Below are 57,671 nucleotides of genomic sequence, written 5' to 3' on the forward strand. Positions count from 1 at the left end.
TCAGGATACGCCTATCGTTCTGATGGGCTACTATAATCCGATCTATATTTATGGTGTTGACCGCTTTTTGAACGATGCCAAAGCAGCCGGCATTGATGGCCTGATCATTGTTGATCTGCCGCCGGAAATGGATGAAGAACTTTGCCTTCCCGCGCTTGATAATGGAATAAGCTTTATTCGTCTGGCAACGCCGACCACCGATGACAAGCGCCTACCGAAAGTTTTGGAAAACACCTCCGGTTTCGTCTATTACGTTTCAATGAACGGCATTACCGGTGGCGCCATTGCTTCCACACAAGCAGTTGGTGAGGCTGTCGCACGCATCAAAAATCACACTCCTTTGCCGGTTTGTGTCGGTTTCGGTGTCAAAACAGCCGAGCAGGCGCGGATCATCGGACGTGATGCGGACGGTGTGGTTGTTGGAACGGCGATTGTTAAAGCCGTAGAAAACACATTGGATAAAAATGGCGAAGCGACAAAAGATACTGTCGATGCCGTCGCAACGCTTGTACGAGGTCTGGCACAAGGTTGTGCTTCGGCGCGACTTGAAGCTGCGGAATAAAAAAGCCACATACACGATCTAAACTGATCGCGAATATGTGCTGAACTGAAGAGAGATAGTCCATGAACTGGATCACAAACTATGTGCGCCCCCGTCTTAACGATATGTTGGGTCGGCGCGATTCACCGGAAAACCTTTGGATAAAATGTCCTGAGTCCGGTGAAATGGTGTTTCACCGTGATGTGGAAGAAAACCAGTTTGTGATACCTAATTCCGGCTATCACATGAAAATTTCTGCCAAAGTGCGCATGAAACATTTTTATGATGACGGTGAATTCGAAATTCTGGAAAATCCGCAAGTCCCACAGGACCCGCTGAAGTTTCGCGATCAAAAGCGGTATGTTGACCGCTTGAAAGAAAACAAAGCTAAAACGAACCTTGAAGACTCTATCATTAATGCCACCGGTAAACTGGAAGGCATGGAGGTCGTGACCACACTTCACGACTTTACATTTATGGGCGGATCGCTCGGCATGGCTGCCGGTGATGCGATTATCAAAGGTTTTGAAACTGCGATTGAGAAAAACTGCCCGTTGATTTTGTTTGCGGCATCCGGCGGTGCGCGTATGCAGGAGGGTATTTTGTCCCTGATGCAATTGCCGCGCACAACCGTTGCGGTTGAGATGCTTAAAGAAGCGGGCCTGCCTTATATTGTTGTTTTGACCAATCCGACAACAGGCGGTGTGTCAGCATCCTACGCTATGCTCGGCGATGTCCATATTGCCGAACCCGGCTCCGTTATCGGCTTTGCCGGTGCGCGCGTGATCGAGCAAACCATCCGCGAAAAATTGCCTGAAGGTTTCCAGACTGCCGAATATCTATTGGAGCACGGCATGGTTGATATGGTTGTACCGCGCCAAGAACTGCGTCCGACGATTGCGCGTCTGTTGCGCCTCTTCACGAAAGCCCCGCTGCCTGCAACATCTGAATCGCCTTCTGACGATAGCGTCGATATTTCTGACGATGCCGATAGTGCAAACACGGAAGACAAGACAGCAGAGACAAAAAGCGATTCAGACAAACCTGCGGAAGGCTAAAGCCGAACCCGCAATAAAGGCGCTTCAGCCATGACGTCTCACTTCGAAGAACATTCACAGCATTTTGCGGACAGCAATATGGCTGCTGATGAAATAGACAAGCTTATGGCGCTGCACCCCAAAGGCTTTGATCTGTCTTTAGGGCGGATCAAACGGCTTATGGACCGTCTTGGCAATCCGCAAAAAAATCTGCCGCCTGTCATTCATATTGCCGGCACGAACGGAAAAGGATCCTGCGCGGCTTTTTGCCGTGCGATTCTGGAAGCACATGGAAAATCGGTGCATGTGCACACCTCACCCCATCTTGTCCGTTGGCATGAGCGTTACCGCTTAGCCGGCAAACTCGTAGATGATGCGACGCTGACCGATGCTATCAAACGGGTGGCGGCTGCCAATAATGGTGAACATATTACGGTGTTTGAGATTCTCACAGCGGTCATGTTTGTGCTGTTTGCCGAACATCCTGCCGATATTGCCATTGTTGAGGTCGGGCTTGGTGGGCGTGCCGACGCGACCAATATAATCGAACATCCTGCTGCGACTGTTATCATGCCGATCGGTCTCGATCATGTTGCCTATCTTGGCGATACAATTGAAAAGATCGCCACCGAAAAAGGCGGTATCATCAAGAAAAATGTCCCGCTTATTATCGGCGCACAGCCAAACGCAGGTGCGCGCGACACGCTTGAAGACATGGCCTATAGGCTTGATGCGCCGACCAAAATTTACGGACAGGATTTTCATGCCTATGAAGAACATGGACGGCTTGTCTTTCAAAGCGATGTTGGGCTTTCAGATTTACCGCTTCCTGCTTTGCCCGGCCGCCACCAGCTTGCCAATGCCGCCGCTGCCATTATGGCCGTGTGTGCAGCCGGTTTTGCACCTTCGGACAATGAGTTAGAAGCCGCCATGAACGCTGTTTCCTGGCCTGCCCGAATGCAATCGCTGGCCAGTGGCCCCTTGACTGAACTTGCGCCAAATGCTGCCGAATTCTGGCTGGATGGCGGGCACAATCCTGATGCGGCAATCGCCTGCGCTGAATATCTGGCCGCGCGCGAAGAGGCCATTGAGCGGCCTATCTATATGATCTGCGGCATGATCAATACAAAAGATGCGGTTGGGTATTTCAAGCCATTTAACGGGCTGGTGCGTCAGGTTTTCACAGTGCCCGTACCATCCAGCGATGCAGGAGTGGACCCGGTTATACTTGCAGATCAAGCGCATGAAGCCGGCCTGATCGCCGAGGTTAGCGCAAACGTGCAGGAAGCGATCAAGCGCTTGTCTTCACAACTTGACCCTTCAGAACCGGCACCGCGTATTTTGATTTGCGGGTCGCTATATCTGGCCGGCGATGTTTTACGCGATAATCTAACGCCGCCTGTCTAAAAACGGCATGAAAAAACCGGCACTTTTCAGCGCCGGTTTATAATTCAGTTTGTTCTGGATTACGCAGCTGCGTTTTTAATCCAGTCTGACAATTTTCCTTTTGGCGATGCGCCGATCATCTGGTCCGCAATTTCGCCGCCTTTAAACATGTAAAGCGTTGGAATAGAGCGGACGCCATATTGCGCTGCAATTTCCGGATTTTCATCAATATTCAATTTAACGATCTTTACCTGACCGTCCATTTCTGCCGAAATTTCTTCCAGCGCAGGTGCAATCATCTTACAAGGTCCGCACCATTCGGCCCAGAAGTCTACAACAACAGGAACGTCAGCGCTTAGAACATCGTTCTGGAAGCTTGCAGTATCAGATTTTACAGTCGCCATGGATTTTCTCCGAGTTGATTCTTGGTCTGCAATGTGGGCGCTATTGAATTGAGATTCAAGTTATTCGTTCTCAATTAAATGTGTTGTGCGCCGCCATATTATCAAGTGTTTTGGCCAATAGATCATGATCAATTTCGATAAGCTGAGGGGTGCTGGTAAACAAAAGAGCCGCCTTGACCTGTTTTTGAGGGTAAAGCGGTGCGACCAGCGCGTGATAAAGCGCCATTTGACGCAAATAGATGAGCGGTACTTCGTCCAGCGTTGAAGGCGGTTTGGCATTTGTTTTATAATCGATGATGCAAACTTTATCGCCCACCACTGTAAGCCTGTCGATCACACCTGACACGGCATGTTCTTCACCGCCAATATCCACTGTGCCCATCACCGACACTTCAGCAGTGCCGTGATCAGAGAAAAACGGCGCATACGCTTCTTCACCAATCACACGGAGGGTTTGTGAAACTATGAGATCTATATCTGCATCGCTCCAGCGCGTTTCAATTTGGCGGCAGAACTGCCGCGCCTTTTCTGCGCGTTCATCATTGGGGATATCGGGCAAATATTGCAGCAATTTATGAATGACACTGCCGCGTTTGGCAGCAAGGTTTGGCGGCATGGCAAGCTTTTCACCCTGTGACCGATAGTCATCAAGCAGTGACGCGGGTTGCTCTGCCTCGCTTTCCTGCCTGTCAGCTTCCACGGAAAAACCTGTAACACCTGACGGTATTAACGGACGCGGGGCAGGCGGCTCTTTGGGGACAGGTGTATCAAAACAGGCGGGCACTGTTAAAACCTTTGACGTCTCATCATTATCTGAAATCTGCTCGGAATAGGGCGGCAAAGTCTGATTTGCCGGGTAACGCAATGCTTCAAATCCCGTATAAGGCACCACTTTGCTCAACGGCTCCAATGCTGTTTTCACCATTGAAAGCCACGTTCCCTCTTTACCGCCATTTTGTCCGGCATAACCGGCAACAATGAGTTGATCGGCAGCCCGTGTCATGCCCACATAGAGCAAGCGTCTATATTCCTCTTCTGCGCTTTGCTTCAAACCCCGAATAATTTCTTCAGCAACAGCCGAGCGAGCCGCGCCGGTGCCTCCGACCAGAACGCCTTTTACCGGATGAGCCAGCCCGGCTTTTAAATCATAGGGCAAAAGAACGGGCGTTGAATGACTGCCATATGCCGGACTTCCAGGGTCAATCAGGAAAACAATCGGTGCTTCAAGTCCTTTGGCACCATGCACGGTCATGATGCGAACCTGATCACTTTCCCCTTCCATTTCCCGTTTTATTTCGGGACTGAAATGTTCCAGCGTATTCAAAAATGTTTCAAGAGAAGCGGGGCCGGTACGTTCTTGTGCGATCGCATAGTTCAAAAACTCGTCCAGCATTTCTCCTGTTTCCGATCCCAGCCGCGCAATCAGTTTTGACCGCATTCCCTCGGTTATTAAGACATGGCTATAAAATTCGAAAACCGGCTTATGGACCGCAAGCCTGATCCATCGTTTCAATAGCGAAACAATCTGTGAAACTCTTTCATCCTCGCCAGCATAAAGTACCATTGTGTCAAACAATGTACTCTCACGATCATAGCTCAGCTCAAACAGATCATCATCGCTTAAGCCGAACATGGGACTGCGTAGCAGTGCTGCCAGTGACAAATCATCGTTCTGATTGATCATGACACGGCCAAGCGCCATTAAATCCAAAACAGCGATATGGCTGGTCATGCCTAGCCGGTCGGCCCCGGCGACCGGAATATGACGCTGTTTTAATGCGCGTGATAGAGCATGAACAAATGCGTCGCGTTTTCTGACAAGAACAAGAACGTCGCCCGCCTTGATCTTCTGGCCCGTTGCCTCAAGACACGCGCCTCCATCAAGCCAGCTCTTTATCCGGTCAGCGATGCGCGAAGCGACGATAATGGCAGGCTGGGCGGCAAAATCGAAAGGTTTGCGCCAGTCCTCCTCCTGTTCCTGTTTTTCGGCGCGCTCAAAATCCCAGACTTCCACGGAGCCCGGTTGGTTTTCACGCAAGGACCGGTGTTTTTGCACATCACCGCCATGAGCCGCCAGCCCGCGTTTATGATCCGCATAGGAAAAGACATGATCGACAGCGTCTAAAATGTCTCCGGTAGAGCGAAACGACGCCTCAAGATCAACCGGTTCAAATTTTCGGTCAACGGCATCAATTTTTACGGCAAAATGGCTTCGCGCATCATCGAAGCCCTTCGGATCAGCGCCCTGAAATGAATAAATTGACTGTTTCTCATCGCCCACGGCAAAAACCGTTCGCCTGCTGCTTGATGATGATTCGCCGGCAAAGAATTCATCGGCTAGGGTTTTGATCACGCGCCATTGGGGGGGGCTCGTGTCTTGCGCTTCATCGACCAGAATATGATCAATCCCCTGATCAAGCTTGTAACGCACCCAGTCAGCGACGTTTTCCTTCAGGAGCATTAATTCAGTGCGCTCGATCAGATCGTCAAAATCAAGCAGACCGCGCCGCCTTTTCATATTGCCGTATAGGGACAAAAGCCTGTCAGCAACGCTTAACGCATCCATGGTCCGTTCGATTTCATCGAGTAGATTGATCTGCAAGACAAGTGATTGGACGTGTTGCGCTGCATCGATAAAGCGGGCCTCTAAATCCGGCGCGACCGCCGCCGCTTTTGCAGAAGCATAGTTCTTCGTCGTGCGAATTTCATTTTTCTTTGTAAGAAACAGTTCGCAAAGCGCGTCAAATGATGGGCTTATACTTTCATCGCTATACCAAGTCGTCAGCTTTTCGAGCAAATCACGCGCAGTTTTGGCACCAGTAGACGGAAAAACAGAAAACGTGTTGCGGCAATATTCCTGCGTTAAGCCCGGCAGCGGCCAAATTTTTGTTTTTAAACGCTCAACAGTGCAGTCGCTTTCAAATTCATTTGCCGACAAATAAGCCTGACGCCACTCAGATGGTTCGCCAAGATTATCGATTAAGTTAGCCAGTTTTTGCCGGTTATTGACGATTTCAGAAAGCAATTCTTCAAAGCCGGATTCACCGGAGCGCTCAAGAACATTTAAAACAGCCCCATCGCCGTGTTCTGTCAGCAGTTTTCGCCGCGCCTCTGCCATCAACAAATCTGCTTCAACATCATCGATCAGTTCAAAGTGACCGGCAATGTTGGCCTCCAGTGGAAACCGGTGAAGCAACGCCTCGCAAAACGCATGGATAGTTTGAATTTTAAGTCCGCCCGGTGTTTCCAACGCTTTGGCGAACAGAGTTCGCGCAAACCTTATTTCCGCGTCCGTGCAGTTTCTGTTTGTGATCGCAATCAGTTCCTTTGCAAGATCGGCATCAGGCATGGTTGTCCACGCGCCAAGACGGGAAAACACGCGGTTTTTCATCTCGGCGGCAGCGGTTTTTGTATAGGTCAAACAAAGAATTTTTGCCGGATCAACATTTGTTAGCAAAAGCCTAATAACGCGGGTGGACAGAACATAGGTTTTACCCGAACCCGCATTTGCAGACACCCAGGCCGATACCTCCGGGCTGGCGGCCACTGCCTGCCGCTTGATTGTAATCTGGTCCGGTTTTGGCTTTAAATCATCGCTTATACTCATATCGATTCGGACCCGTTTTCATTATCCGTGCCTGCGGACCATTCTAAAACGCGTGCCAAATGATCATATTCGCCACTATAATCATGTTGTTTTGCGGGAATTGCCCGTGAAATATAGCCGTTTTCTTCGTCGGCAAAGAAACTCAACAACTGAACAAGTTTTTCCCATGCTTTGTCAGCCAATAAATCGGCCTCTTTGCGCTTGTTGCCCGAACCGCGTACATCATTGCGCTTAACGTCACCTTTGGCGCCAAGCGTGACATAAAGCAGAGCAGCTGCATCGGTTTTATCAAGCTGTTTAAACGCCCCACGCTTTAAGAGCGCCGCTTCAAGCGGCATCTGTGGGGCAAGCATGGCGTGAACCTGATCAACGCTGGGAACACCCCCCGTTTTAAAGTCAATAATGTCGACAGTTCCGTCCTTATTGACGTCCAGACGGTCGGCAATACCGCGCAAGGTGACACCCGTCGAATCGACCGAAAGTCTATCCGATTTTAACTCGGCATGGCGCTTGACCCCTTCCTCATCGCGGGTTCTTTCCCAATTTACAATTTCAGGGATTGCCGCGTCAAATCGTGTTCGCCACAAAACTTCAACGTCAGGCGGCAACGAAAATTCGGCAAAAATCCGGTCCGCGATCTCGCGTAATTTATCGATTGCGTCCGGCTTGGTGTAATTGATGTTCGCTTTCGTTGATTCTTCCAAAATCGCATGGAAAAGCGTACCGCGCGTTGCCGCATCCGGTTCACGAACCAGTTCCTCCAGCGGCTGCAGGCCTAAAATCCGCTTGGCATAAATGGCATAGGGATCACGCCGCAGTCGCTCAATCTCGGTTACAGAGAAATATTTCGGCCGCGCATGGACAGGTGGCTTGGGTTCCGGTCTGGCTTCCAGATTTATGTCGTCAGTTTTCTCCAAAGCCTGAACAATATCAGCATAAAATTGCCCACGTTTGTGCATCTCTTCAACAGCATCTTCGCCGGCTAAAGTTTCAAGGCGCTGAAGCCACCGCGAGGCAACAGTGGGCGCATTATCCATTCTTAATGCGCGGGTAAGCAAAACGCGCTTTTGCCCCATGCCCATATAAAAATCATGCGCCGACAAACCGATGCGCCGTTCAGGCGGCTGCATTTTCATGCGCAGCTTCATGCCGCGCGTTAAAAAAGCATCATTGGAAGTCTGCTGCGGCCAAACCGTTTCATTGAGTCCGCCCATGACCAGAAAATCGACCGTTTGCAGCCTTGCTTCCAGTGTTCCCCAAATCGACACGCGGGGATGACCATTGGCAACCGGCTTTACAGACATTGAACTGGTGACGGCACGAACTATTTCCGGCCATTGCTCAGGTGAAAACTTCATCTCGAGTTCACTGCCGAAAAACGAGGTTAAAAGCTTTCGCAGCATGGTGCCTGCTTCACCGGCATAAAGTGCCTGATGATTGCCCTCTTCATCTTTAGTAAGTGTCTCAAGCACCGTAATTGTGGCAGCCAACATTGTTTCTAACGCGACATCATCGCCGCGCTCTACCAATGCACACAATGGCGCATATGCCGCCTCAATGCGCGCCGCAAACGAAACGATATCGGCTTCAATTTGCGCACGCTGGTCTTCCTCAAGCCTTCGCAGCCATGCAGGCGCATAAGCACCTTCTTTGTTCCGAGCAGCGATCTGCGCCTTTGAAAACGCTTCAAAGGTGCCGCAATCAAAACGGCCAACCCCGCCGCGCAGAACCATCTGTTCAAGACGGTTTACTGATTTCTGGTAATCATCGCTTTTCAATCCAAGACGAACGAGCGGGTTCTTTAAAAGCGCCAGCAAATCAGCCGGATCGCCCGCATCAAATACGCATTTAAAAACAAAACCGAGCAAACTGCCATGAGGAGTCGTATCAAAGGCATGTCCACCGGAATCGTCCGCTTCGATGCCATAACGCTCCAGTTCTGTCACAACCCGGCGCGCAAGCGTTCTGTGCGGAGTAACCAATGCAGCATTAACAGCTGGATCGGCAATGGCATCGCGCAATGCAGCGGCAATGGCGGCGGCTTCCTGACGTTCATTTTCCGCAACCAGTATTTCCACATTCGCGAAAGCTGAATCCGCAAGGTTTTTTCGGGTGTCCAGCCACGTTGCCGTGCGCGGTGCCGGTTCCAGCGCAGCACCAATCCATTTCTGACGCTCTGCCAAATCCGAGGTGCTGTCTGACCCAATTTTTGAAACCAGACCTTGCGCGCCCATTTTCAAAACCAAGTGATGCATACCATATTGCGGATGGCCTATGGCCGATGCCAGATCATCGGCATCTTCCAGCGCGGCTTTTGTTTCAGCGCTCATATTCAAATCATAACCCGGCAAAACAACTGCACCGGCGGGCAGTTTGGCAATCGCCGCAATCAGATCAGCGGTTGCAGGGATTGTGCCTGTGGAACCGGCAACAATGACAGGGTCGACGGGCTGTTTCGATGTGAGACGGGTCGCTTCACCGCGTAACATCATGTTACGGTGAATTGCCGGGTCAATCCGGCGCAATTCTTCCAGTTTTTGCGGCCATTCGCTGGCAATGATTTGCAGAAAAGCGTGCGTAACGTTCCACCAGCCCGGCAGGTCCAGTTCAGCAGCGGCAGCGTCTATCGAATGAAAATCCAAATCTTCGGTTTGCAATTGATCCAGTAATTCCGCCAGTGCCTGCGCCATCCAGAAGGCGTCCGATGTCGATGCCGGCGTCAGAATATCCTCATTGGGATAAAGATTGCGCAGGGCCTCCGTCAGATGCTTGTTCCAATCGGCAATCAACCCGCCCAGAAGAAGCTGTCGGTGAAGACTATCAATAGGCGGCGCCAGACTTAACGCTCCATCAGCATGGCCGCTAAAAAGTGCCTCGTCTTCATCAAACTCGCCCAATTGTTTGATTGCGGGCAAAAGGACGCTTCGCGCGCCCAATTGATCAAGAAATGCGGATCTAAGCTCACGTGCAGCACGCCGCGTCGGCACGTAGATCGTGACTTTCGACAGCGACAGCGGGTCACCGTCATAGGAAAAACCTGGCACAAGATCGCCTTCACACAGCGCCTTTGCCAGCGTTGCCAGAAACGGTTGTCCAGGTTCAATCGTATAAACGCGTGGCTCGATGTGCTTTTCCAAATCACCGCTCTTTTTTGACCGCTATGACATGCCGGCCGTGATTGTGCTTCGTCAGCTTAACCCAATTCGCGCAGCTTGGCTTCCGCTTCCGCGAGCCCTTGCGGCGTGCCAACAGTTATCCAATGACCATCTTCCAGAATAATGCCGGATAAACGATCCCGCGCAATCGCCTGATCAAAATAAACATTGAGCGAATGCGGCTCTTTCCGACCTGGATCAAAGACAGACGGGTTATATATTGCCGCGCCGGCATAAATATAACCATCGCCATCACTGTTTTTCGCGCGCGCCAATTTACCGTCGCTCGCCATGGTAAAATCATAGCCGCCAGAATGGCCGGTTGCATCGGCAGCGCGGCATAACAAAAGCAGGATATCCATTGTGCTTTCATCAAATGCATCAATCATCCGCTGCAAAGTTGGCGTGCCATGGTCAATCCAGAATGTATCAGCGTTAAGCAAAGCAAACGGCCGGTTTCCAAGCAGCGGGAGTGCGCGCACCGTGCCGCCGCCTGTTTCCAGTATCGCATCGCTCTCGTCACTGATGATGCACTTTATGTCATCCCGCGTTTTGCAATGAGTCGTAATTTGTTCACCCAGATAATGGACATTGATAACAGCTCTCGAAATTTTGCTTTCCACCAATGTATCAAGAGCACGGTCAAGCATTGTTCTGCCGCCAACCTCAACCAAGGGCTTTGGTATTTTATCCGTTATGGGGCGCAAGCGTTTGCCAAATCCGGCAGCAAGCACCATCGCGGTATCTATTTTTTGCTCATTCATCAATAACGCCCGCTTTCACATACCATTGCCGCAGTTTGCCAAGCTGCGGGTGGGACAGAGATTGCGCCAGATAGGCACGGGTTGGCGCTTCGTATTGACGAAATCTGTGCTTGCTATCGCGAACATCAAGACGCACCCATAATCCAAGCAGCCGCGAACTTCTGAAAGCACAAAGCGTGGCAATATCCAGCCGTGATTGCTCTTCGTTAAATCCTTGCTGGTGACGACGTCTTCGCGCGCAATAGGTATTGAGAATCTCGGCTTGTAATTTTGACGGTACAATCGTGCGTGCATCCTGCATGAGTGATGCAACATCATAGGCGCCTGGACCAATAAGCGCATCCTGATGGTCGATAATGCCTATTCTATCATTGCCGGTTTTATCACCGCGCCAGATAATATTGGGCGAGTGAAAATCACGAATGATCAGATCGTTATAGCCTGATTGAAACCGCCTAAAGATGGGCGTCCAAAGTGTAAAAAGCTCATCGCGCAGCGTTTCAGAAAGATCGTTCTCTTTACCCCACCAATCAGGGAGCAGTGAAAGACCTGTTCTCATAGCGCGCTCGTCATAACGCGGTATTGTGTGGGTCTGCCCGTCCGGAAACGTCCAAACATTGTTCCATCTCTTCCCATGGATGTCTGCCAGAACTTCTACAGCAGCAAGATAACGGTCTTTTATCGGCGTATTATCATCCGTTACAATTTTTCCCTCGCCTAAATGCTCAATCAGCAGCAAACCTTGGGGCAAGTCCTGCGCATAAATTTCAGGTGCCGTGAAACCTTGCTCCCGCAACATCTCGCTGACCGCAACGAACGCACTGACTTCCTCGGAAAGATGCACAATTTGCTTATATGTCAAACCATCAAACAGCGCAGGCTCTTGCGGCAGTTTGGGCGCATCCATCAAAATGAGCGGACGTTCTTCATCATCAATATGGATAAATTCATAATTGCGTGCGGACGCATCACCTGGAAATGACGAGCGGTCAGCCTGCCCAAATCCATTGTCGGCTAAAAACGCTCGAATACGCATTGAGCGCTTTAAACGCTTCAAAAAATCCTCATTGCCTCCAATCGTCATAAGACGTGCATCCGGCTTGTTACTATCTTCTGTTAGCCGGATAACCACCAAATCAGGCGGGAGCGCTTCGGCCGCTTTGGACGGCCATTCGATGAGGGCTGCACCGGCCTCCAAAGCAGGTTCCAAGCCCAGCTCATCCAGCTCTTCGGCATCCGCAATGCGATAAAGATCGAAATGAGCAATTGCCGGTGACGTGTCATAAAGTTGCACAAGCGTGAAAGTCGGGCTTGGAACTTCTATTTTTTTGTCAAAATCACCATAGGCTGCCCGAATAACGGCGCGGGCAAATGTGGTTTTCCCCGCACCCAAATCGCCTTCCAGTGCGATACAATCCCCTGCTTTTAAAATCAGCGCGAAGTCCTGCGCAAAGCGGCTCAGCTCATCTTCATTGTTAAATTTAAGCTCAATCACTTATTCAGCTGCCACACTCACCCGCGGCGGTACATCGGGGAACTTCAAAATAACTTCTGTGCCACGTGAAGGAGAAGATTCAATCGAGACCTCACCTTCATGCAAGTCGACAAAGCTTTTCACAATCGCAAGCCCGAGACCGGCCCCGCGATTGCGGCCCCCACTTTCTGTGTGGAAACGCTCGAAAACGGTTTTCAACGCTTCAGCTTCGATACCCGGCCCTTTATCGCGTACTTTAAACACCACGCCCGTTTCTGTTTTTTCGCAGGTGAAAGTAACCGTTGATCCTTCGGGGGCAAAATCCGCCGCATTGATCAGCACATTCGACATCACTTGTTTCAAGCGTTCAGCATCAGCCACAATTGTATCGGCGTCCGGTGAAATGCGAAGCACGAGTTCAATTTTATGTGCTTCGAACCTGTCTTGAAGTGAAGCTGCAACCTCGCGCATGACCGGCGCAACGGCGACCTTTTCAAAACTGAGCTCAATGAAGCCCGCGTCGACACTCGCCAGATCCAGAATATCATCTGTTGTGTTGAGTAGCGCCTGCGAGGACTGCTCGATATGGCCGATATATTCGCGCTGTTTTTCATTCAATGTACCGATATGTTCCATGGCGATGAGGTCGGTAAAGCCCATGATACTGGTCAGCGGTGAGCGCAATTCGTAAGAAACATGTTGAATAAACCGGTTTTTCAAATGAGCCGTACGCTCCAGCGCTTCGTTGCGTTCCCGCAGCGCTTTTTCAATCTGGTCGGCCGCGGTAATATCAAGGAAAGTGATCATTGTCTGACCGTTCGGTAACGGCACAATCATCCACGACAATGTTTTATCGCCGACATTGACACGGCCGACATCACTGGCACGGTCCTCTTCAAATCCGGTTACGCTGCCCGCAAAGCCTTCCCAAGCTGATGCATCATCACCGCGCTCGGCAATTTGGCGGGCAATATCACCAATATGCGGCGGATTTTCATCATCAAAATCGCCCAGAGACCAAAGATCGCGGAAAATCGGGTTGGCAAGCTGTAAACGGCCATCTCCTTTAAACACTGCCACGCCTTCCGCCAAATGATTGAGCGTATCCCCCTGAACCCGAACCATCGTTTTGAACCGGCTTTCAAGGTCCATGCGCTCTGTCAGATTTTCAAAGACCCATGTTAAACCACCTTTGGGATGCGGGTTGGCGATCACGCGCACTGTGCGTCCGTCCGTCAGGTGCCACCAATCCTCCATCGGCTCGGTTGCGCGGAACGCACTAAGTAGTTCGTCCTTCCAGCGCCGCCATTCGGGTTGCTCCGGCAGCTTTCCTTCGGTCCGCATTCGATCGAGGAACATTGTAATATTAGGCGCTTTTTCAAGGAACGCGCTATCCAGCCCCCACAGATTTTCAAAAGCAAGATTGTGGAAGCGCAGTTTTTGACTTTCATCAAACATCGCTACAGCAGTCGTCAGCTCATCCAATGTTTCTTCGTGACTGCGGATGGTTTTTTTAAGTTCGTTTCGGGCCGCTTCAGCATCCGTCTTGTCAACGCCAATGCCTGCGCTGCCATAACTTCCGCTTGTTTCAAGCACATCGAAAACCATGCGGTCGCCGGAAACGACTGTGCTGACAGGCCCTTCAAATTTTTGCTCGCTTAGCCGCGCATCTGCAATTGCTTTAAGCGCCTGTGTGCCAAATAATTCAGCCTTACTGCTCACAACCGCTGCACTGTCTGAACAATCAACTGACCTTGCATAAGACTCATTCACCCATGCCAGCTTGCCTTGCTGGTCACGCAACCAGATCGGCATGTTTAACTCATCCATGAGCTTTTGAAACGTCTCCAGCGTGTTGATGACACGTTCGTGGGAAATAGACAGTTGCGCGTTTGCCTTGCGCTCTCTTGAAAGGTCGGAAAATCGTACAATTGCGCTGCTGCCCGATGTCCGCCCGCTCGCCTCAATCGGTGTGCCGTTATTTGTTTGAATAATTTCACAGAACGATTTTGCGTTCTGGCGCAAATCCTCAATGGAATGTTCAAGAATTGTCGCCGAGCGTGATTCCAGCCAACGCCCGAAAGCCAGAACATGGGCACGGGATGTCGGCGCGCCGGAATCAGCGTTCAAACTGCCAACAATTGTCGGTTTGCTCTCATCATTTGACCAGATAATTGCCTGCTGGCCTTCAGCGGCAGCAAGGGCCTCCAACTGGTTTAGGCGTGCTGTCAGATTGCCGACTTTGGCGCGCAGTGCCGAGTTCTGATTGACCGTGCGGCCTCTTTCTCTAATCAGCCAAAGGGCTGAAGCTAGTGCAGCAATCAAAGCGCCCGCCAGCATCGAAAACTGGGTTATCTCTAGAATATGAAGCGGAATGCCAAACAACTCCGCCTGTGGCTCAACACCGTCAATCGCATCTGTCGGCTGCGCAAAAGCACTGGTTGTGAACAAGGAAAGAAGTGAAAGGGGTACAGGTTTAAAAATAGGGCCTAGCTTGGATACAGATGCTCTTAATTTCAGCGAAAAACGAATCAGCGGCCTCTTTTTAAATGTCACGATCATCCAGCGAATCCCCCAGCGCACAGGAAAAAACCCGTGAAACCACTGTTTTTAATGCATTTTTTAAACGAAATTACGCAGACACAAAATACTCGAATCACATCAACATAGCCATCTGGGGAATCCACGAAAAGAGTCGTTTTAAAAAAGACCGGTCTGCATGTGCAAACCGGCCTGTTTTCAGGTGTTTTTGCGGTGGATTTAATGCCCTTAGATCAGGGCAAAAATCCTCTTAATAGCGGTAGTGTTCCGGCTTGTACGGGCCTTCAGGGGTAACGCCAATATAATCGGCCTGTTCTTTCGACAGTTCGGTCAATTTTGCGCCGATTTTCGTCAAGTGCAGACGGGCTACTTTTTCGTCCAGATGTTTCGGCAAAATGTAGACTTCGTTTTTATACTTTTCGCCATTGGTCCAAAGCTCGATCTGCGCCAGCACCTGGTTGGTAAATGAAGCAGACATTACGAATGACGGGTGACCTGTTGCGTTGCCAAGGTTAAGCAAACGGCCCTGAGACAAGAGGATCATACGGTTGCCCGAAGGCATTTCGTACATATCAACCTGATCCTTGATGTTTGTCATTTTCAGATTTTTCAGATTGGCGACCTGAATTTCATTATCAAAGTGACCAATATTGCCAACGATGGCCATATCTTTCATTTCACGCATATGTTCGATGCGGATAATGTCTTTATTGCCTGTTGTTGTGATGAAGATATCAGCGTCTTTTACGCTGTCTTCGAGTGTTGTGACCTCATAGCCGTCCATTGCCGCCTGCAATGCGCAAATCGGGTCAACTTCTGTCACTTTAACGCGCGCACCAGCGCCGCTCAATGATGCAGCAGAGCCTTTGCCAACATCGCCATAGCCGCACACAACGGCTGTTTTACCGGCCATCATCGTATCGGTTGCACGGCGGATGCCGTCGACCAGTGATTCCTTACAGCCATATTTGTTATCAAATTTTGATTTGGTAACAGAATCGTTCACGTTGATGGCAGGGAAAGGCAACTGGCCTTTCTTATGAAGTTCGTAAAGACGGTGCACACCGGTTGTTGTTTCTTCCGACACACCTTTAATTTCTTCGCGTGTTTTGGTGAAGAAGCCCGGAGTTTCAGCCATGCGTTTTTTGATTTGCGCAAAAATCGCCTCTTCTTCTTCAGAAGTCGGTGTTTCGATCAGATCTGTTTCTCCGGCCTCAACGCGCGCGCCGAGCAAAATATACAGTGTCGCATCGCCGCCATCGTCGAGAATCAGATTTGCACCCTCAGGGAACATGAAAGAACGGTCCAGATAATCCCAGTGTTCAACCAAAGTTTGGCCTTTGATCGCAAAAACAGGAACGCCGGAGGCGGCAATCGCGGCCGCAGCATGATCCTGAGTGGAGAAAATATTACATGAAGCCCAGCGCACATCGGCACCCAATGCAGTCAGTGTTTCAATCAACACTGCAGTCTGGATTGTCATATGAAGCGAACCGACGATACGTGCGCCTTTAAGCGGTTTGGAATCGCCAAATTCTTCACGCAGCGCCATAAGACCCGGCATTTCAGTTTCAGCAATGTCCAGCTCTTTGCGGCCAAAATCAGCCAGGTTGATATCTTTTACGATGTAATCGTGCTCGGCCATGAGGTCCGTCTCCGAAATTATGTGAGAAATGTATGTATGTTTTGACGCCTCTTTATCAGAGACATCAATCAAGTACAACGGCGACATAAAGAAATGTTTATGTCTCGATATGGTTAGTCATTTTCGCCGAATTTATCGGCAATAAGCGCCTCGATGGCTGACATGGCCTGTTTTGCGTCTGGCCCTGCGGTTGAAACCTCAATCTGGCTTCCCTGACTGGCCGCGAGCATCATCAATCCCATAATCGACGTACCGCCGACATTAGTGTCATCCTTTGAAACGATCACCTTGACGTCGAATTCTTCCACTGTCTGGACAAATCTGGCCGATGCGCGGGCATGTAGCCCTTTTTTATTTTGTATTGTGAGTGTTTTGCTTATCGGTGCAGACATCTATTTTCCCGCCAGAACCTGGCTGGCGACATTGATATACTTTTTCCCCGCCTCGCTGGCGCAGGAAATAACGACGTCGATCTCTTTTGTTTCACGCACTTTTGCCAGTTTGATAAGCATTGGCAGGTTCATGCCTGCGATAATTTCAACCTTACCCGGCTCCATCAACGAGATGGCCAGATTGGACGGCGTACCACCAAACATATCGGTTACAACCACCACGCCGCCACCGCTATCAACTGCTTCAATCGCAGCGATTATGTCACTGCGACGTTGCTCCATATCGTCGTCCGCTTCGATGCAGATTGTTTCAAATTGTTCCTGAGCCCCAACGACATGCTCGACAGCCTTTTTAAATGCAGCCGCAATCTCGCCGTGCGATACTAAAACAATACCGATCATTGATCGTGATTTCCCGTCATCGGCCCATCATCAGCCGGAATTTTTACATCCAGTATGTTGAGCAGTAAATTTCGAAAATGACAAGTCTTATCCGCCGTTAACGTTAAACCCATAGAGGAATATCGAGCGCGGCAAAAACGGCATTGGCCGCGGCATCCAAATTTGCGGTCGAAAGATGAAGCTTCTTCAATTCATAATCACCGATCTTTTCATATTGCGCGTCCCAGTAGCGCACTACATCCTTTTCCTCGCCAAGCTGAATGCAAAGCACGATCTCGGCGCTGTGAAAAACCTGCTCTCGCTCGACTATACCAAACCCGCGGATTTCAATTTTACCCCTAAGTGCAGGCGGTACATAGCCGATTAATTGCCCCTGTTCCTCTTCCAAAAGCGTTTGATCATCGCTGATAATATGAGCCGATAAGTCCGCAGCGCGGCAGCGGCGGTATAGATGCAGCATAAGCGACGTTTTTCCAGACCCAGAAGGCCCCATTATCAGAACGCCCTTTGCTTCAATTTCAATCAGACTGGCATGAATGTTCTTTGGTAACCCTGTCATTGCGGGGCTATTCACACGGCAGACAAAGAATAAAACGGGCACCGGCGGTCCCGTCTTTACCGGTGTCCGGTTGAATATTCTCAGCAATCAATGTGCCGCCATGCGCCTCAGCGATCTGACGGGAAATGGATAAGCCAAGCCCGGAATTTTTGCCAAATTCATCCGCGCCCGGTCGATCGGTATAGAAGCGTTTGAAAATCGTTTCGGTATTTTCAGCTCTTATACCCGGCCCATTGTCTTCAACACGCACTTCGATATGGTCTTTTTTATGCGTCAGAAATACTCTGATTTCCCCGCCAACCTCAGGAATAAAGCTGCGCGCATTTTCAATCAGATTCGTAATAACCTGACCAAGACGCGATTCATTGCCCGGGACCGTATAGCTGTCAGTTCCGGTCGGGAGTTTGGCAATCTTCAGATCAACATTCATTTCGCCCAAGTGTCCCTGATCGAATATGGACACCATATTTTTAAGCAGTTGCTCAAGATCGACAGGCTGGGCATCTTCACGAACAAGTTCGGCATCAAGGCGCGATGCATTTGAAATGTCGGTGATCAGCCGATCAAGCCGGCGCACATCATGTTCAATAACGTCCAGAAGGCGGTCGCGCATCGCGTCATTTTTCACCATAGGCAGTGTTTCCACGGCACTGCGCAATGAGGTCAACGGATTTTTAAGTTCGTGGCTGACATCTGCCGCGAAACTCTCGATGGCGTCGATCCTGCCGTAAAGTGATTGCGTCATGTCGCGCAATGCAACCGATAAATTGCCGATCTCATCCTGACGATCGGAGAAATCCGGAATTTCTTCACGCGCCTTGATGGATTTACGCACACGCACAGCACCGGCGGACAAACGGCGCAGCGGATTGGCAATTGTACTGGCCAGAAGCATCGATAAAATAATGTTCACCATCACAGCCACGACAAAAACACGGAACATGGCGGTGCGCTCTGCCGCTACGATCTTATCAATGTCACCGCCCTGCGTGGACAATTGAAGGACACCAAGAACAGCGCGAAAGCGCTGGACCGGCACCGCAACTGAAACAATCATTTCACCTTGTTCGGATACGCGAACAATCTGGCTGCGCCCGCCGGTTAGTGCACCCATGACTTCCGGATATAAGGCACCTGTACCGCCCGGCTGCTCGCGGTAGACCGGTAAATCGCGACGGACAAAAAAGTTTTCGAAGTAGTTTTTCACCCTGTCAAACAATGACAGTTCCGGCATATCGATCGGGTCAAGCTCGTAGCGCAGAATTTGTCCGCGGGAATATAGATGGCGTGAGTCCAAAATCAGATTGGCATCGCGATCGTAAATACGTGCACGAGTACGCGTCGGCGAGATCAGTCTGCGCAGGACAGGGGCAACACGCTCCGGGTTGATAGGGAAATCAAGATTATCAAGGCCGTCAACTTTCGGCACAATACTTTCGCCTGCTTCCAGCTCCAGCAATTTTTCCGGATCAATCAGAATGGCATTGGTTTCAACGCTTGCCGATGCGGCAATAGCGCCGGAGATGATTTCGCCCTGCGTCATCAGGCTTTCAACGCGCGCATCAATCAAACCATCCCGAAACTGGTTGAGGTATAAGATACCCGACATCAGCAAGGCCAATGCCGCCAGATTCAAAATTAAGATACGGCGGGTTATGCTGGAAAAAAACAAATGGCCGAAGATACGGCGCATAGGCCGCAATATGGGTGCAAAAAAACGGCGCAGCGGCCTTGCACCGCTGCGTTTCTTCACTGTCTGAATGTGATCTGTGTCAACAGACATCCATTCTCCAAGATCAACCTCTTAATGAGAGGCGATCAGCCGGTCAGGCAGCCATTTCCCGAAAACGATAGCCGACGCCATAGAGCGTCTCAATCATTTCGAAGTCATCGTCTACCTGTTTAAATTTTTTGCGCAGACGCTTTATATGGCTGTCTATGGTCCGGTCATCAACGTAAACCTGATCATCATAGGCCGCATCCATCAACGCATCACGGCTTTTAACAACACCGGGGCGCTGGGCCAAGGCAAACAAAATCAGAAACTCCGTCACAGTTAATGTAACCGGCTTGTCTTTCCATTCGCAGGTATGGCGTTCCTGATCCAGCACCAGATGCCCGCGCACCAGACTTTGCGCGCCTCCTGATTCGCCGGGCTTAAGCTGAACTTCGCGCGCCGCCGATCTGCGAAGGATGGCTTTAACACGTTCGATTAGCAGACGCTGTGAAAACGGTTTTGTTATAAAATCGTCCGCGCCCATCTTCAGACCAAACAGCTCGTCGATCTCATCATCTTTCGAGGTCAGAAAAATGACAGGTATATCGGACTTCTGACGCAAGCGGCGCAGCAGTTCCATACCGTCCATACGCGGCATCTTGATATCAAATATCGCCAGATTCGGCGGCTTTGCCAAAATACCCTCTAGCGCTGACGCACCATCGGTATAGGTTTCCACGCGATAGCTTTCAGCTTCCAAGGCGATGGAAACGGACGTTAAAATATTGCGGTCATCATCGACCAACGCGATCGTCTGCACTGGATAGTTCTCCCCAACCATGGAGCGTTATCCCTTCACTCAATGAATTAGTCACTGGGTGGGTAAAACGCTCAAACTCCGTTCAAATTGTGGCACACATAAAAATCGATGTCATGCAATACAACCTTTCATTGTGAATTACCTTATCACGCGCGTCACTATGTCTGACACAGGCAAAATCCGGCTTCCCTTAAGAAACATGCTTAACGCAACGGCAATTTCAACAGATTTTAAACGATTGAAACGATTTTTAAATTTTTAAAACGATTAAACATTTGAGATAATTTGGCAATTCTGTTTGGAACGTCAAATCGCTCCGCAATAATGCGCAGCGCTTCGCTTTGTTTTAGAAAGCGTGTTTGAAACGACAAATTAATCGGTGCAATTATGAAAACTCATGGCATATTCAATAAAAGCCACAGCGTGAAGGAAAATGGAATTACAGGCGCTTCTGTATCCTATTATAACCTGACTGAAGCTGCGCTTTATGAGTATGCTATCCGCCGCGGCGAAGCTGAAATATCGGCACATGGCGCGCTTGTTGCCAAAACCGGTGAACATACCGGCCGTTCAGCCAAGGACAAATTCGTTGTTAAAGACGGCATCGTTGATGACTCCATTTGGTGGGACAACAACAAGCCAATGACACCTGAGGCGTTCAATACGCTTTACAATGACATGCTTGCGCATACACAGGATGCGGAGCTTTTTGTGCAGGACCTTATCGGCGGCGCGGATGATGATCATAATATCAAAGCACGTGTTATTACCGAACAGGCATGGCACTCGCTGTTCATCCGCAATCTACTGATTCGTCCGGACCGCAAATCGCTGCCGGAATATGTTTCACAAATGACGATTATCAATCTGCCGTCATTTAAGGCTGACCCTGAAAAACACGGCTGCCGCTCTGAAACCGTGATCGCCATTGATTTAACGCGTATGATCGTTCTGATCGGCGGCACTTCCTATGCCGGTGAAATGAAAAAATCAGTATTTACCGCGCTAAACTACCTGCTGCCTGCAAAAGGCGTTATGCCGATGCATTGCTCCGCCAATGTTTCTAAGGAAGGTGACGCGGCTGTCTTTTTCGGTCTTTCCGGTACCGGTAAAACGACGCTTTCGGCCGATCCAGCACGCACATTAATCGGTGATGATGAACATGGTTGGGGGCCGAACGGCATCTTCAATTTTGAAGGCGGGTGCTATGCAAAAGCCATTCGTCTTTCCGAAGAGGCCGAGCCGGAAATTTTCTCTACAACACGTCGTTTCGGCACTGTTATGGAAAATGTTGTTCTTGATGAGAACCGCGTTCCGGATTTCGACGACAGTTCGCTTGCTGAAAATTCGCGTATTGCCTACCCGCTTCACTTCATTCCCAATGCAAGCGAAAGCGGCAAGGCGGGCAACCCAAAAAACATCATCATGCTGACAGCCGATGCTTTTGGCGTTATGCCGCCCATTGCCAAGCTGACACCGGCGCAAGCGATGTATCATTTCCTTTCCGGTTACACAGCTAAAGTTGCCGGTACCGAGAAAGGTGTGACAGAACCCGAAGCAACATTTTCGACATGTTTCGGTGCACCGTTCATGCCGCGCCATCCATCAGCCTATGGCAATTTGCTGCGTGAGCTCATTGCCGAGAACGGCGTTAATTGCTGGCTGGTCAATACCGGCTGGACTGGCGGCGCTTACGGTATTGGTAACCGTATGCCGATTAAGGCAACCCGCGCCTTGTTGGCTGCCGCTCTGAATGGCGATCTGGACGGAGCTGAGATGCGGATTGACCAGAACTTTGGTTTTGCGGTGCCTGTCAATGTCGCTGGTGTGGACAGCAAAATCCTGAACCCGCGCGAAACATGGGCCGATAAACAGGCTTATGATGAACAGGCTGCAAAACTTGCTCACATGTTCCGCGAAAATTTCGAGAAGTTCTCCGACCATGTAGATCTTGAGGTCAATGATGCAGCGCCTCGATTTCTCCAAGCCGCAGAATAACCGGACCTAATTTGCTAAACTACAAGACGGTGCAGCGATGCGCCGTCTTTCTTGTGTTTTATCATTGCCTGCGCAATATAAAAGCATGTCGGAAAAACTGCTCACCATAGACCTTCAATTTTCATCGCTTGATGAAGAAGAGATGCGCGCGCGCAGCGCAGCTTTCGCGAAAGATTTGGCGCGCCGCAGAACTGTTCGCGATTATGCACCGGCAACCGTTGATCGTGAGATCATTGAAAATTGTATTCGCGCGGCAGGCACGGCACCTTCAGGGGCCAATCAGCAGCCATGGCATTTTGTGGCAATCAATGATCCCAAGATCAAAAGCGCTATTCGCGAAGCGGCCGAAGAGGAAGAACGTGCATTTTATGCAGGCCGCGCCGGAGAAGAGTGGTTAAGTGCCCTTGCGCATTTAGGCACCGACGACAACAAGCCGTTCCTAGAAATCGCACCCTGGCTGATCGCTATTTTTGCCGAACGTTATTCAGTTGACGACGAAGGTAACCGCGTAAAAAACTACTATGTGCCGGAATCTGTTGGTATCGCCACAGGGTTTTTAATTGCTGCACTTCACCAATCCGGTTTGGCAACATTAACTCACACGCCCGCTCCCATGAGCTTTCTGTCCAAAGTGTGCAAAAGACCGGATAATGAAAAGCCGGTGATATTGCTGGTCGTCGGCTATCCGGCTGAAAAAACCCGCGTTCCGGATATCCAGCGCAAGCCGCTTGATCAAATCACGACATGGCTGGAAGCTGACAGCGACCTGAAATGAGTGTCAGTGATCTTGAAGTAAAACCCAACAAGATCTTGCCCGGCTGGTCCATGACGGAGAGTTTTGTTCTTGCTGGCGGTCCCGGCGGGCAAAATGTCAATAAGGTCGCAACCGCCGTTCAATTGCGGTTCAACGCGGTCGCCGTGCAAAATCTTTTTACCGATCGCCAATATAAGCAATTGCTGAAAATTGCCGGAAGCAAGGCAACCAAGAACGGCGAAATTCTTATCGAGGCATCGAAGTTCCGCTCTCAGGATCGCAACCGCGAAGATGCGCGCGAACGGCTCAAAGAACTTGTATTAAAAGCGCTTGAACCACCGCCGCCGCCGCGAAAGAAAACGAGGCCCACGCGCGGATCGGTGGAAAGAAGGCTGAAAGCCAAGGCAGGGCGCAGCCAAATCAAGAAAAACCGCGGTGCGGTATCAACTGACGAATAAGCGGTGATTTGATAGGAACAAAAGTTCTCAGCGATTGTTCTCTGTTTAGATAACAGGAGAACAATCATGTCAGATATTGAAAAGACAAAAGCCGATCCGGAAGCCGCATTTTGGGAAGAGATTGATGATCTTCACTCGGTTATGCTGGGCGTTGATACGGCCGGGCAACATATGCAGCCTATGGCCCCGATGGCAGCAGCAGACACCAAAACAATCTGGTTTTTCACAAATAAGGAAACTGATCTGGCCAAATCAGTTGCCAGCGCCAAATCTGCACAAATGTGCGCCGTTAATTCAAATGACGGATTTTACGCCTGTGTTTCCGGTACGCTGGAAGCAACCATGGATCGAGACATTGTCGAGCGTTTCTGGTCTCCAGTTGTTGCCGCTTGGTTTAAAGACGGCAAGGACGATGACGATTTAATATTGCTCAAGTTCAAACCGGATGCTGTTTCACTGTGGAAGGCATCGGACTCTTCACTTAAATTCGGATGGGAAATTGCCAAAGCAAATTTGACAGATTCGCTGCCCGATATGGGCATCCAGACAGAATTTAAAATTAGCGGCGGTGCCGTCTAGTACTACCACCTGTCAAAAAGCGGCGCGGTGACATACATTAGCTGCTGATTATAAGCTGATGAATGTTACCGTCCGTCCACAGACCCGCGACACTGGAGAATAAATGCAGCCGCCGCTCCCTGATGGTATTATTCATCTTCCCATGTGTCTGAGTGCTGAAGAGCAAAACGCACTCCTAGAAGACATTCGCGCAATCGTCGCCGAAGCACCGCTTTATACGCCGCGCATGCCAAAAACAGGCAAGCCCATGAGTGTACGCATGACGAATTGCGGCAGCTTGGGGTGGGTAACCGACAAGGAAAACGGCTATCGTTACCAGGACACCCATCCTTTTACCGGTAAATCTTGGCCGGCAATACCTGACAGGCTATTGGCTCTTTGGGAGGAACATTCCAGCTATCCGCACCCGCCCGAAGCATGTCTCATCAATTTTTATGAGCAAGGCGCAAAGATGGGTTTGCATCAGGACAAAGATGAAGCCAACTTCGATGCGCCGGTTCTTTCCGTCTCGCTGGGCGATGACTGCCTGTTTCGCATCGGCGGATCAAGCCGCGGCGGACCGACAAAATCAATCCGGCTTTCTTCCGGTGATGTTATCATTTTGGGCGGCGAGGGACGGCTGAATTATCACGGCGTTGATAAGATTTACCCGAACACATCGCCATTGCTCAAAAATGGCGGCCGCATCAATTTAACATTAAGACGTGTTACGTCATTGTAATTTACAGCTTTCGCAACAGCACGGATTCAATGAGATGGTCCGATCCTTTACGCAGGATCAAATCAGCGCGGGGGCGTGTCGGTAAAATATTCTCGCGCAAATTGCGCAGGTTGATATTTTGCCAAAGACCTTCCGCAATGGCCCTTGCTCCATCAACAGACATTTTGGAATAGCGGTGGAAGAATGATTCAGGGTCCTGAAAAGCGGTGTCACGAAGCCGCATGAAACGATCCACATACCAGCGGTGAATCAATTCATCGTCGGCATCAATATAGATCGAAAAATCAAAAAAATCAGATACGAACGGCACCGCCCGCCCGTCGGCAGGCAGTGGATTAACCTGCAAAACATTGATGCCTTCGAAAATCAGAATATCGGGCTGATTGATAACCTGTTTTTCATCGTCGATCACATCATAAACAAAGTGGGAATAAAGCGGTGCTTCAACATTGGGCGTACCTGCTTTGATTGCCGAAAGAAAACGTAGCAAAGCGCCAACATCATAGCTTTCCGGAAAGCCCTTGCGCTCCATCAAGCCGCGCTCACGCAACATAGCATTGGACATTAAGAACCCGTCCGTTGTCACCAGATCAACCTTCGGGCTGTTCGGCCAGCGGCTCAAAAGCTCCTTTAGAACACGTGCCGTTGTTGATTTACCAACGGCAACAGAACCCGCAATGCCGATAATGAAAGGGGTTTTGTTCACATTCGAGACATTGAGAAAGCGCTTTCGCTGCTCAAATATGGATTGGGAAGCTTCAACATGGGCATAAAGCAAACGCGACAAAGACAGATAAATCCGTCGTACTTCTTCAAGATCGACCGGATCATTGAGAGAGCGCAGACGGCGGATTTCATCTTCGCTTAAAGTCAGCTTTGTGTCCGCGCGAAAGCCAGCCCATTGTTCTGCAGAAAACAATCGATAAGGCGACCAGTCTTCACCCGTAAGCTGGTCAATCACCTCTTCATCATGTGCACGCTGTAATTCGGCACTTAATTTTCCGACCGTCTGGTCCATATTTTTACCAGTCTCTGACGAGGCGCCATTATTGCGATCGGGATGCCTTTTCCGCGATTCCGCTTTGCTGCGTTCGCCTTGCCAATTCTTCAAGGACAGTGTCGATTTTAACGCCTCGAACGTGAAGCACAACCAATAAATGATAAAGCAAATCAGCACTTTCGCCGACCAGCGCTTCGTCTGTCTCTTTCAAAGCGGCGATTACGGTTTCAAATGCTTCTTCACCCAGTTTCTTGGACGCTTTTTCAACGCCGCCCGAAACCAGCTTGGCCGTCCATGAAGAACCGTCTTTTACATCGGCGCGCGAAGAAATAATTTCCTCTAAGTCCTGTAATGAGAATGTGCTCATGATGACACCACCGGATCAAGCCGGACATTTACACCCGCATTCGCCATAAATTGTTTGGCTTCCTGAATGGTGTATGTCCCGAAATGGAAAATGGATGCGGCAAGAACGCCAGTGGCATGGCCTTCGCGCACACCATCGACAAGATGCTGCAATTCGCCAACACCGCCCGATGCAATCACCGGCACGCGAACAGCATCGGCGACCGCACGCGTGAGCGGCAAATTATATCCGATTTTGGTGCCGTCACGATCCATCGAAGTGAGCAGGATTTCGCCTGCGCCCAATTCTGTTACCTTGCGCGCAAATTCAACCGCATCGATGCCGGTGGCTGTGCGTCCCCCGTGGGTGAAAATTTCCCAGCGCGGCTCTTCGCCTTCACTGTGAACCGCTTTGGCATCAATCGCCACGACGATGCACTGATTGCCGAATTTATCCGCAGCTTCGGCAACCAGTTCAGGCCGGTTCACTGCGGCTGTGTTGATAGATACTTTATCAGCGCCGGCCAAAAGTAGTTTGCGCACATCTTCAACCGCCCGCACACCGCCTCCAACGGTCAGCGGCATAAAGCACTGCTCGGCTGTGCGTGAAACAACGTCGTAAATGGTTTCCCGATTGTCAGATGACGCAGTGATGTCGAGAAAGCAAAGCTCGTCCGCACCGGCGGCATCATAGGCTTTGGCTGCCTCAACCGGATCGCCTGCGTCTATCAGATCAACGAAGTTGACCCCTTTAACGACACGCCCGTCCTTTACATCAAGGCATGGAATTATGCGGGATTTGAGGCTCATCTTCATATTTGCCTTTTTGTTCTTAGTCGTTAATATTTTGAGTTGTGCACGATACTCACGATAGCGACTACATCTTTTATGCGGACGAAAGCGGCGATCACTCACTCACCTCTATTGATCCTCAATATCCAGTTTTTGCACTATCATTATGCATGTTCAAAAAAAGTACATACTGTCGATCTGTAGTTCCAAACTTTCAGAGATTGAAATTTGACTATTTTGGGCATGATGCAATTGTTTTACATGAACACGATATTCGAAAACAAAATGGCCCCTTTAAAATTCTAACTAATGCTAATATCCGCTCTCGGTTTCTAAATGATCTCTCAATATGCTTGGAAAAAAGTTCGTTTAAAATATTTGGGGTCGTAATATTAAAAAATGAACTTACCAGTGATTTTTTCCCTGAAAATCCATACTCTTTATCCCTGAAAATAACCTTACAGCAAGCTTATCTGTTTTTAAAACGAAGAAAACAAGAGCAGATGCGAACGCATTTCATTTTTGAAAAACGAGGAGCAAAAGAAGATACTGAGCTGGAATTAGAATTTCGTCGTATTGTAGGAGGTGTGAATGATATAGGCGTTAAATTCGAATCTTTTGAAATTCACTTTAGTGACAAAAAATCCAATTCAACTGGTATGCAAATCGCTGATCTCACAGCACGCCCTCTAGGACTAAGTATATCCAGACCCCATCAAGCTAACAGGGCATTTGAAATCGTAGCCTCAAAAATCTTCAAAAGTAAAAAGTTCTCTTTTCCATCTCGCGGCATATATACGCCATAAAAGCGAAAGGCTCCGGATACTCCAGAGCCAAGCGCCGACCGGGAAACCCCAATCCATTTGGTGAAAAGATACACTTACAAATCAAAAATGTCAAGTGTTATCAATGCTTTAATTACAAAGCTAAGTGATTCAATTTACTAACTAATTTATAAACCAACGATAAATCACAATAAAAATACCATTCAAACTTCCGACCCTCTGCCTTCACCGCGCAAAACACGAAGCGCTTCAGCCGGATCAATGCGGCCGTCATAAAGTGCACGTCCGGAAATCGCCCCTTCCAGCTTTTGCGCATCGGGCATAGTCATGCGCACAATATCAGCCATGGATGCCAAGCCGCCTGATGCGATCACCGGAATTGAAACGTGATCGGCAAGGGCAATGGTTGATTCCCAATTGATGCCGGTCAGCACACCATCGCGGTCAATATCTGTATAGATAATGGCTGCAACGCCTGCACCTTCGAAGCGTTCGGCCATTTCCATTATGCCAAGTTCGTATGCTTCGGCCCAGCCTTCAACGGCGACCTTGCCGCCCTTGGCATCAATACCAACGGCAATTTTACCGGGAAACTTTTTGCAGGCTTCGACCACCAGATCAGGATCACGAACCGCGACGGTTCCCAAAATAACCCGCGACAGGCCTTTGGATAGCCAGCTCTCAATATGATCAAGATTGCGAATACCGCCGCCAAGCTGAACCGGATTTTTTGTTGCCTTTAAAATTTCTTCAACGGCCGCGCCATTAACGCTCTGGCCTTCAAAGGCACCATTGAGATCAACAACATGCAGCCATTCAAAACCCGCATTTTCAAATTCGGCAGCCTGCGCCGCCGGACTGTCATTATAGATCGTTGCCTGATCCATATCGCCAAGCTTGAGTCGGACGCATTGTCCGTCTTTTAAATCGATCGCCGGGAAAAGAATTTTACGGGCCATATATCAAGGCTTCCATTTTAAAAAATTAGCGATCAAAGCCAGCCCCAAAAGCTGGCTTTTTTCAGGGTGAAACTGAGTACCGAACATATTGTCGCGCACAACGGCGGCTGTTATCGGACCGCCATAGTCAGCCGTTGCAACGACATCTTCCTTATTATCAGCCGCTAAATGGTATGAGTGCACAAAATAAGCATGAAGACCATCGGCGCCGGTATGGATACCCTCAAACAGCGGATGCTTACTTGTAAGAGTGATCGTATTCCAGCCGATTTGGGGAATGCGTAAATCGGGTTTGTCCGGTGTCATTTCTTTGACATCGCCTTTGATCCAATCAAAACCCGATGTTGTTGTTTTCTCCAAGCCCCGTGTGGCCATTAACTGCATACCCACGCAGATGCCGAAGAATGGACGCGCTTTGTGGATGACGGCTGTGTCTATCGCATCGCGCATACCGGGCACAGCGGCCAGGCCTGCCGCACAGTCGGCATAAGCACCAACGCCCGGCAGAACAATCCGGTCAGCCGTGGCAACGATATCGGCATCATTGGTCAAAATGATATCGGCGTCGATTTGCGCTTCGCGCGCTGCGCGCTCAAAACTTTTGGTCGCAGAGCGTAAATTGCCCGACCCGTAATCAATGATCGCAACCTGCATCATTTTTTCCCGCTAAATCCAAATATCAGATCATTCGCGTCTTGCGCGTTTTTCGGTGCTTCATATGGGCGTGTGCTTTTATAGACAAGTGGCGTTTCATCTTTTGGAGACTGCCGCAATGCAAATTTCAGCTCGGCTTCTTCCCGGCTCTCTGCATCTATGACACCCACCTGCCGATACCCTTTGCGTATAAGAGCGCCAATGCGCCAGCCCGTTCCTTCCAAGGCGACAAAGAGACCAGCAAGAATGTTAAGCGGTACCAAAGTAAATGAATGTTCGCCCGCAATTAAGGCGAGTGCCGTCAACACACATATGAATATGATGGCCGCAAACCAAAGCCGGTGCCAAAGCAACCAGAAAAACGGAAAGGCAAGTGCGAGAATGGAAAAATGATCGTGCACAAACTCTGTACGTTCCGAAAAACGTACAGGCGCACCATCATTATGCAGAACAACGAAACTCGTCATTTCATGTCCATTTCAACTTAGCCGTTTAACGTGCCTTTTGTAGACGGTATGGCATCAGCCTGACGCGGATCAATTTCCAAGGCTGTACGCAATACACGCGCCACCGCTTTGAAACATGTTTCGGCGATGTGGTGACTGTTTGCCGCATAATGGTTTCTTATATGCAGCGTAATACCGGCATGTTGTGAAAAGGCCTGAAAAAATTCACGCACCAATTCGGTATCGAATGTGCCGATTTTTGATGCGGTAAATTCAACGTTCCAGACAAGAAAAGGCCGGCCGGATACATCAATTGCCGCAGAAGTCAGCGCTTCATCCATCGCCAGATCCAAGGAAGCATAACGGGTAACACCGCGGCGGTCGCCAAGCGCTTTGTTGACCGCCTGACCCAGAGCAATACCGCAATCTTCAACAGTGTGGTGATCATCGATATGCAGATCGCCTTTGGCGCTCACATTCATATCAACCAGTGAATGTCGCGATAGTTGCTCAAGCATATGATCAAAGAAACCAACGCCGGTTTCAATCGTGTTTTTTCCCGTACCGTCAAGATCGACAGAAACAGAAATATCAGTTTCATTTGTCTTGCGGCTGATTTTTGCTATGCGCGCACTCATATTGGCAGTCCTAATCTGTTACAAAACGCTCTTACCAAGGCTTTACAGCAAATACCAGCGCTCTGATTTGCAATCATTTTTACAGTCATTACATATCGGCTAACACAATTTCGATTGAGGAATAGATAATGACAACAATCGTCGCAGTACGAAAAGAAGGCAAAGTCGTCGTCGCCGGTGACGGACAAGTCAGTTTGGGTCAAACCGTAATGAAGGGAAACGCCCGCAAGGTAAGGCGTATCGGTAAAGACGGCAATGTCATCGCCGGATTTGCAGGCGCTACCGCCGATGCCTTTACATTGCTTGACCGGTTAGAGCGCAAGCTCGAACAATATCCCGACCAGCTTATGCGCGCTGCCGTCGAGCTTGCCAAGGACTGGCGGACAGACAAATATCTGCGCAATCTTGAGGCGATGATGATTGTCGCTGACAAGTCTGCCACATTATGTGTCACCGGAAACGGCGATGTGCTGGAGCCGGAACATGGTGTGATGGCCATCGGTTCAGGGGGCAATTATGCTTTGGCCGCAGCCCGGGCACTGCATGATACCGATCACGATGCTGAAGAAGTTGCGAAACGGGCAATGAAAATTGCGGCGGAAATTTGCGTCTACACCAATGATGGTCTGGTGCTGGAAAGTCTGGATGCAGAAACCTGATCCCGACATCAATTTCCGGCCCGTCACGCATCATGATTTGACGATGCTGCGCGGGTGAATGGCGCAGCCGCATTGGCAGGAATGGTGGGGCGAGATGGAAGAAGAAATCGGCTTTATAAAGGAAATGATTGACGGCACCGATACGACACGTCCGTTTATCTTCCAGCTTGATGGAAAAGACAGCGGATATATTCAGTATTGGATCATTGGCGACAATCTGGTTGAGCCTTGGCTTTCACAAACACCATGGATAAAACTTGTCCCACCGCAGAGTATCGGTGTTGATATGGGTATTGCCGATTTACCGAACTTATCAAAAGGGATAGGCACGAAGGTGCTCATAGCTTTTATCGCTGAACTGCGTGACAACGGGTTTAACGAGATTCTTATTGACCCGTCATTGGACAATAAACGTGCTATTCGCGCCTATGAAAAAGCCGGATTTCGACCCATAAACTCGCTATTGGGTAAAACCGGTGAAACCTATCTCATGCGTCATGAAAGACAATAAATGCTGACACAAACCCATCTTGATACGGCGGTGAAGCGCGGCATTATTAACACGGCGCAACAAGCTGATCTTATCTCTTTGGCGCTTGAAAGCGAAGACGATCCCTCGAACGAGGGGACAGGAGAGACGCCGGTTGCCGGTGCCGACGAAGATCTGCGGCTTGTTGGCGGCGGGAATGATTTATTCGTTACCGTTGGTATCTTGATGCTGTTTTCCGGCGTCGGCTTCGTCTTGCAAACATGGCTTGGCAACAATCAGATGATCCGCGCCGCGCTGATGGCCGTTTTGCTGTGGCTGGTTGCCGAATTCGTCACTCGCCAATTCCGGATGAAGCTATCATCGACCGTGCTTGGCCTCGGGTTTTTGGGCTATACATCGGCAATAATAGGACTTTATATCTGGGATGTGCTTGATCTGGCAAAGCTTGCTGATAATCCGCAACTGGCTTTTGGATTGCGGCCCACGATCGGCTCTTATGGCAGCGCATTCTTTGGCGGCATTGCAGTAATCTCTGTTCTTTATTTCTGGCGTTTTCGGGTTCCGATCATGTCGGCTGCGATTGCGATCAGCCTTACCGGCCTCGCATTTCTTTGGACTTTTCTATACTTTTACGACGGTGTCACAGACGGCCGTGTCCAACTGCCGACCATTGAACAGATACCTTTGATTTTAGAACGGGCACTGATGATGCCGCTCATCTGCGGCATTATCGTGTTTTGCACTGCGGTTTATTTTGACTTGCGAGACCGCGAACGTTCAACGGTTTGGTCGGATTGCGCGTTCTGGCTGCATGTAATTTCCGCGCCTTTGCTTGTGCATCCGCTGTTTATTCTGGCCACCGGTCAGGATGTTGTGCTGGGTAAAATCGAGCCCGGTATGACAGCATCAATCATGTTGGGCCTTTTGATCAGTGTGTTTGTCTATGTGGCCTTGGCCATTGACCGGCGCTCACTGCTTATTCCAACGCTGGCCTATTTTGGCTCGCTTGGTGTTTATTACATGATAGAAACAACGGCGAACTCAACAGGCCTGCCGCCCTTGGCGCTAATATTGCTGGTGATCGGTTTGCTTGTCATCATGTTCGGTGCGGGCTGGCAACGTATCCGCGCCTTGATTGTAAGGCCAACGCTCCCCACATCGTTGATCAATAAACTACCACCAATCAGAGTGTAAATTTTATGAGTGTATATTCTCCACGCGAAACGGTTTCAGAACTTGATCGCCACATTATCGGCCAAAAAGATGCCAAACGCGCGGTCGCAATTGCCTTGCGTAACCGTTGGCGCCGTCTGCAACTGGATGGTGATCTGCGCGAAGAGGTTATGCCTAAAAACATTCTTATGATCGGACCGACCGGTGTGGGTAAAACAGAAATCTCACGCCGTTTGGCCAAGCTTGTCGGTGCGCCATTTGTCAAAATTGAAGCCACCAAATTTACCGAGGTCGGTTATGTGGGCCGTGATGTAGAACAAATCATCCGTGATCTTGTCGAAATCGGTATCGGATTGGTGCGCGAGAAAAAACGCGCCGAAGTTAACGCCAAAGCGCACTTGAATGCTGAAGAGCGCGTGCTTGATGCGCTTGTCGGCTCGACTTCAAGCCCGGCTACGCGCGACAGCTTCCGCAAAAAACTGCGCGAAGGCTCGCTTGATGACAAAGAAATCGAAGTGGAAGTCGCGGATACAGCCACGCCCGGCGGCTTTGAAATTCCGGGTATGCCGGGCGCCAATATCGGAATGATCAATATTGGCGACCTGATGGGAAAAGCCTTTGGCGGGCGCACAAAGAAGATAAAAACGACTGTGCGCGACAGCTACAAGCACCTCGTCAATGATGAGTCGGATAAACTGCTTGATGAAGAAAAGCTCGTTGAAGAGGCAATCAAGTCCGTCGAAAATGACGGTATCGTATTTCTCGATGAAATCGACAAAATTGCTGCCGGTAATGAACGGTCCGGTGCCGGAGTAAGCCGCGAAGGTGTCCAGCGCGATTTACTGCCATTGGTTGAAGGCACGACTGTTGCAACAAAGCATGGTCCGGTGAAAACAGACCATATACTGTTTATTGCATCGGGTGCTTTCCACGTTGCCAAACCTTCTGACCTGTTACCCGAATTACAGGGACGGCTGCCTATACGCGTTGAATTGCGTGCGCTGACAAAAGAGGATTTCAAGCGCATTCTTACCGAAACCGATGCGAGCCTGATCAAGCAATATATCGCATTGATGGCGACAGAAGACGTAACGTTAGAGTTTACCGATGATGCTATCGATGCTCTTGCCGATATTGCTGTTGATTTGAACTCCACGGTTGAGAACATTGGCGCACGACGTCTGCAAACGGTGATGGAACGTGTGCTGGATGAAATTTCCTATGAAGCACCTGACAAGTCCGGATCCAGCTTTACGATCGACGCTGACTATGTGCGCCAAAGCGTTGGTGAGCTTGCCAGAGACGCCGATTTATCACGGTTCATTCTGTGACCAATATCACACGCTGATGCTTAAAGGGAAAAGGGCACTCGACATCGAAGTGCCCTTTTTCTATTTAACTGGTGGAAAATTAACCCAAGGTATCATGATGAGACTTCATATGAATAGATTCTCAAATGTGACCGTCAGCGCTCTTTGCGCTGTATCGTTATTTTTTCCCTCCTCTGCTTTGGCGTTGACGACTGTACCGAGCGGAAATGTGAACGTAGAACAGCCGGCTATTCCCGGATCATCTAAAAACCGGACAAAGGCATTAAACAAAACCTTTGACGGCAAGTATCAAAAAGTTCTTCGTCTTCTTAAAAATGACCGCGGATTAATTTCCGATATTAAATCAGTTTCGAGCAAATTCGCCATTGATCCCATTCATATGATCGGCGCGATCGTCGGCGAACATACATATAATGTCGATGCGATGGACCGCGCTCAAAGTTACTATATCAAAGCGATTTCATATCTGAAATCCGATATAAAATTTGAGTATAATGGCGAGAGCGTTACCGACTTTGTCAAGCGGCCACAATTTGACCGGTGCAATAATATGAAGGGCAGTCTCGAGCTGTGGACTTGCCGCGAAAATGTCTGGAATTCCAGTTTCAGCGGTAAAACCGTTGACGGCGAGAAATTTCCGCGCAACCGGTTCAGCGCTGTGTTTTTTCAACCATTTTATGCCGGACAAACCTTTGGTATCGGCCAGCTTAATCCACTGACCGCACTCATGATGACAGACACTGTGTCGAAAGTGACCGGCGCGCGCAAAATTGACGCTTCCAAGGGCAAAGATGTCTATGAGACGATCATGGACCCTAAGAAAACTCTGCCTTACATCGCGGCAACTTTGAAATCTTCCATTGACGCTTACAAGCGTTACGCGGACTTCGACATTTCAGACAATCCGGGAATTACGGCCACCTTGTATAATACGGGCAACCCAACTGCGCGGGCACAGGCGCTTGCACGGAAAAATAAAAAGCTGAAGGCCCGCGGCGAAGATCCCGATTTGCCGCAGGAAAATTACTATGGCTGGCTGATCAATGACCGTGTGGAAGAGCTACGCACTCTTCTATAAAAGACTGTCATTCTCTGGGTAGATATTTGGGTACTTTTTCGCTGTTGCGAATGGCCGCATCAAGTCTGATCCGCAAATCCTCCAATGCCTCATCGGACAACACATCTATTCCCGATGCCAGAAGATTGGCAAGTTCCGTTGCCCGCGGTGACAAATCCGCCGTATCAATTGTCACGCGCGGCGCGGAGCGCAACGCCAAAGTCTGCAATTCATCGGCATCATCCCAGATAATGTTCAGGCATGCGATGATCTGCTGAACCAGTATCCAGCGCGGTGTGCCACGTTTTCCATGCTCCAATGCGGAAAGATAGGCTGCTGACACATTCAGCTTTTTGGCCATTTCCTTTTGTGTCATACCGCGCTCATTGCGCAGTTCACGAACTCTTTCACCAAACGGCGTCATAATATCATCCTTACCGCAAGCGTCTCAACCGGACATAAAACGCGCCATCGCCGCCATGACCGCGGCTGGCCGCCTGATATCCGTTTACGATTGAAGAAAAAGCCGGTGTGTTAAGCCAGATTGGCAACATGCGGCGCAAAACACCTTCGCTGGTGGGAGAGCCGCCTTTGCCGGTAATCACCAGAACATGTCTATGGCCGAGATTACGGGCTTGGTTTAAAAAAATCTGCAAGCGATGAACGGCCTGATCCTGTGTCATGTCGTGCAAATCAACTTGGCTATCGATGGGCAAACGCCCCTTGGCAATCTTGCGATAAACAGGCTTATCAATATGCGCTGCAATCGGCGCGGGCGAAGCTGTAATCTTTTGTTTCTTATCTGCTGACGCGGGTTTTGCGTGTGCTGATCGGGCGGCGGCCTTTGCACGGCGCAATTCGGTGTCTTTTAACGGCGCGGACCTTTTTGACGCCGGCATGAACTCGGCCATATGTTCACTAAAACTTTCAGACTCTTTTGATCTGGGCTGCGCTGATTTCCGCATCGGGGCGACGGTGCGCGTCACGCGGTTCCAAAGAACTTTCTCGTCAGGCTTAAGTTCTCTTACCTCTGCATTTTTTTTGCGTGTCATGGCAATAGAACCTCCGGTTCATCAAAGCCAATGCCACGCGGAACCAGAATTGTAAAATCGCAAGCCGAGTTAACCGCACCTGCTTTTTGCCCCGCAAAATCCCCAGTGCCGAAAAATATATCTCCGCGCGAAGGTCCAACGATGGCAGTGCCGGTCTCTTGTGCAATCATCAGATGCTCAAACGGTGATCCGTTCACACTGTCAGCCTGTACAAAAACCGGCGTTCCAAAAGTATGAATAAGACGGTCAACAGCAAGCGAGCGCTCAGCCGTTAACGGTACTTTGGCAGCGGCAACAGGACCCATTTCTTCTTTGGCAGCAGTGGTTTCTTTAAAGAAAATATATGACCGGTTTTCTTCCATTAATGCCAGTGCTTTGTCCGGATTTTGCGAAAGCCAGACACGAATGGATTGCATGGAAATCCGGTCTTTCGGTATTTCGCCGCGCTCAACCAATAATTTGCCTATTGCCGTGAAAGGGTGACCCGACTTGCCGTCATAAGTAATGCGCAGCGTGTTTCCATTGGTCATTTTCAAACAGGCCGCGCCCTGAACATGAATGAAGAACGCATCAACGGGGTCTTTTACCCATGCAATGGCAAGTGCATCATGGTCGATAGCACCGCGGTTGATGACTGCGCGATCATGATATTCAACGATGTTTCCTTTTTCATCACGCCGTCCGAAACGATAATCCGCGCTTATCGTGGCAGGTCTGTTATAATCATTTAAAGCAATCAAATTATCAGGCCGGCGCAAGAGCGGCACAGAAAATTCTGAATCTTTAAAGTGTTGAGCCTGAACTTCCGGCTCATAAAAGCCTGTCACTTGGCCACGCTTTCCATCGGTTGATACAAGCCTGAAAACTGAAAAATTGTCTTCGAAAAACAAGCGCGGGTTTTTAATTGCATCCTCTTTTTGCGACAAAGCAATCAGGGGATCTAAAGCATCGGGCGGAATACCGATTTTTCCTGTTTTATAGCTCACATCCGCCGGCTTGAGAGATTGCCGACGAAATGCGGCCAAGGCAGCACCGTGATCATCATTCTTCCATCCCGATAGCGCGCTATACGATGTTGATTGAAGTGACCACATTGGTTTTGCTGGGATTTTGCTGGACTTAGTCTTCAGCTTCGGTGGCAACCAGTTTCCAGTTTGGATCTCTTTGACGCGTATCGCGGGCGAAAGTCCAAATATCTTTCACCTCGACCACGGTATCAACATCGCCATCAACAATTTCGCCATCCTTGTCACGTGTAGCTGAAATCATCTGACTGACGACCGATACGGTTAAATGCGCATCATGGCCGCGCAGTTCAGCATCGGTAAGCTTGATGGTTTCAATGCCGACAAAATTCGCCTGAACCGTTTCGCCTGCTTTTGCACGTTCATCCAAAGCTGCGGCAAAACCGTCATAAACTTCTTTTGAAAGCAGGTTTCTCAAGGTTTTCTTGTCACCATCGGCAAAGGACATGACAATCATTTCGTAAGCCATGCCGGCACCTTTAAGAAACTCTTTGGGCTCGAAAACAGGTGCCGCGTCTTTAATCTTGCGCAGGTTTTTATTTAACTCGCTTGAAGGCTCGGCAATCTCGTCAATCTGCTTATAAGGATCGCTCGCATTGTCTTTGCGGTTTGGCAGCGTAATGACATTGTCGCCATCATTTTCCGGCGCTTCCTGTCTGCCTTTATTGGGGTCAAATGGCGGGCGTTCATGACCTGTGCGTTTTCCCAAAACGCTACGCAGCTGCATAAATACAAACACTGCTGCAACGACAAAAATGAGGGTAACTAAGTTTGAACTTTCCATAAAACACCTTGTTTAGTGAGATTCGTCAGCTGCACATATATTCTGATATAGACGTGAGCTAGTCATCATTCAAATTTATGGCGTAAATACCTATATAAAAGCTAGCCTTTAGCACTCATTCGGAGAAAATTGTGCCTTTTTCGCTCATACCCTTTATGCTTTTGATAATACCAATGCTCGAAATCGCCACATTTGTGGTTATCGGCGGGCAAATTGGCGTTTTTCCGACACTTGGCATGATTGTTGTCACCGCCATTATCGGAACAATCTTATTGCGCGTTCAGGGCTTTGGGCTGATCAGAAAAATCCAGAGCGATATTGACGGCGGCAAAATGCCCGCACGCGAGCTCGTTCACGGCGTTATGATCGCGATAGCCGGTATTTTGTTGCTCACGCCGGGCTTTGTAACAGACACTTGCGGCTTTTTGCTGTTCGTGCCGCCCATTCGCGATGCTGTTTGGCAATTTGCCAAAAGCCGCATCAATATTGTCAATGTAGGCGGTAGCCGAAATCAAAATCCGAGCGGCGGCGGTGATACTGACGGTCCGACAATTGATCTTGATGATGCCGATTTTAAAAGAGAACCGGACGCTGACAGTCCATGGTATGACAAGTGAATTAGGCTTGGTTATACCTACGCCTGTGTTTTGCTTGTCATCAACTTGGGAGCGTGTTAGTTCGAGCCAACTTTTATAAGATTAACTCAACAGGTTCTGACTTAATGGCTAAAGATCCAAAATCTACAGGTACTGAGGGCGCAGCTGCCGGCAATGGCGAAGCACCACAACTCAGTGTTTTAACGCAATATGTAAAAGATTTGTCATTCGAAAGCCCAGGTGCGCCGCTTTCATTGCGCCCGCGCGAAAAAGCACCTGCCATCAATATCAATGTTAACGTCAATGCAAACCCGCTTGCCGAGACAGATTACGATGTCAATCTTACCCTGACAGCCATTGCGAAAGATGGCGATGACGTATTGTTTAATGTCGAGCTTGTTTATGGCGGCGTATTCAGAATTGTCGGTTTCCCGCAAGAGCATGTCATGCCGTTGCTGTTTGTTGAATGCCCGCGCTTGATCTTCCCGTTCGCGCGCCAGATCGTTGCGGAATGCACACGCAATGGTGGCTTCCCGCCATTGATGATTGATCCGATTGATTTTTCTAAAATGTTCCAGCAGCGTATTGCTGAAGAAAAAGCAAAGTCTCAGGTTCAACCGAACTAAACATATCCAATCTTACGACAAAGCCCGCATCAAGCGGGCTTTTTTGTACCATTTAGAATCATTTGCCGGATTCAACAGCAAAATTTACTTGGCTAACCAGATCGCTTTTTCACCAATTGCATCAACAATCGTCTGATGGGCTTTAATATCATCGGCCGTCAAACGCGATGCCAGTTTGCGGGGACGCGCCTGAATTTCAATTTCCGGCAGATCGTTTTCTTCCCCGTCTTTTTGGGAATCATCTTCGCTCGAATCAAGTGTCAGCGCGGCCTGCTTTCCGCCCACCAATTCGATGTAAACTTCCGCAAGAAGTTCACTGTCGAGTAAAGCGCCGTGCTTTTCACGTTTGGAATTATCAATGCCGTAACGCTTACATAAAGCATCCAGCGAGTTTGGCCCCATCGGATGGCGGCGGCGTGCTAAAACCAGACTATCGATGACGCGGTTCGGATCAATTTCCGGAAAACCGACGCGTGCAAATTCCGCATTGAAAAATCCGACATCGAATTTCGCATTATGGGCGATAAGCTTCGCGCCCCGTGTAAATTCCAACCAGTCGTCAATAATGCCTGCAAATTCAGGCTTATCGAGAAGAAATTCATTGGTTATGCCATGCACTTTCAAGGCATCGGGATGAACTTCTTTTCCCTGCGGATTAATAAAGACATGAAAATTGCGACCGGTAATAAACCGGTTTTCAAGCTCAACAGCACCAATTTCGATAATCCTGTCATCACGGTTATCGAGGCCGGTGGTTTCTGTATCGAATATAATTTCGCGCATATGATTTCCTTTGGCCCAATGTGAATTCCGAAAGGCGCGATAGCAAGAGCGGCTTGTGCCTATGCAAAACTTAGTTTTTTAATAGCTGGCTAATAATTTGCTGAACCTGCTCTCTGGCAGCGTCCATACCCAAAGATGTGTCAATGAGAAAATCAGCGCAGGACCGCTTTTCTGCGTCAGACATTTGTTTTTGCAAAATCTGCTGAAACTTTTCCTCGCTCATATCAGGACGTGATAACACCCGTTCTCTTTGAACTTCATAAGGCGCTGTCACCACAACAATTTTATCGACACGCTTGTCGCCGCCTGTTTCGAAAAGCAACGGTATATCAAGCACGACTAATTTCGCATTCTTATTACGGTTATCGTCGATGAATTTTTCTTCCGCGTGCCGGACATAGGGATGAACAAGCGCTTCAAGCTCTTTCATCGCGGCTTTGTCATTGAGAACATATTCGCCGAGTTTTTTCCGGTCGATAGAGCCTTCTTTTTTTGTGCCCGGAAACCGTTCTTCGATTTCCTCAACCAATGGTCCGGCACGATAAAGATTGTGAACCACCGCATCCGCATCATGAACGGCGATGTTTTCATCCATAAACATTTTGGCAGTGGTGGATTTACCCATGCCGATCGAGCCGGTCAATCCGATGACTATCATTGCTTGGTCCCGCCATTTAAATCGTCAATGATCCGCTGGCGTAAAACCTCATCGACTTGCGGTTTTAATCCAAACCATTTTTCAAAACCCGGCGTTGCCTGATGCAATAACATGCCCAAACCGTCAGATGTTTGAAGGCCGCGCATTTTAGCCATCGCCAAAAACGGGGTTTCGAGCGGCACATAAACAATGTCGGATGCAATCGCATCAATACGCGCGTTCGATAATTCGAGAGGGAAGGCTGGCTGCCCGTCCATGCCAAGTGATGTCGTATTGATTAGAAGATCGGCTTCGGGAAGTTTTGCGGCAGCATCATCCCAATTCATCGCATTAACCGCAATGCCGAAACTATTTGCCAGTTCTTCAGCACGTTCAAGCGTGCGGTTGACAAGGAAAATTTTACCAATACCGGCTGTTAACAGCGCGAAAACAACCGCCCTTGCAGCGCCGCCGGCTCCAAAAACCATGGCTGTTTGCGCGCTGCGCCAAAGTGGCACCTGCGCATCAAGATTAGCCGCGAAACCATAGGCATCGGTGTTACCGCCGCATAGTTTGCCGGATTCAATCCATACGGTATTAACCGCACCGATCGCGCACGCTGCATCGTCCACATTATCAAGTCGCTCAAATACGGCTTGCTTGTGCGGAATTGTGAAATTTCCGCCAGCCCAGTCATCTTCAATCATCCGGCGCATAAATTGCGGCAATTCATCAGGTGATACCGCGACAGCTTCATAGCTGCCTTTAATATTGTATTGATCAAGCCAATGCCCGTGAATAAGGGGAGACCGCGAATGTTTAATCGGGTCGCCGCAAACGAAGGCCTTTTTTATTTCAGCCATCAATTTCTCCAAGTTCGCGCAGTTTTGCCAACAGCGGGATCATGGGCACGCCGACAATTGTAAAATAATCGCCTTCGATTTTTTCAAACAGCTGAATGCCCCGCCCTTCAATCTGATACGAGCCGACACTTTTTAAAGCTATATCGCCAACCTCCGCCAGATGGCGACCAATAAAGGCAGGATCCAGCTTACGCATATGCATATGGGCCACAGATACATGGCGCCAAATCACTTCATCATCGCGTACAATGACGATCGCACTGTTTAGCTGATGGGTTTTTCCGCTCAAATCGAGAAGATGTTGGCGCGCTTCTTCCATATTATTGGGTTTATGAAACTGCCTGTGTTCAAGCGATAGGGTTTGGTCACCGCCAATAACCAACTTAGCCGGATTCTTTTCGGCAATATTTCTGGCTTTTGATTCGGCTAATATCTCTGCAACATCCGAAGCATTCGCACCGCTGCCCTCCAGCGTTGCTTCTATGGCCCGCTCATCAATAGCCGGCGCTTCGGTTTCAAATATAAGACCTGCATTTTCAAATAGCATTTTTCGAAAAGGGCTGGTTGACGCCAGAATGAGTGCCATATCGATTACCTTCCTTTATATGCAGACTACAACATCTAGTGGTGTCATGATTTGCTCTCAACAGAGAATTTTGCATTTATCTGCGAAACTGCCGTGTGGATAAAGGTGTGTGAAAAAATTAGCGAATCATCCCTTGCATTTTTCACCTGTGAACTAAGTCGTTTTTATCCCAATTCACACTTATGTTCGTATTTCCAAAACGTGTTTGTAATTCAGACTCAATACAGATTTTTCCACACTCTATGCACAAACTTTACCGGTGCGATTGATACAAATTTCTGTCAGCAAATTCTTGGAAAGTATGAAGATTTTTAACTGCGTCAATTTTGACCGATAAAACCCTTGTTGATTGTGTATATTATTTTAAACAAGAGGAAAAACAGCCTTTGGCTGTGAGTAACTGTGTTTCTCCCACAATTCACAGACTCTAAATAAGAGTAGATTCTAAAAAATGATTTCTTCTTTAAAGAGGGATCAATGAAAGTGAGTAAATCATGTCGAACCGTAAAATCATCGATGTGATCAGTGGAGCACATATAGCGCCTCCCCCAATCTGGGTTATGAGACAAGCAGGACGTTATCTGCCTGAGTATCGGGAGCTTCGAAAATCAGCCAAGAGCTTTCTCGATTTTTGCTACACGCCGGACATGGCTGTCGAAGCAACGCTGCAACCAATTAGACGCTATAATTTTGATGCCGCTATTTTATTCAGCGATATTCTGGTGATGCCGGACGCGCTTGGCCGTGATGTTCATTTTGTCACCGGTGAAGGTCCGCGTATGACACCGCTTGGTGAAGGCGATGTTGATGCGCTGACACCGAATAATGTTCTTTCACATCTGTCTCCGGTTTTTGAAGCGGTGAAGAGATTACGCTCAGATTTACCGGATGAGACAGCTTTATTTGGTTTTTGCGGGGCTCCCTGGACCGTTGCAACCTATATGATTGCGGGGCGTGGAACGAGCGATCAGGCACCATCACGTTTATTTATGTATCAGAAGCCGGATGAACTGGCGAAGCTTCTTGATATAATCGCAGATGCTTCTGCCGAATATCTTATCGGCCAATTGGATGCGGGCGCTGATGCAGTAAAGATATTTGATAGCTGGTCGGGCGTATTGGACGAATTTGCCTTTGAAGCCAATTGTGTGCAGCCGGTGAAGCGGATTGTCGAAAAAGTGCGTTCTGCCCGGCTAAATGCCAAGATTATCGCTTTTCCCAAAGGCGCGGGGCATTTTTATCGCGGTTATAAGGAAAAGACTGGCGTTGATATGGTGGCGCTTGATTGGAGCGTCCCGCTTGAATTTGCCGCAGAATTGCAAAAAGAGGGTCCGGTACAGGGCAATCTTGATCCTCAGCGTGTTGTTGCCGGTCAGGCAGCGATTAAGGAAGGTGTAGACCGCATTATGGATGTTCTTGGCAATGGGCCTTTGGTGTTCAACCTTGGACACGGTATTACACCGGATGCTACACCGGAGAACATGGATTTTCTGGTCCGTTATGTCCGCGGAGAAATTTAAAAGTGGCTTCTATCGATTCGTCTTCGAAACAATCCGGGAAAAAGGCAGCAATTAGAGCGTCTATCGCCATTGCTGTTTTTGCTATTGCCGGGTTTCTATTATGGCTTGCAGGACCGGCGGATCGTTATCTTTGGCTAAAAGCACTGCATGTGATTGCAATTATTTCATGGATGGCGGGACTTGTTTATCTGCCCCGGCTGTTTGTCTATCACGCCGATGCGGAAAAAGGATCGGTACAATCTGAAACTTTTAAGCTCATGGAAAAGCGCTTGATGAAAATCATTATGACGCCGGCCATGATACTGGCCTGGATATTGGGCCTATGGCTTGCCATCGATGCCGGATATTTTTCCGATATCTGGTTTCACGTTAAGTTTGCCGCTGTTATTGGTTTGACGGCCGTTCATTTTTACTATGCGGCTGCAATGAAAAAGTTTGCATCCGACGAAAATAATAAATCGGCCCGCCAGTGGCGTTTTTACAATGAAATACCGACTATTTTAATGATCATCATCGTGATCATGGTTGTGGTAAAGCCGTTTTAAGTGTCATCATTTTCGGTTTAAGAGCGACAATTGTCGTTCGGACTTGAAATTTTCACAATTCGGCTGTATTTGATGGAAAAATTCGGAACCCGATCCCTCCTTTTTCCGACTATTCTTCTTTTTTAACTATATGGTGTCCCATGGACCAAATGTCTTTGCGTGAACTTCAGGAAAAGTCAGCTCCTGAACTTGTAGAATTTGCTGAATCGCTCGAAGTTGAAAACGCGAGCGCGCTTCGTAAACAGGAATTGATGTTTGCGATTTTGAAGCAACTGTCATTTGATGATGTGGAAATCATCGGAGAAGGCGTTGTTGAAATCTTGCAGGATGGATTCGGCTTTTTGCGTTCAGCCAGTGCCAATTACCTTCCTGGTCCGGACGATATTTATATTTCCCCGTCCCAGATTCGGAAATTTTCACTGAAAACAGGTGATACGGTTCAAGGCTTTATTCGCGGACCGAAAGACGGCGAACGTTATTTTGCTCTGCTTAAAGTCAACACAATCAATTTTGACGACCCGGAAAAAATTCGCCACAAAAGCCATTTTGATAATTTGACGCCGCTTTATCCTGATGAGCGTTTCAAGATGGAAGTTGAAAACAGCGAATCAAAAGATTTGTCTTCGCGGGTTATTGATTTGGTAGCGCCTCTGGGTAAGGGACAGCGCGGTTTGATTGTGGCGCCGCCGCGTACCGGTAAGACAGTTCTCTTGCAAAATATTGCCCATGCGATCACGGCTAACCATCCTGAATGTTATCTGATCGTATTGCTGATCGATGAACGTCCGGAAGAAGTGACGGACATGCAGCGCTCTGTGAATGGCGAAGTGGTATCATCGACGTTCGATGAACCGGCGTCGCGCCACGTTCAGGTTGCTGAAATGGTTATCGAGAAGGCAAAGCGTCTTGTTGAACACGGCCGCGATGTTGTCATCCTGCTGGATTCGATCACCCGACTTGGCCGCGCTTACAACACGACTGTGCCGTCATCGGGTAAAGTTTTGACGGGCGGTGTTGATGCGAATGCGCTTCAGCGTCCTAAACGTTTCTTCGGTGCTGCGCGTAATATTGAAGAAGGCGGCTCTTTGACAATTATCGCTACAGCCTTGATTGATACGGGTAGCCGTATGGATGAAGTTATCTTCGAAGAATTCAAAGGCACGGGCAACTCTGAAATCGTACTTGACCGCAAAGTGGCTGATAAACGCACATTCCCGGCTATGGATATTCTTAAGTCGGGTACACGTAAGGAAGATCTGTTGATCGACCGCAAAGATTTGCAGAAGATTTTCGTATTGCGCCGCATTCTCGCACCAATGGGTACGACAGATGCAGTTGAGTTTCTTATCGATAAACTCAAGCAGACAAAGAACAATGCAGAGTTCTTTGATTCAATGAACGCATAGGTCGATTCGGATTAGAAACGAATATTACCTGAATTATATTTGAGTCAATTGATTCGACTCCGTAACCAACTGAAAGGAGCAACAAATGGATACAATTGTTGCTCTTTCTTCTGGAAGCCTTCCTTCCGGTGTCGCAATTATTCGTATATCCGGCCCAAAAGCATCTAAAGCTGTCACTGCACTCGGCGCGCAGATTACAAAGCCGCGGCAAGCTTCTCTTCAAACCTTTTATGATCCAGATGGTTCAGTGATTGATGAAGGATTGGTGCTTTGGTTTCCCTCTCCGCATAGTTTTACCGGCGAAGATGTTGTTGAACTGCAAACACATGGCAGTAGGGCTGTTGTTGCCGGTATTCTGGATGTTCTCTCAGCCTATGATGGTGTTCGCCATGCCGAAGCAGGTGAATTTGCCAGGCGTGCTTTTACCAATGGAAAAATTGACCTGACCGAAGCGGAAGGTCTAGCCGATCTTATTGATGCGGAAACAACAGCGCAAAGAAAAGTGGCACAATATCTCGCTACCGGCGGTTTAAAAGAGCTTTATAAAGGATGGCAGGATCAGCTGCTAAACGCCCGCGCTATGATTGAAGCTGATATTGATTTTGCGGATGAAGATGATGTGCCCGGGTCGGTTGCTGATCAAGTCTGGCAGGATATGGCTGCGCTTCAACGCTCCATTTCACATCACCTTGAAGGGTATGACCGTTCTGAGCGCATTCGCGACGGGTTTAAGATTAGCCTTGTCGGGAAGCCTAATGTCGGCAAATCCAGCTTACTTAATGCTTTGGCCGGGAGCGATCGAGCTATTGTATCGAGTGAGGCAGGTACGACACGCGACGTCGTTGAAGTTCGCATGGATATTGCAGGTTACCTTGTATTGCTGAGCGATACTGCCGGTATTCGTGAACAAGCCGGCGCTGTGGAAGCGGAGGGTATTCGGCGTTCAATTGTTTCAGCGGAGCAAGCTGATCTCGTTTTATATTTAAGTGATGATGATAATTGGGATCATGATCTGATCGGAAAAAATTCTAACGTCATTACTATTCGCTCTAAAGCTGATCTGGGAAAATTGACGCCTACCGATGAAGAGGCCATTCATGTCAGCGTCAATGATTCTGCTTCTCTATTACGAATACTGGACATGTTGTCTTTAAGAATCAAAGAGGAACTGGATCGTTCGCGTGCCGGTTCTGCTATTAAGTCTCGTTACATCGATCATTTGCATCAATGTTTGAAAGATATAAAACTGGCTATCGAAAGTGAAGACGCACTTGAGTTGCGCGCCGAGCATCTGCGTGCTGCTGCGTATAGCCTTGGCCGAATTACCGGACAATATGATACAGAAGATGTTCTAGGGCGCATATTCTCGTCATTTTGCATTGGTAAATGATTCACGTGAAACATTGGGGGTGCAGTGACTCACGTGAAACATTTTGCATTCAGATTTTTATTTGTTTCACGTGAAACATTAGTGCCTTGACCTGAGAGTTTATTAGAGTCATTCAACAGCCATTCCAAACGAACGGTAAATTTATGCATTACGATGTTATTGTCATTGGCGGTGGCCATGCAGGCTGCGAAGCGGCTCGTGCCAGCGCAGCTCTGGGCGCTAAAACGGCTTTGGCCACTCATTCTATTGATACGATTGGTGTTATGTCCTGTAACCCTGCTATCGGGGGACTGGGAAAAGGCCACCTTGTTCGTGAAATTGATGCGCTCGACGGTTTAATGGCACGTGTTGCTGACCGGTCCGGTATTCAATTCAGAATGCTAAATCGGCGCAAAGGTCCGGCAGTACGCGGACCTCGCACGCAGTCTGATCGTAAGCTTTACCGGGAAGCCATGCAGGCTGAAATCAAATCCGTTGAAGGCCTGTCGATCCTGGAAGGCGAAGTCATAGATCTGTCGCAAGACAGTTCAGGCGCAATCAACGGCATTACTTTAACCGACGGTACTGCAATTAAATGCGGCGCTGTTGTTTTGACAACCGGCACATTTCTGCGCGGTCTTATTCATATCGGTGATAAAAGGTTTCCCGCAGGCCGCATGGGTGAGAAGGCAAGTACCTTGCTTGCTGACAGACTTGCTGGCCTTAATGTTCCACTCGGCCGTTTAAAAACGGGGACACCGCCGCGCCTTGATGGTCGCACTATTAATTGGGACATTCTGGAAAAACAAAGCGCCGATGAGGAACTTGTTCCGTTCTCAACGATGACAAATGAAATTCGTGTGCCGCAGATTGATTGCGGAATTACACGTACCACGCCTGCTACACATAATCTCATTCGTGAGAACCTCAAACGTTCGGCAATGTATTCCGGTAATATTAGTGGTACCGGCCCGCGCTACTGTCCGTCTGTGGAAGATAAGATTGTGAAATTTGGTGATCGTGACGGCCACCAGATTTTTCTTGAACCAGAAGGTTTGGATGATCACACGGTTTATCCAAATGGTATTTCGACCTCTCTGCCCGAAGATGTGCAGTGGGCAATGATGAAGACTATTTCAGGTCTTGAGAATGCTCAAATTTTACAGCCTGGCTATGCCATCGAGTATGATCATGTTGATCCGAAGGCACTGGACCAGTCGCTCAATCTGATAGGGACGGCGGGGCTTTATCTCGCCGGACAAATCAACGGTACGACGGGTTATGAAGAGGCTGCGGCGCAAGGCTTGGTTGCCGGCATTAATGCAGCGCATTTTGTAGGGCAGAAGGCACCGGTGCATTTTAGCCGCACATCGTCTTATATTGGCGTTATGATTGATGATCTGACGTCGCGCGGTGTTAGCGAGCCATACCGTATGTTTACGTCCCGCGCCGAATATCGTTTGTCTCTGCGCATTGATAATGCGGACATGCGTTTATCACCGCTGGCTATAGAGCTTGGTTTGGCCTCGCCTGATCGCGCTGCTCATTACAATGACGTTAATGGCCGCTTGAACGCAGCACGGGATTATTTAAAGAGCCAGACGCTTACACCGCAGGAAGCGGCAAAGCATGGCATATCTTTGAATATGGATGGTGTCCGTCGCAGTGGTTATGATCTTTTATCCTATGCATCGATAGAACTATCGGACTTAATTCGCGTATGGCCGGACCTCAAACAATTTGACAGTGACAGTTTAAACAGGCTCGCTATCGAAGCGCATTATGCAGTTTATATGGACCGGCAGAAAGCGGACATCGAATCTGTACTCCGCGATGAGAACCTTCTTATACCGGAAGATACTGAATTCGATAAGATTGCGGGACTTTCCAATGAATTGCGCAATAAGCTGAACGCACGCCAACCGAAAAGTATTGCTGAGGCCCAGCGTATTGAAGGTATGACGCCTGCCGGTATTGCGTTGATTATTGCACAAGTGCGCAAACAGCAAAGATCAGCTGCCTGATATGAGCCAAACACTGTTAAATGGCGATTTGAATGTTTCACGTGAAACGTTGGAGCGTCTGATTAAATTTGAGGCCTTGTTTGAACAATGGTCGAAACGTATCAACCTTATTGCTGAGTCTACCAAAGGCGAGGTCTGGCAGCGGCATATTGAGGACAGTGCGCAACTTTTGCTTATTAAGCCTGATATGCGGCACTTGATAGATATTGGTTCGGGAGGCGGGTTCCCTGGTATTGTTCTGGCGTGCATGCTCGATGACAATAAGGATAGCCGCGTCGATCTTGTTGAAAGCAACCGCAAAAAGACAGCGTTTCTTATGGCGGCAAAAGCACAATGCGCGCGTAATGCCAATATTCATGCAAAACGAATTGAAGATGCGCTGTCTTCGCTTCCGACACCGCAATATGTTACAGCGCGTGCACTTGCCGCGCTTCCAAAGCTGTTTGAGCTAACGCACTGTCATTTATCAAATGGTGCCGTGGGCCTTTTCCATAAAGGACGTGGATACCGCGAAGAGTTGGAAGAAAGTCATGCCAATTGGGACTTCGATCTGGTAATACATAGAAGCAGAATTGATACGGAATCGGTCATTCTCGAGATTGGAAATCTAAAACGCAAATAGCGGTTTTTGGCGGAGTTCAAATCATGGGTCAATCCACGCGGATTATCACTATTGCTAACCAAAAGGGCGGAGTGGGCAAAACAACCACTGCGATTAATCTGGCGACTGCGCTGGCTGCGATCGGTGAAAATGTTCTGGTTGTTGACGTTGATCCGCAGGGCAATGCCAGCACCGGCTTGGGTATCGAGCGCGACGACCGTGAAGTTTCGTCCTATGAAATTCTGCTTGGCGAAGCTTCTATTGGCGAAGCAACAATTCAAACAGCGGTCCCAAATCTTTCCATTGTACCTTCGACGATGGATTTGCTCGGGGTGGAGATGGAGATCGCTTCGGAAGCTGACCGCGTGTTCAGATTGAAAAATGCTCTGCGCGCGGATGAGGGGCGTTTTAGTTACGTAATCATTGATTGTCCGCCATCGCTCAATCTTCTCACCCTTAATGCGATGGCCGCAGCTGATTCTTTGCTCGTTCCGCTACAATGCGAATTTTTCGCGCTTGAGGGCTTGAGCCAGCTTCTTAAAACTGTCGAGCAGGTTCGGGCATCGGTGAACAAGGAACTGGCGATACAGGGTATCGTGATGACGATGTATGACGGCCGTAATAATTTGGCCAATCAGGTTGTTGATGATGTCCGGGCGCATATGGGCGCTAAAGTCTACAAGACTGTTATACCGCGTAATGTCCGGTTGTCCGAAGCGCCATCATATGGCAAGCCGGCGATTTTGTATGATCTTGCCTGTAGTGGCAGTCAGGCCTATCTCAATTTGGCCTCTGAAGTCATTCAAAGAGAACGTCAGAGTAAAGCGGCCTAAACGATTCTAATCCGAAACAATATAACAATAACTTCGACTCATTAAGATACTGGAACGAGAATATGGCAGACGATAATTCGCGAAAAAGGCTGGGGCGCGGTTTAGCAGCACTTATCGGTGAAATGGACCAGCCAGCTGAGTCACAATCTGCTCAAACGATCGCCAGTGATCGTTTGCTGCCAATTGAGCTTATTGTTCAAAGCGAGAACAACCCACGCCGTTTCTTTTCAGATAGCGAAATTGACGAGCTTGCACACTCAATCAAAGAGCACGGCGTTATCCAGCCGATTGTTGTTCGGCCGGTTAAAACCGATAGCAATGGACGTCATGAAATTATTGCCGGTGAACGGCGCTGGCGTGCTTCACAGCGTGCAGGGCTGACAGAAGTTCCTGTCATCATACGCGATGTTGATGACAAAGCAGCGCTTGAACTTGCGATTATCGAAAATGTGCAACGTTCTGATCTTAACGCAATTGAGGAAGCGTTGGGATATCAGCAATTGATGGACGAGCACGGCTATACGCAAGCCGATCTCGGCGATGTTATCGGTAAAAGCCGAAGCCATGTTGCCAATACTTTGCGCTTGCTGAAATTACCTAAAGGCGTTCAGTCGATGGTTAGCGAAGGAACACTTTCGGCGGGCCATGCGCGTACCGTTGTTACGGCCTCCGATCCCGATTCGCTTGCGAAACGAATCGTACAGGAAGGGCTTTCTGTGCGTCAGGCTGAAATGCTTGCCAATGATTCCGGCAATGGATCCAAAAAACCGAAGTCTACTGCTACCGAGCAGGAAAAAGACGCCGACACACTGGCTCTTGAGAAGATGCTTAGTGATACAACTGGCTACCGTGTTGAGATTGCTCATAAAGCTAAGGGCGGGCAGGTTAAGATCAGCTATAAGGATCTAGAGCAGCTGGATGCGCTGTGCCGTTTATTGCAACGCCAGGCGTGAACCTTCGCCGGCTAAAATCTTATTAGTCAATGCATTGCGATTAACGCCGGCGTGCAGATTGCACGGTTAATCCCAATAAAGCGATATGCGCGATATTGATGTCGATCTGACTGTTCTTGCGCGATTCCAATAATGCGGTTTGCAGACGGTCGTGGGCTGCACGAATCGCCTTGCTTGTCCATTTGTTCAGTGCCGCTTCCGTGGCTGCTTTGCGAGCAAAAAATACTGGCGGCCTTGCGCTGGCAACAACAACACTTGCACTTTTGCCGCTTGCATCCATTTCGCTGCGCATCTTATCCAGCATCTGAAACTGCCGCATCATGGCTGCGAACAGTTGAAAATTAGAACCTCCGGATGAAGAAAACTTCGTCAGTGCCAAATCAAACTGCTTTAAATTACCGGTAAGCACCGCATCAGTGACCGCGTCAAAACTGATCGCCGATGCGTCACCCAAAACGGCCTGAATATCTTCAAGATGGATTTCAGATTTTCCATAAGCATAAAGGCAAAGCTTATCGAGCTCAGCGCGCGAAGCCATACGGTCTGCACCGAGCTGCGATAACAGAAACTGCCTCGCATCCAGGCCGATTGTTAAATTGTTAGCCTGTAAAACCTCATCGACGAGCGAAGCGATATTTCTACTGCTGTCACTGTAACAGGGGATTGCCTGTCCGGATTTTCCCCGTTCAACGAGATCGCGGATCTTGCTGCCTTTTTTAAGATCGCCGGCCTCCAAGAGGCAAAGACAGGATTGCGGCGGATCGTTGAGCAACCGTTCCAATTGTTTCACGAGTGACGGATCATTGGTAACGCCGCGCAACCAGATTAATCTAGAGCCACCAAACATGGAAATCGTATAGGCTTCATTCATAAGCCTATCCGGATCGGCGCTCAGCGAGTCCATATCCAGTCTGATTGTCGAAAACGGATCATCAAGATCGACACCTGATTTTTGTGCCAAAAGTTTACTGCGCTCGGCAACCAATCCGCGGTCGGGTCCATAAACAAGATGAACAGTTTTACTTAAATCCGGCTTTTGTAGATAGCGATCAACCTCACCAGCTTTTAGCTGTGCCATTGTTAATTGCCCGTCGGAATTTTAGTAAGAAGAATGGCACGGAATGTTTCTGCTAGCTCGTCGGCAGCACGGTTCTGTGCATCAATCTCTGCGCGCGCGTTTGCAAATTGCTGGGTGCTTCTATCAAAAAGAGCAATGGCTGAACGCCTATAGGTGCCGATAATTTCCCCGTTACTTGAAGAAAGGCTCAGTACACCGCGCAAAGTTACGCGGGATGCCGAATTATCGGAATCATCGTTCGTGTTGCGCGTTTTCAAAATCCCGGATGTGGAAGAGGAAACGGTGAGCTGTGCAATATAGTCCGGTGCGGCAGGCTGGCGCTCGCCGCCGTTTAACAAGAACAATAAACGGTTACGAACCTGTTGCTCGACACGGGTGTCGACACTTTGGATAGAAACACTTTTGGTCAAGCCGGTATTCAGACCGGCGCTCGAATGCAACGGCCTGACCGTGCAACCGGAAGCCAGAATCAATAATGTTGCTGTAAGGCCTAAAATGACGCGGCGGCTATGCATAAATGTGTCCTCAGCTCGGGCTTATATGACGATGTTAACAATTCGATTCGGAACCACAATAACTTTCTTCGGCGCATTGCCGCCCAGTTGGCTTTGTACGAAATCCAAACCAAGCACGAGTTGTTCGATTTCATCTTTAGAGGCGGTTTTTGCAACTGTAACTTCGCCGCGCTTTTTACCGTTCATTTGAACAGGAAGCATTATTTCATCATCAACAACAAGAGACGGCTCAAATTCCGGCCATATCAAATCAGCTATCAGGGTTTCGTTTCCAAGTTTGGCCCAAATTTCCTCTGCCAAATGCGGCATCATTGGCGCGATCATGGCCAGATAAATCTGCACAGCATCTTTGACAGCGGCTACTAGCTCGGGCTCTGCATTGCCTTTTGCTATTTCTGTTAGCGGATTGGCCAACTGGTTGGTCAACTCATAGAGTCTGGCAACCGCTTTGTTGAAAGCCAGTTTTTCAATATCGCTGCCAACCGCTTCAAGCGTTTTATGCGCTGCTTTGGATATGGCTAGCGCCGACCCGCTCGTGCCGATACTTGCATCAGCCTGTTTCAAAGCATCGGCAGCATCAACAATCAAACGCCATACGCGTTGTAACAGGCGATGCGCACCTTCCACGCCGGACTCAGTCCAGATAACATCACGCTCGGGCGGCGAATCCGACAACATGAACCAGCGGGCTGTGTCAGCGCCATAGGACGCAATAATATCGTCGGGATCGACAACGTTTTTCTTGGACTTCGACATTTTTTCTATCGAGCCAATTTCAACTTGTTTGCCGGATTCCAAATGAACAGCCCGGCGCACGCCGTCATTGTCCTCGATACGAATTTCCGCCGGTGTCACCCACCCCTTATCGTCCTTATAGGTTTCATGAACAACCATGCCCTGAGTGAAAAGCCCTTTGAAGGGCTCATCAATGTTCAGATGGCCAACCTTCTTCATGGCACGTGTGAAAAAGCGCGAGTAAAGCAGATGCAAAATAGCGTGCTCAATACCGCCAATATATTGATCGACCGGTAGCCATTTATCAGCAATCTCAGGTATTGTCGGGCTTTCTGCATCCGGCGCGGTAAAGCGTGCGAAATACCATGATGAGTCGACAAATGTATCCATCGTATCGGTTTCACGTCTTGCGGGTTTGCCGCATGAAGGGCAATTCACATCCAGAAAACCCTGATGTCTGGCAAGCGGGTTTCCAGGCGTATCAAAATCAATGTCGTCTGGAAGCTTAACCGGCAAATCTTCTTTTGGAACTGGCACAGTACCGCAATCATCACAATGTATGATGGGGATAGGGCAGCCCCAATAACGCTGGCGTGATATGCCCCAGTCGCGCAAGCGGAATTGTACGCGGCCTTCACCGATACCTTTTTCCTCGGCCCATTTGATTGTTTCCTTGATGGCCTCTTCACCGGTTGCAATACCAAGTCCGGCAGGTTGCTCAACCCACCGCACTTTCTCGCTCTTCATTGGTGTTAAAGCTTCATTGGCAACGGGCGTGTCATCATCGATCGCAAAGAAACTGTTTTTGACGTCAAGATCGTATTTACGCGCAAAATCCAAATCGCGTTGGTCATGAGCAGGACAGCCGAAAACGGCGCCTGTGCCATAATCAGTCACAATAAAGTTTGCGACCCAAACCGGTAGTGTTTCGCCTTCATAGAGCGGATGTTTAACCGTGAGGCCTGTATCAAAGCCGCGCTTTTCTGCCTTTTCCAAGGCTTCTTCTGACGTACCGGCCCGGCGGACGTCGACATTGAATTCAGCAAGATCAGGGTTGCTTTTTGCCAATTGCTTGGCAATTTCATGTTCGGGTGCAATCGCAATAAAACTCGCACCGGCCAATGTGTCGGGCCGTGTGGTGTAAACTTCAATTTGTTCAATATTATCGAGTGCCTCAGTCAAATCAAAGCGCAGTTGCAGGCCATGCGATTTGCCAATCCAGTTGCGCTGCATCGTGCGCACTTTTTCCGGCCATTGATCAAGCTCATCAAGCGCGCTTAATAGCTCTTCGCTATAATCTGTAATCTTGAACACCCATTGTGCCAACTCGCGTTGCTCGACCAATGCGCCGGAGCGCCAGCCGCGCCCGTCAATGACCTGTTCATTGGCAAGGACGGTGTTGTCGACCGGATCCCAGTTTACTTTTGAGGTTTTACGGCCAATAAGGCCCTCTTTAAGAAAATCCTGAAACAAAATTTGCTGGCGATGGTAGTAATCGACATCACATGTTGCAAATTCCCGTGACCAATCCAATGACAGGCCCATTGTTTTAAGCTGGCCGCGCATGGTCGCAATGTTTTCATAAGTCCATTCTTTCGGATGAACCTTGTTTTGCATCGCCGCGTTTTCTGCAGGCATGCCAAAAGCATCCCAACCCATCGGGTGCAGAACATTGAAACCCTTGGCGCGTTTATAGCGTGCGACAACATCGCCCATTGTGTAGTTACGCACATGGCCCATGTGAATGCGTCCTGACGGGTAGGGAAACATTTCAAGCACATAATATGTTTCGCCGTCGGGATTGTCGGCCGCCTCAAAGAGCTTGGCGTCATCCCATGCCTTTTGCCATTTTGCTTCAGCTTTACGGGGATTATATCTTTCGGTCGCCATTGTTCTCGTCTCTTTGCACAAATGCTGACATTTGCCGTGAATGAAAAGGTTTTTGCTCTCTTGCCGTCAAATCGTATAAGGGTCAACAGGTGTGTCGATGCTAGAGCAGTTTCGCAATTTTTTAATGGCGGTAACACTCTAGGTTTATTTGCGCGTTAGCTTGGGCGAAGTGCTGTCTGCTTTGTCTGAAAACGCTCTAAGTGAATGGGAAAACCAGAAGTGACGAAGGCGAATACAGTTTCAAGATATAAAGATGTCTGCGCGCAAATTGATGCGGCTGCCAAGTCTGCAGGGCGGCAAAGTGATGCAGTGCAATTGGTGGCTGTATCAAAAACTTATTTTGAAGATGATATCGAGCCGGTCATTGAAACGGGGCACCGGATTTTTGGTGAGAACCGTATTCAGGAAAGCCAGAAAAAATGGCCCGCGCTTAAAGAAAAATACAGCGATATTGAACTTCATTTGATTGGACCGCTGCAAAGCAACAAGGCTGGCGAGGCGGTTGCTCTGTTTGATGTGATTGAAACCGTTGACCGCGAGAAGATTGCCAATGCTTTAGCAGGCGAGATGCGCAAGCAAGACCGGCAGCTGGATGTTTATATTCAGGTCAATACGGGCATGGAAGAACAGAAAGCCGGCATAGCACCGCAGCAAACAGGTCCGTTTGTTTCTTTTTGCCGTGATGATTTGCAACTCAATGTTGTCGGCTTGATGTGCATTCCGCCTGCCGACGAGAATCCGGGCCCGCATTTTGCATTATTGCGAAAGCTCGCGCGGGAGAATAAGCTTGATAAACTGTCAATGGGAATGTCCGGCGATTTTGAAACAGGCATTGAATTTGGCGCAACATTAGTGCGCGTCGGGTCGGCAATATTCGGATCGAGGGCATAAAGTCCGAGTTTGTGGTTCTTAAAGTTAGCTGACAATTAACTATAATTGCGGCATATGGAACCGGAATTAGTAATGTTTGCGCGTGATCGCAATTGCAAAATTTGGAGATTTGAATGTCTATGAAAAAGGTTCGCGCATTTGCGTGCACGATGGCAACAACGGCAATGCTTGCAGCACCTATTGCCGCAGTTACACCTATTGTTTTGACAACGCCGGCTATGGCTGCGAAATGCGGCAATAACGCTTCGGGTTTCAACAGCTGGAAACAGGCTTTTGCAGAAGAAGCTGCGGCCAAAGGAATTAAAAATCGCGGGCTTCAGGCGCTTGCTGGCGCACAATATGCGACCAAGACAATCGCGGCGGACCGCAACCAGAAGTCATTCAAATATTCTTTGAAAAAGTTCATGCAGGTACGCGGTGCCAGCACAATCGTAGCGCAAGGCAAAAAGAAGAAAAATGCTGATGCGAGGTTCTTTGCTAATATAGAAGCAAGATATGGTGTTCCGGCCGGACCGCTTCTCGCTATTCACGGTATGGAAACAGGGTTTGGCCGTTTTACCGGCAATACAAATATGATTTCTGCTGCTGCGACCCTGGCTTACGATTGCCGCCGCTCGGAATTTTTCACAGGACATTTGCTTGCGGCGCTGAAATTGGTGGATCGCGGCGTAATCAGTGCCAGTACCCGTGGTGCGGCCCATGCTGAACTGGGTCATACACAATTTCTAGCAGGCAATGTTCTTAAATATGGCGTTGATGGTGACGGTAACGGCCGTCTTGATCTGAACAATAAATATGATGCCTTGGCATCGACAGCGAATTTCCTGCGTGCCCATGGCTGGCGCAAGGGCGGCGGCTATCAGAAAGGTGAGCGCAATTTCCGCGCGATCCAAGGCTGGAACGCTGCCGGTGTTTATCAGCAAGCTATTGCAATCATGGCAAAACAGATCGACGGTTAATCACCGTACTGATTGAGGCTGGCTCCTATGGGCCAGCTTTCAACATTCTTTATGAGAACGACAAAAACCCGCCGCAGTGATGCTGGCGGGTTTTTTAATGTGTGTACTTAAGTTTTA

The 57,671-nt window shown here is 49.0% G+C and carries 56 protein-coding genes (1 of these 56 cut by a window edge); 26 read left to right on the top strand and 30 right to left on the bottom strand.

What is annotated here, in order from left to right; translation table 11 throughout:
- The 3 genes from trpA to SU32_RS04890 all read left to right on the top strand — a co-directional run.
- Nucleotides 1–562, top strand: partial view of a tryptophan synthase subunit alpha gene (gene trpA / locus SU32_RS04880; RefSeq protein WP_053998226.1) — the 3' portion only. The gene continues 278 nt to the left of window position 1, outside the view; 562 of the gene's 840 nt are visible here — the last part of the coding sequence; its start codon lies beyond the left edge, outside the window; it ends in the stop codon at nt 560–562.
- Between the two features lie 62 nt (nt 563–624).
- On the top strand, nt 625–1,599 hold the full coding sequence (accD, locus tag SU32_RS04885) for an acetyl-CoA carboxylase, carboxyltransferase subunit beta (protein ID WP_053998227.1): 975 nt from the start codon (nt 625–627) through the stop codon (nt 1,597–1,599).
- Nucleotides 1,600–1,629: 30 nt separating this feature from the next.
- The gene (locus SU32_RS04890) at nt 1,630–2,985 is read left to right on the top strand and encodes a bifunctional folylpolyglutamate synthase/dihydrofolate synthase (protein ID WP_053998228.1); all 1,356 of its coding nucleotides are present in this window, start codon (nt 1,630–1,632) and stop codon (nt 2,983–2,985) included.
- 59 nt (nt 2,986–3,044) lie between these two features.
- Here the strand turns inward: SU32_RS04890 and trxA are convergent, their stop codons facing one another.
- The 12 genes from trxA to SU32_RS04950 all read right to left on the bottom strand — a co-directional run bounded on the left by trxA (nt 3,045) and on the right by SU32_RS04950 (nt 20,444).
- Nucleotides 3,045–3,368 (bottom strand): thioredoxin, encoded by a 324-nt coding sequence (trxA, locus tag SU32_RS04895; protein WP_053998229.1) that lies wholly within the window; start codon nt 3,366–3,368, stop codon nt 3,045–3,047.
- Between the two features lie 70 nt (nt 3,369–3,438).
- Complete coding sequence (addA, locus tag SU32_RS04900) at nt 3,439–6,975, bottom strand: double-strand break repair helicase AddA (RefSeq protein WP_053998230.1); 3,537 nt, start codon at nt 6,973–6,975, stop codon at nt 3,439–3,441.
- The gene (addB, locus tag SU32_RS04905) at nt 6,972–10,112 is read right to left on the bottom strand and encodes a double-strand break repair protein AddB (RefSeq protein ID WP_053998231.1); all 3,141 of its coding nucleotides are present in this window, start codon (nt 10,110–10,112) and stop codon (nt 6,972–6,974) included. Before addB ends, addA begins: the two co-directional genes overlap by 4 nt.
- A gap of 56 nt (nt 10,113–10,168) precedes the next feature.
- Entirely contained in the window at nt 10,169–10,894 is a 726-nt protein-coding gene (locus SU32_RS04910; RefSeq protein WP_053998232.1) for a nucleotidyltransferase family protein, read from the bottom strand.
- Entirely contained in the window at nt 10,887–12,389 is a 1,503-nt protein-coding gene (gene tsaE / locus SU32_RS04915; RefSeq protein WP_053998233.1) for a tRNA (adenosine(37)-N6)-threonylcarbamoyltransferase complex ATPase subunit type 1 TsaE, read from the bottom strand. Before tsaE ends, SU32_RS04910 begins: the two co-directional genes overlap by 8 nt.
- Entirely contained in the window at nt 12,390–14,930 is a 2,541-nt protein-coding gene (locus SU32_RS04920; protein ID WP_053998234.1) for a sensor histidine kinase, read from the bottom strand.
- A gap of 229 nt (nt 14,931–15,159) precedes the next feature.
- Nucleotides 15,160–16,554, bottom strand: a complete 1,395-nt coding sequence (ahcY, locus tag SU32_RS04925; RefSeq protein ID WP_053998235.1) for an adenosylhomocysteinase — start codon at nt 16,552–16,554, stop codon at nt 15,160–15,162.
- A 113-nt stretch (nt 16,555–16,667) separates the two neighbouring features.
- Complete coding sequence (locus tag SU32_RS04930; RefSeq protein WP_053998236.1) at nt 16,668–16,946, bottom strand: HPr family phosphocarrier protein; 279 nt, start codon at nt 16,944–16,946, stop codon at nt 16,668–16,670.
- Nucleotides 16,947–17,348, bottom strand: coding sequence for a PTS sugar transporter subunit IIA (locus SU32_RS04935; protein WP_053998237.1), 402 nt, complete (start codon nt 17,346–17,348; stop codon nt 16,947–16,949).
- A gap of 103 nt (nt 17,349–17,451) precedes the next feature.
- Nucleotides 17,452–17,907 carry an HPr kinase/phosphorylase gene (locus tag SU32_RS04940; RefSeq protein ID WP_053998238.1) on the bottom strand — a complete coding sequence of 152 codons (456 nt, stop codon included), beginning with the start codon at nt 17,905–17,907 and terminating at the stop codon, nt 17,452–17,454.
- Nucleotides 17,908–17,914: 7 nt separating this feature from the next.
- Nucleotides 17,915–19,690, bottom strand: coding sequence for a sensor histidine kinase (locus SU32_RS04945; RefSeq protein WP_053998239.1), 1,776 nt, complete (start codon nt 19,688–19,690; stop codon nt 17,915–17,917).
- A 43-nt stretch (nt 19,691–19,733) separates the two neighbouring features.
- Nucleotides 19,734–20,444, bottom strand: a complete 711-nt coding sequence (locus SU32_RS04950) for a response regulator transcription factor (protein ID WP_201454878.1) — start codon at nt 20,442–20,444, stop codon at nt 19,734–19,736.
- Between the two features lie 387 nt (nt 20,445–20,831).
- Here SU32_RS04950 and SU32_RS04955 point away from each other — a divergent pair, with 387 nt between their 5' ends.
- The 5 genes from SU32_RS04955 (at nt 20,832) to SU32_RS04975 (ending at nt 24,954) form a co-directional block, all read left to right on the top strand.
- Nucleotides 20,832–22,442, top strand: coding sequence for a phosphoenolpyruvate carboxykinase (locus SU32_RS04955; protein ID WP_053998241.1), 1,611 nt, complete (start codon nt 20,832–20,834; stop codon nt 22,440–22,442).
- 37 nt (nt 22,443–22,479) lie between these two features.
- Nucleotides 22,480–23,217, top strand: coding sequence for a nitroreductase family protein (locus SU32_RS04960; RefSeq protein ID WP_082376447.1), 738 nt, complete (start codon nt 22,480–22,482; stop codon nt 23,215–23,217).
- Complete coding sequence (gene arfB / locus SU32_RS04965) at nt 23,214–23,654, top strand: alternative ribosome rescue aminoacyl-tRNA hydrolase ArfB (RefSeq protein WP_053998242.1); 441 nt, start codon at nt 23,214–23,216, stop codon at nt 23,652–23,654. The genes SU32_RS04960 and arfB overlap by 4 nt, the downstream gene beginning before the upstream one ends.
- Nucleotides 23,655–23,720: 66 nt before the next feature.
- On the top strand, nt 23,721–24,233 hold the full coding sequence (locus SU32_RS04970; protein WP_053998243.1) for a pyridoxamine 5'-phosphate oxidase family protein: 513 nt from the start codon (nt 23,721–23,723) through the stop codon (nt 24,231–24,233).
- 103 nt (nt 24,234–24,336) lie between these two features.
- Nucleotides 24,337–24,954: an alpha-ketoglutarate-dependent dioxygenase AlkB family protein gene (locus tag SU32_RS04975; RefSeq protein ID WP_053998244.1), complete on the top strand. Its 618-nt coding sequence runs from the start codon at nt 24,337–24,339 to the stop codon at nt 24,952–24,954.
- Nucleotide 24,955: 1 nt separating this feature from the next.
- Here the strand turns inward: SU32_RS04975 and coaA are convergent, their stop codons facing one another.
- From coaA to hisF, 3 genes are read right to left on the bottom strand one after another with little or no spacing between them, the layout of a single operon-like run.
- Nucleotides 24,956–25,972 carry a type I pantothenate kinase gene (gene coaA, locus SU32_RS04980; RefSeq protein ID WP_201454879.1) on the bottom strand — a complete coding sequence of 339 codons (1,017 nt, stop codon included), beginning with the start codon at nt 25,970–25,972 and terminating at the stop codon, nt 24,956–24,958.
- Between the two features lie 28 nt (nt 25,973–26,000).
- Nucleotides 26,001–26,321 (bottom strand): phosphoribosyl-ATP diphosphatase, encoded by a 321-nt coding sequence (locus SU32_RS04985; protein ID WP_053998245.1) that lies wholly within the window; start codon nt 26,319–26,321, stop codon nt 26,001–26,003.
- Nucleotides 26,318–27,109, bottom strand: coding sequence for an imidazole glycerol phosphate synthase subunit HisF (hisF, locus tag SU32_RS04990; protein WP_053998246.1), 792 nt, complete (start codon nt 27,107–27,109; stop codon nt 26,318–26,320). Before hisF ends, SU32_RS04985 begins: the two co-directional genes overlap by 4 nt.
- Nucleotides 27,110–27,153: 44 nt before the next feature.
- Here hisF and SU32_RS04995 point away from each other — a divergent pair, with 44 nt between their 5' ends.
- Nucleotides 27,154–27,897, top strand: a complete 744-nt coding sequence (locus SU32_RS04995; RefSeq protein ID WP_082376450.1) for a DUF3800 domain-containing protein — start codon at nt 27,154–27,156, stop codon at nt 27,895–27,897.
- A gap of 182 nt (nt 27,898–28,079) precedes the next feature.
- On the opposite strand, the gene hisA is transcribed toward SU32_RS04995, so the two are convergent.
- From hisA to hisB, 4 genes are read right to left on the bottom strand one after another with little or no spacing between them, the layout of a single operon-like run.
- Nucleotides 28,080–28,835 carry a 1-(5-phosphoribosyl)-5-[(5-phosphoribosylamino)methylideneamino]imidazole-4-carboxamide isomerase gene (hisA, locus tag SU32_RS05000; protein WP_053998248.1) on the bottom strand — a complete coding sequence of 252 codons (756 nt, stop codon included), beginning with the start codon at nt 28,833–28,835 and terminating at the stop codon, nt 28,080–28,082.
- A 3-nt stretch (nt 28,836–28,838) separates the two neighbouring features.
- Nucleotides 28,839–29,489, bottom strand: coding sequence for an imidazole glycerol phosphate synthase subunit HisH (gene hisH, locus SU32_RS05005; protein ID WP_053998249.1), 651 nt, complete (start codon nt 29,487–29,489; stop codon nt 28,839–28,841).
- The gene (locus SU32_RS05010) at nt 29,489–29,956 is read right to left on the bottom strand and encodes a DUF2628 domain-containing protein (protein WP_053998250.1); all 468 of its coding nucleotides are present in this window, start codon (nt 29,954–29,956) and stop codon (nt 29,489–29,491) included. The genes hisH and SU32_RS05010 overlap by 1 nt, the downstream gene beginning before the upstream one ends.
- A gap of 17 nt (nt 29,957–29,973) precedes the next feature.
- Nucleotides 29,974–30,573: an imidazoleglycerol-phosphate dehydratase HisB gene (hisB, locus tag SU32_RS05015; protein WP_053998251.1), complete on the bottom strand. Its 600-nt coding sequence runs from the start codon at nt 30,571–30,573 to the stop codon at nt 29,974–29,976.
- Between the two features lie 128 nt (nt 30,574–30,701).
- Here hisB and hslV point away from each other — a divergent pair, with 128 nt between their 5' ends.
- From hslV to SU32_RS05040, 5 genes are all read left to right on the top strand, one after another.
- Nucleotides 30,702–31,232 carry an ATP-dependent protease subunit HslV gene (gene hslV / locus SU32_RS05020; protein ID WP_053998252.1) on the top strand — a complete coding sequence of 177 codons (531 nt, stop codon included), beginning with the start codon at nt 30,702–30,704 and terminating at the stop codon, nt 31,230–31,232.
- 58 nt (nt 31,233–31,290) lie between these two features.
- Nucleotides 31,291–31,743, top strand: coding sequence for a GNAT family N-acetyltransferase (locus SU32_RS05025; RefSeq protein ID WP_201454880.1), 453 nt, complete (start codon nt 31,291–31,293; stop codon nt 31,741–31,743).
- The gene (locus tag SU32_RS05030; RefSeq protein ID WP_053998253.1) at nt 31,744–32,916 is read left to right on the top strand and encodes a hypothetical protein; all 1,173 of its coding nucleotides are present in this window, start codon (nt 31,744–31,746) and stop codon (nt 32,914–32,916) included.
- A 5-nt stretch (nt 32,917–32,921) separates the two neighbouring features.
- Nucleotides 32,922–34,226, top strand: a complete 1,305-nt coding sequence (hslU, locus tag SU32_RS05035; protein ID WP_053998254.1) for an ATP-dependent protease ATPase subunit HslU — start codon at nt 32,922–32,924, stop codon at nt 34,224–34,226.
- A 109-nt stretch (nt 34,227–34,335) separates the two neighbouring features.
- Nucleotides 34,336–35,304, top strand: coding sequence for a DUF1402 family protein (locus tag SU32_RS05040; protein WP_053998255.1), 969 nt, complete (start codon nt 34,336–34,338; stop codon nt 35,302–35,304).
- Nucleotides 35,305–35,311: 7 nt separating this feature from the next.
- On the opposite strand, the gene SU32_RS05045 is transcribed toward SU32_RS05040, so the two are convergent.
- Genes SU32_RS05045 through SU32_RS05060 form a run of 4 tightly spaced genes read right to left on the bottom strand, consistent with a single transcriptional unit; the run spans nt 35,312 to nt 38,144 of the window.
- Nucleotides 35,312–35,707 (bottom strand): helix-turn-helix domain-containing protein, encoded by a 396-nt coding sequence (locus SU32_RS05045; protein WP_053998256.1) that lies wholly within the window; start codon nt 35,705–35,707, stop codon nt 35,312–35,314.
- A gap of 10 nt (nt 35,708–35,717) precedes the next feature.
- Complete coding sequence (locus SU32_RS05050) at nt 35,718–36,335, bottom strand: Smr/MutS family protein (RefSeq protein WP_053998257.1); 618 nt, start codon at nt 36,333–36,335, stop codon at nt 35,718–35,720.
- Nucleotides 36,332–37,429: a murein transglycosylase A gene (gene mltA / locus SU32_RS05055; protein ID WP_053998258.1), complete on the bottom strand. Its 1,098-nt coding sequence runs from the start codon at nt 37,427–37,429 to the stop codon at nt 36,332–36,334. Before mltA ends, SU32_RS05050 begins: the two co-directional genes overlap by 4 nt.
- Before the next feature lie 25 nt (nt 37,430–37,454).
- Nucleotides 37,455–38,144 carry a Tim44/TimA family putative adaptor protein gene (locus SU32_RS05060; protein WP_053998259.1) on the bottom strand — a complete coding sequence of 230 codons (690 nt, stop codon included), beginning with the start codon at nt 38,142–38,144 and terminating at the stop codon, nt 37,455–37,457.
- Between the two features lie 131 nt (nt 38,145–38,275).
- Between SU32_RS05060 and SU32_RS05065 the strand changes: the two genes are divergently transcribed.
- Both SU32_RS05065 and secB read left to right on the top strand, forming a co-directional pair.
- Nucleotides 38,276–38,761: an FxsA family protein gene (locus SU32_RS05065; protein ID WP_053998260.1), complete on the top strand. Its 486-nt coding sequence runs from the start codon at nt 38,276–38,278 to the stop codon at nt 38,759–38,761.
- A 104-nt stretch (nt 38,762–38,865) separates the two neighbouring features.
- Nucleotides 38,866–39,366 (top strand): protein-export chaperone SecB, encoded by a 501-nt coding sequence (gene secB / locus SU32_RS05070; protein WP_053998261.1) that lies wholly within the window; start codon nt 38,866–38,868, stop codon nt 39,364–39,366.
- Between the two features lie 84 nt (nt 39,367–39,450).
- Here secB and dnaQ read toward each other — a convergent pair whose 3' ends face one another.
- From dnaQ to SU32_RS05090, 4 genes are all read right to left on the bottom strand, one after another.
- Entirely contained in the window at nt 39,451–40,149 is a 699-nt protein-coding gene (gene dnaQ, locus SU32_RS05075; RefSeq protein WP_053998262.1) for a DNA polymerase III subunit epsilon, read from the bottom strand.
- Nucleotides 40,150–40,219: 70 nt separating this feature from the next.
- Nucleotides 40,220–40,807, bottom strand: a complete 588-nt coding sequence (gene coaE / locus SU32_RS05080) for a dephospho-CoA kinase (protein ID WP_053998263.1) — start codon at nt 40,805–40,807, stop codon at nt 40,220–40,222.
- Nucleotides 40,804–41,649 carry a shikimate dehydrogenase gene (locus SU32_RS05085; protein ID WP_053998264.1) on the bottom strand — a complete coding sequence of 282 codons (846 nt, stop codon included), beginning with the start codon at nt 41,647–41,649 and terminating at the stop codon, nt 40,804–40,806. Before SU32_RS05085 ends, coaE begins: the two co-directional genes overlap by 4 nt.
- Entirely contained in the window at nt 41,642–42,241 is a 600-nt protein-coding gene (locus tag SU32_RS05090; RefSeq protein ID WP_201454885.1) for a Maf-like protein, read from the bottom strand. Before SU32_RS05090 ends, SU32_RS05085 begins: the two co-directional genes overlap by 8 nt.
- 488 nt (nt 42,242–42,729) lie before the next feature.
- On the opposite strand from SU32_RS05090, the gene hemE reads away from it, so the two are divergent.
- From hemE to SU32_RS05130, 8 genes are all read left to right on the top strand, one after another.
- Nucleotides 42,730–43,755 (top strand): uroporphyrinogen decarboxylase, encoded by a 1,026-nt coding sequence (gene hemE / locus SU32_RS05095; RefSeq protein ID WP_053998266.1) that lies wholly within the window; start codon nt 42,730–42,732, stop codon nt 43,753–43,755.
- Nucleotides 43,756–43,757: 2 nt separating this feature from the next.
- Nucleotides 43,758–44,300: a protoporphyrinogen oxidase HemJ gene (hemJ, locus tag SU32_RS05100; RefSeq protein ID WP_053998267.1), complete on the top strand. Its 543-nt coding sequence runs from the start codon at nt 43,758–43,760 to the stop codon at nt 44,298–44,300.
- Nucleotides 44,301–44,440: 140 nt separating this feature from the next.
- Complete coding sequence (gene rho / locus SU32_RS05105; protein WP_144421034.1) at nt 44,441–45,706, top strand: transcription termination factor Rho; 1,266 nt, start codon at nt 44,441–44,443, stop codon at nt 45,704–45,706.
- Nucleotides 45,707–45,791: 85 nt separating this feature from the next.
- Entirely contained in the window at nt 45,792–47,096 is a 1,305-nt protein-coding gene (gene mnmE, locus SU32_RS05110) for a tRNA uridine-5-carboxymethylaminomethyl(34) synthesis GTPase MnmE (protein ID WP_053998269.1), read from the top strand.
- Between the two features lie 143 nt (nt 47,097–47,239).
- Nucleotides 47,240–49,099: a tRNA uridine-5-carboxymethylaminomethyl(34) synthesis enzyme MnmG gene (gene mnmG, locus SU32_RS05115; RefSeq protein WP_053998270.1), complete on the top strand. Its 1,860-nt coding sequence runs from the start codon at nt 47,240–47,242 to the stop codon at nt 49,097–49,099.
- Nucleotide 49,100: 1 nt separating this feature from the next.
- Nucleotides 49,101–49,721 (top strand): 16S rRNA (guanine(527)-N(7))-methyltransferase RsmG, encoded by a 621-nt coding sequence (gene rsmG, locus SU32_RS05120; RefSeq protein WP_053998271.1) that lies wholly within the window; start codon nt 49,101–49,103, stop codon nt 49,719–49,721.
- A 23-nt stretch (nt 49,722–49,744) separates the two neighbouring features.
- The gene (locus tag SU32_RS05125; RefSeq protein WP_053998272.1) at nt 49,745–50,533 is read left to right on the top strand and encodes a ParA family protein; all 789 of its coding nucleotides are present in this window, start codon (nt 49,745–49,747) and stop codon (nt 50,531–50,533) included.
- A 62-nt stretch (nt 50,534–50,595) separates the two neighbouring features.
- Nucleotides 50,596–51,486, top strand: coding sequence for a ParB/RepB/Spo0J family partition protein (locus SU32_RS05130; RefSeq protein WP_053998273.1), 891 nt, complete (start codon nt 50,596–50,598; stop codon nt 51,484–51,486).
- 40 nt (nt 51,487–51,526) lie between these two features.
- Here the strand turns inward: SU32_RS05130 and holA are convergent, their stop codons facing one another.
- Genes holA through leuS form a run of 3 tightly spaced genes read right to left on the bottom strand, consistent with a single transcriptional unit; the run spans nt 51,527 to nt 55,704 of the window.
- A complete protein-coding gene (gene holA, locus SU32_RS05135) occupies nt 51,527–52,564 on the bottom strand; it encodes a DNA polymerase III subunit delta (RefSeq protein ID WP_053998274.1) in 1,038 nt (345 codons plus the stop codon).
- A gap of 2 nt (nt 52,565–52,566) precedes the next feature.
- The gene (locus tag SU32_RS05140; protein WP_053998275.1) at nt 52,567–53,079 is read right to left on the bottom strand and encodes an LPS assembly lipoprotein LptE; all 513 of its coding nucleotides are present in this window, start codon (nt 53,077–53,079) and stop codon (nt 52,567–52,569) included.
- 21 nt (nt 53,080–53,100) lie between these two features.
- Entirely contained in the window at nt 53,101–55,704 is a 2,604-nt protein-coding gene (gene leuS / locus SU32_RS05145) for a leucine--tRNA ligase (protein ID WP_053998276.1), read from the bottom strand.
- Nucleotides 55,705–55,908: 204 nt separating this feature from the next.
- On the opposite strand from leuS, the gene SU32_RS05150 reads away from it, so the two are divergent.
- Together SU32_RS05150 and SU32_RS05155 are read left to right on the top strand one after the other, a co-directional pair.
- The gene (locus SU32_RS05150; protein ID WP_053998277.1) at nt 55,909–56,595 is read left to right on the top strand and encodes a YggS family pyridoxal phosphate-dependent enzyme; all 687 of its coding nucleotides are present in this window, start codon (nt 55,909–55,911) and stop codon (nt 56,593–56,595) included.
- A 113-nt stretch (nt 56,596–56,708) separates the two neighbouring features.
- Nucleotides 56,709–57,554: a lytic murein transglycosylase gene (locus SU32_RS05155; protein ID WP_211097682.1), complete on the top strand. Its 846-nt coding sequence runs from the start codon at nt 56,709–56,711 to the stop codon at nt 57,552–57,554.
- The last annotated feature ends 117 nt before the right edge of the window (nt 57,555–57,671 follow it).

It is taken from the genome of Ahrensia marina (assembly GCF_001293565.1).
In the GTDB taxonomy this organism is placed as follows: domain Bacteria; phylum Pseudomonadota; class Alphaproteobacteria; order Rhizobiales; family Rhizobiaceae; genus Ahrensia; species Ahrensia marina.

Excerpts from the sequence above, each read along its gene's own strand:
- accD (WP_053998227.1), top strand. The coding sequence starts at position 625 with ATGAACTGGATCACAAACTATGTGCGCCCCCGTCTTAACGATATGTTG.
- SU32_RS04890 (WP_053998228.1), top strand. The coding sequence starts at position 1,630 with ATGACGTCTCACTTCGAAGAACATTCACAGCATTTTGCGGACAGCAAT.
- trxA (WP_053998229.1), bottom strand. The coding sequence starts at position 3,368 with ATGGCGACTGTAAAATCTGATACTGCAAGCTTCCAGAACGATGTTCTA.
- addA (WP_053998230.1), bottom strand. The coding sequence starts at position 6,975 with ATGAGTATAAGCGATGATTTAAAGCCAAAACCGGACCAGATTACAATC.
- SU32_RS04910 (WP_053998232.1), bottom strand. The coding sequence starts at position 10,894 with ATGAATGAGCAAAAAATAGATACCGCGATGGTGCTTGCTGCCGGATTT.
- SU32_RS04920 (WP_053998234.1), bottom strand. The coding sequence starts at position 14,930 with ATGATCGTGACATTTAAAAAGAGGCCGCTGATTCGTTTTTCGCTGAAA.
- ahcY (WP_053998235.1), bottom strand. The coding sequence starts at position 16,554 with ATGGCCGAGCACGATTACATCGTAAAAGATATCAACCTGGCTGATTTT.
- SU32_RS04930 (WP_053998236.1), bottom strand. The coding sequence starts at position 16,946 with ATGTCTGCACCGATAAGCAAAACACTCACAATACAAAATAAAAAAGGG.
- SU32_RS04935 (WP_053998237.1), bottom strand. The coding sequence starts at position 17,348 with ATGATCGGTATTGTTTTAGTATCGCACGGCGAGATTGCGGCTGCATTT.
- SU32_RS04940 (WP_053998238.1), bottom strand. The coding sequence starts at position 17,907 with ATGACAGGGTTACCAAAGAACATTCATGCCAGTCTGATTGAAATTGAA.
- SU32_RS04945 (WP_053998239.1), bottom strand. The coding sequence starts at position 19,690 with ATGTCTGTTGACACAGATCACATTCAGACAGTGAAGAAACGCAGCGGT.
- SU32_RS04955 (WP_053998241.1), top strand. The coding sequence starts at position 20,832 with ATGAAAACTCATGGCATATTCAATAAAAGCCACAGCGTGAAGGAAAAT.
- SU32_RS04960 (WP_082376447.1), top strand. The coding sequence starts at position 22,480 with ATGCGCCGTCTTTCTTGTGTTTTATCATTGCCTGCGCAATATAAAAGC.
- arfB (WP_053998242.1), top strand. The coding sequence starts at position 23,214 with ATGAGTGTCAGTGATCTTGAAGTAAAACCCAACAAGATCTTGCCCGGC.
- SU32_RS04970 (WP_053998243.1), top strand. The coding sequence starts at position 23,721 with ATGTCAGATATTGAAAAGACAAAAGCCGATCCGGAAGCCGCATTTTGG.
- SU32_RS04975 (WP_053998244.1), top strand. The coding sequence starts at position 24,337 with ATGCAGCCGCCGCTCCCTGATGGTATTATTCATCTTCCCATGTGTCTG.
- coaA (WP_201454879.1), bottom strand. The coding sequence starts at position 25,972 with ATGGACCAGACGGTCGGAAAATTAAGTGCCGAATTACAGCGTGCACAT.
- SU32_RS04985 (WP_053998245.1), bottom strand. The coding sequence starts at position 26,321 with ATGAGCACATTCTCATTACAGGACTTAGAGGAAATTATTTCTTCGCGC.
- hisF (WP_053998246.1), bottom strand. The coding sequence starts at position 27,109 with ATGAGCCTCAAATCCCGCATAATTCCATGCCTTGATGTAAAGGACGGG.
- hisA (WP_053998248.1), bottom strand. The coding sequence starts at position 28,835 with ATGGCCCGTAAAATTCTTTTCCCGGCGATCGATTTAAAAGACGGACAA.
- hisH (WP_053998249.1), bottom strand. The coding sequence starts at position 29,489 with ATGCAGGTTGCGATCATTGATTACGGGTCGGGCAATTTACGCTCTGCG.
- SU32_RS05010 (WP_053998250.1), bottom strand. The coding sequence starts at position 29,956 with ATGACGAGTTTCGTTGTTCTGCATAATGATGGTGCGCCTGTACGTTTT.
- hisB (WP_053998251.1), bottom strand. The coding sequence starts at position 30,573 with ATGAGTGCGCGCATAGCAAAAATCAGCCGCAAGACAAATGAAACTGAT.
- hslV (WP_053998252.1), top strand. The coding sequence starts at position 30,702 with ATGACAACAATCGTCGCAGTACGAAAAGAAGGCAAAGTCGTCGTCGCC.
- SU32_RS05025 (WP_201454880.1), top strand. The coding sequence starts at position 31,291 with ATGGCGCAGCCGCATTGGCAGGAATGGTGGGGCGAGATGGAAGAAGAA.
- SU32_RS05030 (WP_053998253.1), top strand. The coding sequence starts at position 31,744 with ATGCTGACACAAACCCATCTTGATACGGCGGTGAAGCGCGGCATTATT.
- hslU (WP_053998254.1), top strand. The coding sequence starts at position 32,922 with ATGAGTGTATATTCTCCACGCGAAACGGTTTCAGAACTTGATCGCCAC.
- SU32_RS05040 (WP_053998255.1), top strand. The coding sequence starts at position 34,336 with ATGAATAGATTCTCAAATGTGACCGTCAGCGCTCTTTGCGCTGTATCG.
- SU32_RS05045 (WP_053998256.1), bottom strand. The coding sequence starts at position 35,707 with ATGACGCCGTTTGGTGAAAGAGTTCGTGAACTGCGCAATGAGCGCGGT.
- SU32_RS05050 (WP_053998257.1), bottom strand. The coding sequence starts at position 36,335 with ATGACACGCAAAAAAAATGCAGAGGTAAGAGAACTTAAGCCTGACGAG.
- mltA (WP_053998258.1), bottom strand. The coding sequence starts at position 37,429 with ATGTGGTCACTTCAATCAACATCGTATAGCGCGCTATCGGGATGGAAG.
- SU32_RS05060 (WP_053998259.1), bottom strand. The coding sequence starts at position 38,144 with ATGGAAAGTTCAAACTTAGTTACCCTCATTTTTGTCGTTGCAGCAGTG.
- secB (WP_053998261.1), top strand. The coding sequence starts at position 38,866 with ATGGCTAAAGATCCAAAATCTACAGGTACTGAGGGCGCAGCTGCCGGC.
- dnaQ (WP_053998262.1), bottom strand. The coding sequence starts at position 40,149 with ATGCGCGAAATTATATTCGATACAGAAACCACCGGCCTCGATAACCGT.
- coaE (WP_053998263.1), bottom strand. The coding sequence starts at position 40,807 with ATGATAGTCATCGGATTGACCGGCTCGATCGGCATGGGTAAATCCACC.
- SU32_RS05085 (WP_053998264.1), bottom strand. The coding sequence starts at position 41,649 with ATGGCTGAAATAAAAAAGGCCTTCGTTTGCGGCGACCCGATTAAACAT.
- hemE (WP_053998266.1), top strand. The coding sequence starts at position 42,730 with ATGTCGAACCGTAAAATCATCGATGTGATCAGTGGAGCACATATAGCG.
- rho (WP_144421034.1), top strand. The coding sequence starts at position 44,441 with ATGGACCAAATGTCTTTGCGTGAACTTCAGGAAAAGTCAGCTCCTGAA.
- mnmE (WP_053998269.1), top strand. The coding sequence starts at position 45,792 with ATGGATACAATTGTTGCTCTTTCTTCTGGAAGCCTTCCTTCCGGTGTC.
- mnmG (WP_053998270.1), top strand. The coding sequence starts at position 47,240 with ATGCATTACGATGTTATTGTCATTGGCGGTGGCCATGCAGGCTGCGAA.
- rsmG (WP_053998271.1), top strand. The coding sequence starts at position 49,101 with ATGAGCCAAACACTGTTAAATGGCGATTTGAATGTTTCACGTGAAACG.
- SU32_RS05125 (WP_053998272.1), top strand. The coding sequence starts at position 49,745 with ATGGGTCAATCCACGCGGATTATCACTATTGCTAACCAAAAGGGCGGA.
- SU32_RS05130 (WP_053998273.1), top strand. The coding sequence starts at position 50,596 with ATGGCAGACGATAATTCGCGAAAAAGGCTGGGGCGCGGTTTAGCAGCA.
- holA (WP_053998274.1), bottom strand. The coding sequence starts at position 52,564 with ATGGCACAGCTAAAAGCTGGTGAGGTTGATCGCTATCTACAAAAGCCG.
- SU32_RS05140 (WP_053998275.1), bottom strand. The coding sequence starts at position 53,079 with ATGCATAGCCGCCGCGTCATTTTAGGCCTTACAGCAACATTATTGATT.
- leuS (WP_053998276.1), bottom strand. The coding sequence starts at position 55,704 with ATGGCGACCGAAAGATATAATCCCCGTAAAGCTGAAGCAAAATGGCAA.
- SU32_RS05150 (WP_053998277.1), top strand. The coding sequence starts at position 55,909 with ATGGGAAAACCAGAAGTGACGAAGGCGAATACAGTTTCAAGATATAAA.
- SU32_RS05155 (WP_211097682.1), top strand. The coding sequence starts at position 56,709 with ATGTCTATGAAAAAGGTTCGCGCATTTGCGTGCACGATGGCAACAACG.